General features: G+C 43.4%; 51 protein-coding genes and 1 tRNA gene (1 of these 52 running past the window's edge). 28 read left to right on the top strand and 24 right to left on the bottom strand.

Features of this window, described 5'->3' with window-relative positions; all coding sequences use genetic code 11:
• Position 1: a 1-nt sliver of a hypothetical protein gene (locus LZF95_RS10205; protein ID WP_233754888.1), read on the bottom strand. Its footprint begins 575 nt before the window's first position; just 1 of its 576 coding nucleotides falls inside the window; its start codon straddles the left edge of the window (only 1 of its three bases is visible, at position 1); its stop codon lies off the left edge, out of view.
• Between the two features lie 116 nt (positions 2-117).
• On the opposite strand from LZF95_RS10205, the gene LZF95_RS10200 reads away from it, so the two are divergent.
• The 4 genes from LZF95_RS10200 (at position 118) to LZF95_RS10185 (ending at position 2271) form a co-directional block, all read left to right on the top strand.
• Positions 118-570 carry a DUF1569 domain-containing protein gene (locus LZF95_RS10200; RefSeq protein WP_233754887.1) on the top strand — a complete coding sequence of 151 codons (453 nt, stop codon included), beginning with the start codon at positions 118-120 and terminating at the stop codon, positions 568-570.
• Positions 567-935, top strand: a complete 369-nt coding sequence (locus LZF95_RS10195; RefSeq protein WP_233754886.1) for a glyoxalase — start codon at positions 567-569, stop codon at positions 933-935. The genes LZF95_RS10200 and LZF95_RS10195 overlap by 4 nt, the downstream gene beginning before the upstream one ends.
• 99 nt (positions 936-1034) lie before the next feature.
• Positions 1035-1646 (top strand): energy transducer TonB, encoded by a 612-nt coding sequence (locus tag LZF95_RS10190; RefSeq protein WP_233754885.1) that lies wholly within the window; start codon positions 1035-1037, stop codon positions 1644-1646.
• 166 nt (positions 1647-1812) lie between these two features.
• A complete protein-coding gene (locus tag LZF95_RS10185) occupies positions 1813-2271 on the top strand; it encodes a copper resistance protein NlpE (RefSeq protein ID WP_233754884.1) in 459 nt (152 codons plus the stop codon).
• Between the two features lie 3 nt (positions 2272-2274).
• On the opposite strand, the gene LZF95_RS10180 is transcribed toward LZF95_RS10185, so the two are convergent.
• The gene (locus LZF95_RS10180) at positions 2275-3207 is read right to left on the bottom strand and encodes a hydrogen peroxide-inducible genes activator (protein ID WP_233754883.1); all 933 of its coding nucleotides are present in this window, start codon (positions 3205-3207) and stop codon (positions 2275-2277) included.
• A 267-nt stretch (positions 3208-3474) separates the two neighbouring features.
• Here LZF95_RS10180 and LZF95_RS10175 point away from each other — a divergent pair, with 267 nt between their 5' ends.
• From LZF95_RS10175 to LZF95_RS10155, 5 genes are all read left to right on the top strand, one after another.
• On the top strand, positions 3475-4692 hold the full coding sequence (locus LZF95_RS10175) for a redoxin domain-containing protein (protein ID WP_233754882.1): 1218 nt from the start codon (positions 3475-3477) through the stop codon (positions 4690-4692).
• 59 nt (positions 4693-4751) lie between these two features.
• Positions 4752-5189: a MarR family transcriptional regulator gene (locus LZF95_RS10170; RefSeq protein WP_233754881.1), complete on the top strand. Its 438-nt coding sequence runs from the start codon at positions 4752-4754 to the stop codon at positions 5187-5189.
• Positions 5186-5608, top strand: a complete 423-nt coding sequence (locus tag LZF95_RS10165; RefSeq protein WP_233754880.1) for an organic hydroperoxide resistance protein — start codon at positions 5186-5188, stop codon at positions 5606-5608. Before LZF95_RS10170 ends, LZF95_RS10165 begins: the two co-directional genes overlap by 4 nt.
• A 231-nt stretch (positions 5609-5839) precedes the next feature.
• Positions 5840-7228, top strand: coding sequence for a dipeptidase (locus tag LZF95_RS10160; RefSeq protein ID WP_233754879.1), 1389 nt, complete (start codon positions 5840-5842; stop codon positions 7226-7228).
• Positions 7229-7273: 45 nt separating this feature from the next.
• Positions 7274-9418: a protein-disulfide reductase DsbD gene (locus tag LZF95_RS10155; protein WP_233754878.1), complete on the top strand. Its 2145-nt coding sequence runs from the start codon at positions 7274-7276 to the stop codon at positions 9416-9418.
• A gap of 158 nt (positions 9419-9576) precedes the next feature.
• Here LZF95_RS10155 and LZF95_RS10150 read toward each other — a convergent pair whose 3' ends face one another.
• The 10 genes from LZF95_RS10150 to LZF95_RS10105 form a co-directional block, all read right to left on the bottom strand.
• Positions 9577-10854 (bottom strand): alginate export family protein, encoded by a 1278-nt coding sequence (locus LZF95_RS10150; protein ID WP_233754877.1) that lies wholly within the window; start codon positions 10852-10854, stop codon positions 9577-9579.
• 245 nt (positions 10855-11099) lie between these two features.
• Positions 11100-12542, bottom strand: a complete 1443-nt coding sequence (locus tag LZF95_RS10145; protein WP_233754876.1) for a rubredoxin — start codon at positions 12540-12542, stop codon at positions 11100-11102.
• A 224-nt stretch (positions 12543-12766) separates the two neighbouring features.
• The gene (locus LZF95_RS10140) at positions 12767-16291 is read right to left on the bottom strand and encodes a nitrate reductase (RefSeq protein ID WP_233754875.1); all 3525 of its coding nucleotides are present in this window, start codon (positions 16289-16291) and stop codon (positions 12767-12769) included.
• 102 nt (positions 16292-16393) lie between these two features.
• The gene (locus LZF95_RS10135) at positions 16394-17818 is read right to left on the bottom strand and encodes an MFS transporter (RefSeq protein ID WP_233754874.1); all 1425 of its coding nucleotides are present in this window, start codon (positions 17816-17818) and stop codon (positions 16394-16396) included.
• Positions 17819-17961: 143 nt separating this feature from the next.
• A complete protein-coding gene (locus tag LZF95_RS10130) occupies positions 17962-18624 on the bottom strand; it encodes a response regulator transcription factor (RefSeq protein ID WP_233754873.1) in 663 nt (220 codons plus the stop codon).
• 61 nt (positions 18625-18685) lie between these two features.
• A complete protein-coding gene (locus LZF95_RS10125) occupies positions 18686-20497 on the bottom strand; it encodes an ATP-binding protein (RefSeq protein ID WP_233754872.1) in 1812 nt (603 codons plus the stop codon).
• Positions 20498-20501: 4 nt separating this feature from the next.
• On the bottom strand, positions 20502-21080 hold the full coding sequence (locus tag LZF95_RS10120) for a DUF4202 domain-containing protein (RefSeq protein ID WP_233754871.1): 579 nt from the start codon (positions 21078-21080) through the stop codon (positions 20502-20504).
• Positions 21081-21093: 13 nt separating this feature from the next.
• Positions 21094-21471, bottom strand: coding sequence for a nitrite reductase small subunit NirD (nirD, locus tag LZF95_RS10115; protein WP_233754870.1), 378 nt, complete (start codon positions 21469-21471; stop codon positions 21094-21096).
• A gap of 19 nt (positions 21472-21490) precedes the next feature.
• Positions 21491-24001 carry a nitrite reductase large subunit NirB gene (gene nirB / locus LZF95_RS10110; RefSeq protein WP_233754869.1) on the bottom strand — a complete coding sequence of 837 codons (2511 nt, stop codon included), beginning with the start codon at positions 23999-24001 and terminating at the stop codon, positions 21491-21493.
• A 921-nt stretch (positions 24002-24922) separates the two neighbouring features.
• Entirely contained in the window at positions 24923-25345 is a 423-nt protein-coding gene (locus LZF95_RS10105; RefSeq protein WP_233754868.1) for a nucleoside-diphosphate kinase, read from the bottom strand.
• 284 nt (positions 25346-25629) lie between these two features.
• On the opposite strand from LZF95_RS10105, the gene LZF95_RS10100 reads away from it, so the two are divergent.
• From LZF95_RS10100 to LZF95_RS10080, 5 genes are all read left to right on the top strand, one after another.
• Entirely contained in the window at positions 25630-26835 is a 1206-nt protein-coding gene (locus tag LZF95_RS10100; protein WP_233754867.1) for a hypothetical protein, read from the top strand.
• Between the two features lie 244 nt (positions 26836-27079).
• Entirely contained in the window at positions 27080-28114 is a 1035-nt protein-coding gene (locus LZF95_RS10095; RefSeq protein ID WP_233755027.1) for a bifunctional oligoribonuclease/PAP phosphatase NrnA, read from the top strand.
• Positions 28115-28158: 44 nt separating this feature from the next.
• The gene (locus tag LZF95_RS10090) at positions 28159-29088 is read left to right on the top strand and encodes an FKBP-type peptidyl-prolyl cis-trans isomerase (RefSeq protein ID WP_233754866.1); all 930 of its coding nucleotides are present in this window, start codon (positions 28159-28161) and stop codon (positions 29086-29088) included.
• A gap of 48 nt (positions 29089-29136) precedes the next feature.
• On the top strand, positions 29137-29694 hold the full coding sequence (locus LZF95_RS10085; protein WP_233754865.1) for an FKBP-type peptidyl-prolyl cis-trans isomerase: 558 nt from the start codon (positions 29137-29139) through the stop codon (positions 29692-29694).
• Position 29695: 1 nt separating this feature from the next.
• Positions 29696-30256, top strand: a complete 561-nt coding sequence (locus LZF95_RS10080; protein WP_233754864.1) for an FKBP-type peptidyl-prolyl cis-trans isomerase — start codon at positions 29696-29698, stop codon at positions 30254-30256.
• Between the two features lie 383 nt (positions 30257-30639).
• On the opposite strand, the gene LZF95_RS10075 is transcribed toward LZF95_RS10080, so the two are convergent.
• The 5 genes from LZF95_RS10075 to LZF95_RS10055 form a co-directional block, all read right to left on the bottom strand.
• Entirely contained in the window at positions 30640-30942 is a 303-nt protein-coding gene (locus LZF95_RS10075; RefSeq protein WP_233754863.1) for a hypothetical protein, read from the bottom strand.
• 557 nt (positions 30943-31499) lie between these two features.
• A complete protein-coding gene (gene rplS, locus LZF95_RS10070) occupies positions 31500-31865 on the bottom strand; it encodes a 50S ribosomal protein L19 (RefSeq protein WP_233754862.1) in 366 nt (121 codons plus the stop codon).
• A 50-nt stretch (positions 31866-31915) separates the two neighbouring features.
• Positions 31916-32632, bottom strand: coding sequence for a tRNA (guanosine(37)-N1)-methyltransferase TrmD (gene trmD, locus LZF95_RS10065; RefSeq protein ID WP_233754861.1), 717 nt, complete (start codon positions 32630-32632; stop codon positions 31916-31918).
• 3 nt (positions 32633-32635) lie between these two features.
• Entirely contained in the window at positions 32636-33166 is a 531-nt protein-coding gene (gene rimM, locus LZF95_RS10060; protein WP_233754860.1) for a ribosome maturation factor RimM, read from the bottom strand.
• A gap of 11 nt (positions 33167-33177) precedes the next feature.
• Complete coding sequence (locus LZF95_RS10055; RefSeq protein WP_233754859.1) at positions 33178-33765, bottom strand: 30S ribosomal protein S16; 588 nt, start codon at positions 33763-33765, stop codon at positions 33178-33180.
• Between the two features lie 173 nt (positions 33766-33938).
• Between LZF95_RS10055 and LZF95_RS10050 the strand changes: the two genes are divergently transcribed.
• Positions 33939-34010: transfer RNA gene (locus LZF95_RS10050), tRNA-Arg, on the top strand.
• A 573-nt stretch (positions 34011-34583) separates the two neighbouring features.
• On the opposite strand, the gene LZF95_RS10045 is transcribed toward LZF95_RS10050, so the two are convergent.
• The 3 genes from LZF95_RS10045 to LZF95_RS10030 form a co-directional block, all read right to left on the bottom strand.
• Positions 34584-35072 carry an ATP-binding cassette domain-containing protein gene (locus LZF95_RS10045; RefSeq protein ID WP_233755026.1) on the bottom strand — a complete coding sequence of 163 codons (489 nt, stop codon included), beginning with the start codon at positions 35070-35072 and terminating at the stop codon, positions 34584-34586.
• 150 nt (positions 35073-35222) lie between these two features.
• Positions 35223-35648 (bottom strand): hypothetical protein, encoded by a 426-nt coding sequence (locus tag LZF95_RS10040; RefSeq protein ID WP_233754858.1) that lies wholly within the window; start codon positions 35646-35648, stop codon positions 35223-35225.
• A 181-nt stretch (positions 35649-35829) separates the two neighbouring features.
• Entirely contained in the window at positions 35830-36852 is a 1023-nt protein-coding gene (locus LZF95_RS10030) for a LacI family DNA-binding transcriptional regulator (protein WP_233754857.1), read from the bottom strand.
• A 227-nt stretch (positions 36853-37079) separates the two neighbouring features.
• Here LZF95_RS10030 and LZF95_RS10025 point away from each other — a divergent pair, with 227 nt between their 5' ends.
• From LZF95_RS10025 to LZF95_RS09990, 8 genes are all read left to right on the top strand, one after another.
• The gene (locus LZF95_RS10025) at positions 37080-40163 is read left to right on the top strand and encodes a TonB-dependent receptor (protein WP_233754856.1); all 3084 of its coding nucleotides are present in this window, start codon (positions 37080-37082) and stop codon (positions 40161-40163) included.
• An 11-nt stretch (positions 40164-40174) separates the two neighbouring features.
• Positions 40175-41542 carry a RagB/SusD family nutrient uptake outer membrane protein gene (locus tag LZF95_RS10020; protein WP_233754855.1) on the top strand — a complete coding sequence of 456 codons (1368 nt, stop codon included), beginning with the start codon at positions 40175-40177 and terminating at the stop codon, positions 41540-41542.
• A gap of 40 nt (positions 41543-41582) precedes the next feature.
• Positions 41583-43022, top strand: coding sequence for a DNRLRE domain-containing protein (locus LZF95_RS10015; protein WP_233754854.1), 1440 nt, complete (start codon positions 41583-41585; stop codon positions 43020-43022).
• A gap of 123 nt (positions 43023-43145) precedes the next feature.
• Complete coding sequence (locus LZF95_RS10010; protein WP_233754853.1) at positions 43146-43925, top strand: 6-phosphogluconolactonase; 780 nt, start codon at positions 43146-43148, stop codon at positions 43923-43925.
• Positions 43926-44017: 92 nt separating this feature from the next.
• A complete protein-coding gene (locus tag LZF95_RS10005) occupies positions 44018-45550 on the top strand; it encodes a family 20 glycosylhydrolase (RefSeq protein WP_233754852.1) in 1533 nt (510 codons plus the stop codon).
• A gap of 1 nt (position 45551) precedes the next feature.
• Positions 45552-47024, top strand: a complete 1473-nt coding sequence (locus LZF95_RS10000; RefSeq protein WP_233754851.1) for a sodium:solute symporter family protein — start codon at positions 45552-45554, stop codon at positions 47022-47024.
• Position 47025: 1 nt separating this feature from the next.
• Positions 47026-48183 (top strand): N-acetylglucosamine-6-phosphate deacetylase, encoded by a 1158-nt coding sequence (locus LZF95_RS09995; protein ID WP_233754850.1) that lies wholly within the window; start codon positions 47026-47028, stop codon positions 48181-48183.
• A 32-nt stretch (positions 48184-48215) separates the two neighbouring features.
• Positions 48216-49814, top strand: a complete 1599-nt coding sequence (locus tag LZF95_RS09990; protein WP_233754849.1) for a beta-N-acetylhexosaminidase — start codon at positions 48216-48218, stop codon at positions 49812-49814.
• Positions 49815-49962: 148 nt separating this feature from the next.
• Here LZF95_RS09990 and LZF95_RS09985 read toward each other — a convergent pair whose 3' ends face one another.
• A complete protein-coding gene (locus tag LZF95_RS09985; protein ID WP_233754848.1) occupies positions 49963-50145 on the bottom strand; it encodes a hypothetical protein in 183 nt (60 codons plus the stop codon).
• 81 nt (positions 50146-50226) lie between these two features.
• Between LZF95_RS09985 and LZF95_RS09980 the strand changes: the two genes are divergently transcribed.
• Positions 50227-50538 (top strand): type II toxin-antitoxin system HigB family toxin, encoded by a 312-nt coding sequence (locus LZF95_RS09980; RefSeq protein WP_233754847.1) that lies wholly within the window; start codon positions 50227-50229, stop codon positions 50536-50538.
• Positions 50539-50622: 84 nt separating this feature from the next.
• On the opposite strand, the gene LZF95_RS09975 is transcribed toward LZF95_RS09980, so the two are convergent.
• The gene (locus LZF95_RS09975; RefSeq protein WP_233754846.1) at positions 50623-50952 is read right to left on the bottom strand and encodes a hypothetical protein; all 330 of its coding nucleotides are present in this window, start codon (positions 50950-50952) and stop codon (positions 50623-50625) included.
• A gap of 276 nt (positions 50953-51228) precedes the next feature.
• Between LZF95_RS09975 and dcm the strand changes: the two genes are divergently transcribed.
• Positions 51229-52509, top strand: coding sequence for a DNA (cytosine-5-)-methyltransferase (dcm, locus tag LZF95_RS09970; RefSeq protein WP_233754845.1), 1281 nt, complete (start codon positions 51229-51231; stop codon positions 52507-52509).
• On the opposite strand, the gene LZF95_RS09965 is transcribed toward dcm, so the two are convergent.
• Positions 52506-52649, bottom strand: a complete 144-nt coding sequence (locus LZF95_RS09965; RefSeq protein WP_233754844.1) for a hypothetical protein — start codon at positions 52647-52649, stop codon at positions 52506-52508. The genes dcm and LZF95_RS09965 overlap by 4 nt on opposite strands.
• On the opposite strand from LZF95_RS09965, the gene LZF95_RS09960 reads away from it, so the two are divergent.
• Both LZF95_RS09960 and LZF95_RS09955 read left to right on the top strand, forming a co-directional pair.
• Complete coding sequence (locus LZF95_RS09960; RefSeq protein ID WP_233754843.1) at positions 52650-54008, top strand: DNA cytosine methyltransferase; 1359 nt, start codon at positions 52650-52652, stop codon at positions 54006-54008. It abuts the gene before it with no gap.
• Positions 54009-54013: 5 nt separating this feature from the next.
• Entirely contained in the window at positions 54014-55105 is a 1092-nt protein-coding gene (locus LZF95_RS09955; protein ID WP_233754842.1) for a hypothetical protein, read from the top strand.
• Positions 55106-55624: 519 nt separating this feature from the next.
• Here LZF95_RS09955 and LZF95_RS09950 read toward each other — a convergent pair.
• Positions 55625-55774 (bottom strand): hypothetical protein, encoded by a 150-nt coding sequence (locus LZF95_RS09950; RefSeq protein WP_233754841.1) that lies wholly within the window; start codon positions 55772-55774, stop codon positions 55625-55627.
• Positions 55775-56531: 757 nt separating this feature from the next.
• Between LZF95_RS09950 and LZF95_RS09945 the strand changes: the two genes are divergently transcribed.
• Positions 56532-57452, top strand: coding sequence for a YhcG family protein (locus LZF95_RS09945; RefSeq protein WP_233754840.1), 921 nt, complete (start codon positions 56532-56534; stop codon positions 57450-57452).
• The last annotated feature ends 219 nt before the right edge of the window (positions 57453-57671 follow it).

Genomic DNA, 57671 nt, shown 5'->3' with positions numbered 1-57671 from the left:
TATCCATATTTTTATACAATTATAAAATGGTTTATTTTATAAACCAAATGAATCTTTAATAGTTATGGGATTCTCATGACATTGCTTAATTTAGGTTATGTTAATCCGTCACAGAAAATGAAGAATATTTTTGACACTAAAGTCCACGAGGAGACGATTCAAAGGATCAACAAGCTCTCCCCCGATTCCATCCCCGACTGGGGTAAAATGAGTGTGGATCAAATGCTCGCCCACTGTAGTGTGGCTTACGAAATGGCCTATACTGATAAGCACCCAAAGCCAAACGGTTTTATGAGATTCCTGTTGAGGACCTTTGTGAAAAATGGAGTGGTCAGTGAAAAGCCTTATCCGAAAAACTCCAGGACGGCACCGGTCTTTATCATCAGTGAGAGGAAAGACTTCGAAGTGGAGAAAAAGCGATTGATTTCCTTTGTGCAAAAAACATTTGATTATGGGCCTAACTATTTTGATGGGAAGGAATCCCTGTCCTTTGGGCCAATGACTACCCAGGAATGGAATAACCAATTCTATAAACATCTAGATCACCACTTAACCCAATTTGGCGTATGATCCATCCAGCAAAGTCAATACGGACATTCATCGGAGCGAAAGATTACGCGGAAAGCAGGCACTTTTATGAAGTGTTGGGATTCCAAGTTCAGCCTGTATCAGAAAATATGTCTGTGGTGCATATCAAAGAAAACGTTTCCTTCTATCTTCAGGATTATTATTTAAAACCCTGGTGTGAGAACTCTATGATCTTTTTGGAGATTGAGGGCGATCTGGAATCCTATTGGAAAGCAATTAAAGTCTTGGGTTTACCTGATAAATTCCCGGGCACCAAGCTGAGTTCCATCCAACACAATGACTGGGGCAATGAGTTTTTCCTCCATGATCCCGCTGGCAATCTTTGGCACTTTGGTTTTTTTATATGACTTAGTAGCTAAGGTTTATCTAATTGCCTCGAACATTAGGCTGGTTACTTCGTTGGTAATTAGTAAATTGTGTTTTCAATCCTTTAACCCAAGTGACCTATGAAAAAGTTGTGTTCGTTATTCTTTATAGTTTTTCTCATTAGCACCTGTGGCGTTTTTGCTCAAGAATCGGGTTCTATTGATGCTATGAATAGATTGCTATCTAATAATTTAAAATATCCTGCAGAATTGCGTCAGTCAGAAACTGAGGGTCTTGTGGTAGTTTCTGTCGCAGTGGATCCGCGAGGCGTCATGACTGGTGAGTATGAGGTTTTATACGGTGAATTGGCATTTGAGCAGGAGGTCGCCAGGATGCTCAACTTACTGAAAGAAAATTGGGATCCATCTTATTTGGAAGGGAAAACTTATGGTGCGGAGTACTTAATGAGCTTTGATTTTAAATTATCCAAAGGCGTTGGCTTTCCGTCAAACCCGAATTTAACATCATCTCAGCAAAATGCTGAGGTTTCGCCATTGAAAGCAGTGAGTCAAGCTTTGACAGAAAATCCCTTTTCTCCAAAATTGTATAAGAATAGAGCGGAAATACTAATTAATGAAGGTCAGGAACTTCGCGCTGAGATGGATTTGAATCAAGCTGAATTTCTAGAGAATAAAATGTTAACTGAAATTGTGATTGTAGGATACCTCTCCGAAGGATCGAAATCACTTTGAATTAGTTAGAATATGAGCATAAAAAAAGAGGGCTTTTGTCCTCTTTTTATGTTTAAAAAAGACTAGACTTCGTTTTTGTTTTTGTAAAAAGCCTCTAAAGTTTCTTTAAAATGTCACTTTCGGTTTAATTCTTGATATTTTTAGGGTAACCAAAAATTCAATATTCATGAATAAAGTCCTGACCTTAGTCGGTCTTTTGGCATCGCTGGTATTCACTACTTCCTGTACCAATTCAGAGAAAAATGAGGAAGTAGAACATGAAGTAGCTACTGAGAATTCTCCAATATATACAGAAGACAATTCCGCTACTTCACTCGATTGGAATGGAACCTACAAAGGTACTGTTCCCTGTGCAAGTTGCGAAGGCATAGAGGTCACGCTTACTTTGAATAAAGACAAAACCTATAAACTTGTCACCAATTACCTAGGAAGAAACGACGCACTGGAGCAAGAAAACACAGGCTCCTTCACCTGGGACGAAACGGGCTCCATCATCACGCTGGGAAAAGTGGCCCAGGGTCCTGATCAATATAAAGTAGGTGAAAATCGTATTTGGCAGCTCGATATGGAAGGGAAGCTTATCACAGGGGATCTGGCAGAGCATTACGTCCTGACCAAAAGATAGATCCTACTTGAACCTCACGATTTTCCCATGGGCTTTTGAGGTCATCTCCTGAGGAATAGCATCGGTGATTTCCTTGTATAGCAACTCCACCAGTTTCTGTTTCAGAAAACTTCTATTCAGAATAATGCTTACCTCCCTAGTAGGCGAAGTTCCCTCAAAAGGTCTCAGCCTGGTTTTTTCTTCCTCGGAGAGCTCAAGTGTTGCGAGCTCAGGTAGCAGCGTCACCCCTTTGTAGCGGTTTACCATATTTTTCAAGCCTTCCAAAGAGCCACTTTCATAGTGAAAGTTCTTTGGCCCACTCAGACTTTGGTCACACAGGTTGATCACCTGGTCACGGAAACAATGTCCCTGCTGGAGCACCCAGAGATCCTCTTTTAGCACCTTTTCCGGATGAAAAACTTTATCTCCCAATAGGGGATGATCCTTCGACAAATAGGCATAGAACTTCTCATAAAACATAGGTTTTTCCACGATGCCTGGCTCTTGGAGCGGGGTGACAATAATGCCTAGATCCAGCTCGTCATTTTTCAGCTTTTTCACTACATCCTCAGTCACCATTTCCTGCACTTCCAATTTTACATTGGGGTACTTTTCCAAGAATTTACGGATAAACAGATGAAGTAGATAAGGTGCAAGTGTGGGAATGATTCCCAGTTTAATGGCACCGGAGATGTCCCCTTTCATATCTGAGACCAGCTCAAATATCCCTTTGCTCTCGGAAACCACTTTTTTGGCTTGCTTGATGATATGTACCCCCATTTCGGTAGGGATCACCGGCATTTTGCTACGGTCAAAAAGTATGACGCCAAGATCACGCTCCAGCTTGCTCAGCTGTGCACTTAACGTAGGCTGTGTCACAAAGCAGCTTTCCGCAGCATGCCCAAAATGCCTGTATTTGTCAACAGCAATCAGATATTCCAGTTGTTGTATGGTCATAGTAAAGCGTATTCTGTAGGCCAAAAGTAAAGATTTCCCTAAAGAGTTTCTCTCTGAAAGAACCGTCAGCTTTAAGCGTGAACAGATTTTCTCAGGATTGTTTTTCTATCGTGCAGAAAATGAGTAGTTTATTTTCCGTTTGCGTGTGGGATTTACCGCGTCATATTTCCAGAATATTCAAAAAATAAAACTTTAGGCTTCATGGCCGCACTTCTCCGAGCTATGGAACTGCATATCGATCTTACCAACTCATAACCCAATCAACCTATGAACTATAAATTGAAACTTGTGATTTTATTTGAGGCGTTGCTGGGCGCAACGCTCTTGTTGAGTAAGTGTACCGATACATCCACTGAAACCGCGGAAAGTCCTTCAGAATTATCCCAATCTTCAGCGTTTGTAGCTAACCCAACAGTGGTAGAAGAACAGCCAGTGGGTAAATTGACAATTGGTGACGAGGCACCACCCTTCGAGTTACCGGGAATTGATGGTGGGTTTCATAGCTTGGATGACTATGCCGACGCTGATGTCCTGGTGATTAACTTTACCTGCAATCATTGTCCGACAGCTCAGGCTTATGAGGATAGGTTTATCCAGGTGGTGGAAGACTATAAGGATGAAAAAGTCGCTTTTGTGGCCATTTCTTCCAATAGCCCAATCGCTATTCTGCCGGAGGAACTGGGCTATACTGACCTGAGTGATACATTCGAAGAAATGAAAATCAGAGCTAAGGACAAGTCTTACAATTTTCCCTACCTCTACGACGGTGACACCCATGCGTTCTCTCTGGCGTATGGGCCTACCGCTACACCGCACGTATTCGTTTTTGATAAAGATAGAAAGCTCAGTTATTCGGGGCGCATAGATTCCTCCGAAAAACCTGGCACTGCCAATGCTGAAGACTTAAGGAACGCTATTGATCTGACTTTGACAGGACAAGACCTCCCCGAAGGGACTGCTCAAACTCCGTCATTTGGATGCTCTATGAAGTGGGCTTGGAAAAACGACTATACCATCAAGACCAACAAAGCATGGGATGAGAAAGAGGTGAATATAGAGAAATTGTCCCCTTCAGGATTGGCAGAGCTATTGAAGAATGATTCTGGGCAATTGCTGCTGGTGAATTTTTGGGCTACCTGGTGTGGGCCATGCATAATAGAATACCCGGAGTTTGTGACCATTCAGCGGATGTATGGACAGCGTGATTTTCAATTTGCCTCTGTGAGCATGGATAGTCCTGCGCAAGTCGATAAAGCACTCAAATTCCTCAAAGGAAAGTCATCCGCCCTGCCAAATTACATTATGGATACTGAAGATAAATATGAGGTAATCGATGTGGTGGGAAATGAATGGGATGGAAGCCTACCCATAACCTTGCTGATAGAGCCAGGCGGAAATGTTGCTTACAGAGTTTCGGGAACAATAGATGCGCATGAGTTGAAAAAAGAGATTGTGGACAACCCGTTGATCGGAAGATACTACTAAGAGTAATGGCATTAGTAAAATTATACAGTTAAATTGTATAAAATCAAAATGTATCTGCTATGTCCCAAATTCATCAGCTCTCGCTCTCACTCTATTCCAGTTCAAGATTACTTATTCAATTGATGCAAAGTGAGCTAGGTGGACTGGGATTGACCTATCCTCAGTACCTGGTTATGGCAGTTTTATGGGAGAAAGATTCATTAAAGGTAAATGAAATTGGATCGAGGCTGTATTTGGATTCAGGTACACTTACTCCCTTGCTGAAAAAACTGGAAAGAATGAATTACGTGAGAAGAAGCAGGAATGAGGCAGATGAACGCACGGTCATCATCGAATTAACCTATCCAGGTAAATCTCTCGAAAGCAAGGTGGAAGCCTTAATCCAAAGCCTGGATAGAAAAATCGCTGATTTTACCGGTTTAAATGTGGATAAGCTAAACCAATCCCTTCAACATTTGTTAGTAGAGATTGAATCACTAAAGAACACTGACAAATGAAAAAACTGAACATTGATTACACGGCTGTAGCAGTAAACACTGGTGGTAGAAAAGGACATGTGAGAACCGAAGACGGTATGTTGGATTTTGACGTGGCGATGCCTAAGGAAATCGGAGGAGATGGAGGTAAAACCAACCCAGAGCAGCTGTTTGCCGCTGGATATGCAGCCTGTTTTGGAGGGGCATTAGGGGCGGTAGCTGGAAAAACGAGTCTGAGGGACTCTGAAATCAAAGTCAAGGTACATTTGGGGAATTATGGTCCTGGGGATTTTGGCCTTGCAGTGGATATTTTGGTGAAAATCCCGCATGCTGCTTCATTGGAAGAAGCCCAAAAATTGGTAGATGCCGCACATGCAGGATGTCCTTACTCCAAGGCAACCCGTGGGAATATTGAGGTGACTGCCACAGCTGTAAAATAGGGGGCTGGAAAAGTTATCGGCTGTATTCAAAGGTTGGGATACAGCCGGTTTTTATTTAATCCTGAAGTTTTTAGTTGCAGGTATTTTATTTTCCACTACGTTTGAAATGGAGGTGGATTTCAAACTTTACACACATTTACTTCGGATTTGAGGGGTAATAACTCAGCTCAAAGTAGGCATTTCATGCTGAATTGGATATTTTTGGAGCCTTACTAAATACTCCCCAAATATATGGCTGTTAATGATTTTATCCGTGACCACAAGGATCGCTTTCTCAATGAACTACTCGATTTGCTCAGAATTCCATCTGTAAGTGCAGATCCTAAGTTCAAGGACGATGTATTTGCAGCTGCGGATTTTGTGAAAGAAAGTCTGGTAAGTGCAGGAGCAGATGTAGCGGAAATCTGTCAAACAGCAGGTTATCCCATCGTATATGGGGAGAAAATAATAGACACAAATTTACCAACTGTCTTGGTATATGGGCACTATGATGTTCAGCCTGCAGATCCCTATGAGTTATGGGACTCTCCACCTTTTGAGCCTGTGATCAAGAAGACAGATATCCATCCCGAAGGCGCGATTTTCGCACGTGGATCTGCTGATGACAAAGGGCAGTTTTATATGTATGTGAAGGCTTTTGAAGCCATGATGGCCACAGGAGATTTGCCTTGCAATATCAAATTTATGATAGAAGGGGAGGAAGAAGTCGGTTCTGATAACCTGGACAAATTCGTCATTGCAAATAAAGAGAAACTGAAGGCGGACGTCATCCTGATTTCTGATACGCACATGATTTCTATGCAGGACCCATCCATCACGGTGGGTCTCCGCGGTATGGCGTATATGGAAGTGGAGGTCACCGGATCTAACCGCGACCTACATTCCGGCACCTATGGTGGAGCTGTGGCCAACCCTATCAATGTGCTTTGTGACATGATCGCTTCCATGAAGGATGAGAATGATCATATCACGATTCCCGGTTTTTATGACAAGGTACAGGAGCTTTCTGCCGAGCAAAGAGAGCGGCTTAATGAAGCACCGTTTGATTTGAAGGAATATCAGGCCAAGCTGGATATTGATGATGTGCATGGGGAGAAAGGCTATACAACTATCGAGCGTGTGGGTATTCGCCCTACGCTGGATGTGAATGGTATCTGGGGAGGCTATATCGGGGAGGGAGCCAAAACAGTCCTGCCATCCAAAGCAAGCGCAAAAATCTCCATGCGACTGGTCCCTGATCAGGACTGGAGGGAAATAGCTGAGCTTTTTGAAAACCACTTCAGGTCTATCGCCCCTAAATCGGTGCGGGTTAAAGTGAAGGCACATCACGGAGGAGCCCCGGCCGTAGTGTCAGATTCATCTGTGGGATATCAGGCCGCTGAGGCAGCTATGGAAGAGACTTTTGGAAAAAGGCCTATTCCTACACGTGAAGGAGGATCTATTCCTATTGTGGCATTGTTCCAGAAGGAATTGGGTTCTGACCCGATTCTCTTTGGTTTCGGATTGGATACAGATGCATTGCATTCTCCCAATGAGCATTATGGGGTAAAAAATTACTTTATTGGCATCGAAACTATTGCAGCCTTCTTCCGTCAGTTTAGAGAACTCAGCCAAAAATAACCCATTTGTAGCCTTTAATCCTCAATTCATTTCGCTTCCACCTTCATGACTAAAGACCAAGGAAAATCAGGGAAACTACTGCTACTGGCATTGTTTTTCTTCAGTTTCTACGCCCAAGCACAGATCATAGCTCCACCCAAATGGAAAATTTCCATCGAACCAAAAGACCTGGTGCAAGGAGAAGAGGCTAAGATGATATTCGAGGCACAAATCCCCATTGGATGGTATATTTATGCCAATGATTTTGATCCGGATCTCGGCCCTATTTTGGCGACTTTGAAATTGGATGGCCCAGAGGGTTATGAGTTGAAAGGTGCCTTTACCGCGATTGATTCCAAAAAGAAATATGAGGAAATATGGGAAGGCGAGGTGAAATACTTTGTTGGTAAAGGGAGGTTTGAGCAATCCTTTGTCCCTAAGACCACTTCAGGGAAAATCTCAGGAACTTTAGAGTATCAGATGTGCTCAGATGTGACGGGGCAATGTGTCAATTATGATGAGGAATTGGAGCTTACGTTTACTGCAAGTGAAAATACCACAACAGAACCTTTTGCGGAGTTTGAATCACCAGGTAAAGCGGGATTTGGAGGCGACTCGTCATCGGTAGGAGGAACGACGACGAAGCAATCTATAAGTGACAATGAGACTGCCGCGCCTCGTACCTCGGCTACCGACGACGATAATCCGTCCAAGAAAGAAGGGTTATCCGCCACAACTTCTTCAACAGAAATCCTGCCGGCCCAGGAAGAGGGGTCTCTCTGGGGTTTTATGGTGCTGGCATTTTTGGCTGGATTGGCTGCATTGCTTACACCTTGCGTTTTCCCGATGATCCCGATGACCGTAAGCTTTTTTACAGGGAGAGCTGGGAATAGAGCTACTGGGATTAGAAACGCTTTCGTTTATGGGTTTTCCATCATTGCGATATACACCGTAGCCGGCACGGCGGTAGCGGCTATCCAAGGCCCCGAATTCGCCAACTGGCTGGCGACACACTGGGTTCCCAACCTTTTCTTCTTTGGTGTTTTCATCTTCTTTGCCTTGGCTTTTCTGGGAATGTTTGAGCTGACTCTTCCCTCTGGTCTGGTCAACAAAGTGGACGAAAAGGCTGAAAAGGGAGGATTTACGGGGATTTTCTTTATGGCATTTACGTTGGTTTTGGTTTCTTTTTCTTGCACAGGACCGATCGTAGGCTCTATTTTGATCTCTTCGGCAGGTGGTGAGTTAGTGAAACCCATTCTGGGCATGTTTGCCTTTTCGTTGGCATTCGCTATTCCATTTACCTTATTTGCCATTTTCCCGGAATGGATGAACAGACTTCCCAAATCCGGTGGTTGGCTGAATTCCGTAAAAGTAGTCCTAGGATTTCTGGAACTTGCCTTGGCATTCAAGTTCCTTTCCATAGCTGATTTGGTCTATCACTGGGGGATTCTCGACCGTGATATATTCCTGATCATCTGGATCGTGATATTCGCTGGGTTAGGACTATATCTTTTGGGTAAAATCCGACTACCTCACGACTCCCCTATGGAAACAATCGGAGTACCGAGATTGCTTTTGGCATTGCTCACCTTCATGTTTGTATTGTATATGATTCCGGGGCTTTTTGGAGCTCCGTTGAAATACCTTAGCGGATTTCTCCCACCTATGTCCACCCAACAGTTCAAGTTGACTGCTGGGCTGAATACAGCTGATGTGGGCGAGAATATTCTTGGCGAGCCTGTGAAATACGCTGATATTCCACTGGAAATCCCTCATGGTATCCAAGGGTATTTTGATTATGGACAAGCCATGCGGGCTGCCAAAAAGGCGAACAAACCTTTGCTTATAGACTTCACGGGACACGGTTGTGTAAATTGCCGGAAGATGGAAGAAAATGTCTGGGTAGATCCCCAGGTGCTAAAACGTCTTAAGGAAGATTTTGTGATGGTGGCGCTGTATATCGACGAACGACTGGATCTTCCTGAAAGTGACTGGTACACTTCTGAATATGATGGAAAAGTAAAAAAGACACTTGGCAAGCAAAATGCTGATTTCCAGATTACCCGATTCCAAAACAACGCACAGCCTTATTATGTCATCTTGGACCATGATGGAAATCTCCTCGCCCAGCCCAAAGGTTATGATACCGATATTCAGGCATTCATTGAGTTTTTGGACGGAGCGAAGGGAGAATTTGAAGCGAGAAATTAAAACTGCTAAAGAGAAATCCTAGCGGGCTGCTGGCCCATTCCTCAACATTGGGGTTAAATGTCCCCTAGCCCTTCTCGGATTATTCTCATCAATGTGGATAATCTGATATCGCTGGCGTCGTTCCCAATCCATACTTAATTGGCTAAGTTTCTGGTGTTTTAATCCTCTTTGAATTTATAAGTGATCAATCGCGGGTTTATTATCAGCTGTACCCATCCCCAGTTATTGGTGTTTTTGGAAGTAGTCCCACCTTTTACGGCACTCATACTTTCTGTGGCAATCATCTGCGAATAACCTGCGGCCAGCTTTATATATTTCCCGATGGATTTGCCATAGACCAAGTCAAGCTCTGTTCCTAGATTCTTGGATAGATCATCTGCAAGTTCAGCATTTGCAAAAAAGAAGTGGGCATTTAATCCTATGGTTGATTTTTCACCAGTTGGAAAAGCAATCTTGCCATAGACATCATTCAGTCCTACATTGTTGGCAAAGTTGCCGACATAGAAGTAATCCATGTAGCCGTTGAATTTGTGGTTGGTGCCATAGAGCGGGAAGAAGGATTTATCTTTCTCCTCACTTACTTGATCTGTGCCGCTGAGGGATTCAAATCCCGCAGTCAGTGTGGCTTTTCCAGCTTTATATTTTGCTTCCAGCATGTATTGGTATGCATTGAGGTCCGTGGTGGCATTTGCCATACCTGTCTGTAGATAGGCTGATCCTGTAAAGGTCAAGTTGGACAGTGGAAAAGTGAAGTATGTGCCCGTGGTTTGCCGATAGTATAGGCCGTTGGGGAGTGGGGCAGGATCATTGGTGAACTTCTGAAAGCCATTGTTCAAGAAGAGAAAGCTGAAAGATGCCCTGTTCCAGTTTTTGGTCAAATGGGCCATTTGCATGGTTTTGTAAGAAAATGCGCCTGTGAGTGTATATGCCGAATTAACTAGGTTTTGATTTTCTTGGTTATAAGCAAAGGCCAGATCCAGTTTAAATTTGTTTTTGGAATACTGGATCATGGCGGCGTCATGAAACCTTCCCTGCATGGCCCAATCCACTTCTCCCAGTATCCTTTGATCATCGTAAGAAATCGTCTTCCGACCTAGTTTTAATGCCCAATTCTCTGTAAATGAATAGCGGATCCATGCCTGGAATAGAGAAAAGGAACTGTTGTTGTCCGTGGCGCTGAGCTGCTGGGTATCTCCCCAGGTGCTTACATCCTGGACGCTGAAATAAAGACTGAGTTTTTCATCCTTGAAAGCAAAATTCAGCCTGGATCGCTGGGTGACAAATGCCGCGGCTTTACTTTCATCCGGAAAAAGGTTTCCGAATCCATGCCTATACTCAAATCGCGGACGGATGTCTGCATCGAGCGTAAATTCCTGTGCTTTCAGCTGAGTACAAAGACCTAAGGAAAGCATAACGAGTGTAAAAATTCTTTTCATAGTTCGAGTGTTTAAGTATAACCCGAACGAATATAAGTATAAATACTTAATTTACTATCTACAATACGTAAAAATATAAGTATTTATCTGGGGGTTTCAGATGACATTTTTGATTAAGCCGAAGCTTCATTGCACCGACAGGATCCCGAGGATAATGCAGGATTGAAAGTGCTTTTTTTTTGGAAAACCGGGGCGAGTTTCAGTCTATAGGTTTTCTGACGAAATGAAGGCGGTCATGGAATTGCTTATTCAAGCTGTTTCACAAAAATCTTCTTTAAAAATTTCGACTTTGGAGCCCCGCAAAGCGAACATTCATAAGTTTCGGGAAGATTTTCAAAGGGAGTCAGTGGAGCTATAGCCTGGCTGAGGTCACCATAGTTTGGATCATATATGGTCAGGCAATCCGCACACTGATAAGCTTCCGTTTTGACGGTTTCTTTTGGCTTTGTCAATTTGTTGGACTGTTCCTGTTTTTTGCCCAACTGCTCGAAATACATTTTACTTAGTTCTATAAGTAAACTGGGCAACTCTACCTTATCGACTTCCTGCACATACACGATGTACTGCTGTGTATTGGGATCAAAGTTTTCCGCATATAGCAGGTTGTAGGTGTTTCGGATCTTAACCCCTTTCAACCCCATTGGAGGTTGGTTTTTTTCTATGATTATGGAGGTGAAGTAGTATGCTTTTCGGGTATAGCCCGTAATTCCGAAAGTCAGCCCGTAGGTACTGATATCCCGCTTGTCAAAGTTATCTACCAGATATTCTTTTAGTTTGAGAGCGGATTTATTGTTTACCGGGAGATGCCAGTTTAATTCCAGCATGGAGTGGCGGACATTGATTCCGTAGCGTCCCAACAATCTTTCCCACTCTATTTTTGAGGTTTCGGGAATACCCTTGATAATAATGGATTTCCAGGGAGTGATTGAGATTTTTCCTATCCTGCTATCTGCACATAGATCACAGAGCACCTTTAGAAAGGCGATATAATATTTATTGTTTCTCCAATAAAGTCCCAGCCAATAGCGGTCATTGCCCACCCGGTTGATGCCTTCATAGTAAGGAAATGGATAAAATGGTACTTCCAGCGGACTGTCCACCGTGCGGTTGTTGGAGTCCACGGCATCATTTACCAATTCAAAGAGCATCTCCACAGTCTCTGGTTCTTCTTGGAGAATCTCCTCAATGGTGGAGGTCACTTTAGCCATGTCCCAGCTGTAAATCAGGGCTGGATACATCTGTGTTTTCTCCCATTCCGGTAAACGCACATATAGATACCAGTAATCCTCATGTGCCGAGGCAATGAAATTCAAATGCCCTGTGAAAAGTGGCACCAGTCGCTGCTTGGGGTCTGTAATGTTGACCTTTAGATTAGGTTGCTGCCTGAATTGCTCCAGGATATATAGATAGCGGTCTCCGGTAAGCCAAGGAGTGTTGGGGAATATATCGGCCGAGACATAGGAAGATACAATGTTTTCTGAACCTGTTTCTTCAGGGGAGACGAGCTGGAATTTATCCTGGGCATCGATTGGCTGAGTTTCATTGTCCTGGATGAAAAGTATATCCTGACGGGATCCCAGGGAAATGGTGCCCAATCCTGCGCTTTCAGCAAGTTCTAAAATCTGCTTCAATTCAGCAGGAGACAGCACCCCTCCTTTTACTATTACTCTTGAAAAAGTCTGTTTCATGTGTTTATAATTGTTTTTCAATGGTCACATGGAATCTCGCCCGGGGAATAATCATCCCTTTGTGTGTCGCCTTCGACATGCTCGATTTCATCTGTTCATGATTGTTTTTGTTTTCCAGCAATTGGAGTCACCTGCTTGTATCAAATGCTGTCTCACAGGCTTTTTTATCCTTCTGTATGTATTTTGTGCAAGGTCAGATCTGGCTTTCTCAAGTAGGCTTGAGGTTAGGCCAATACTTTAGACTGATGGAGAATCTCCCGTACCTCTGTCTTACAACTACCGCAGCCTAAGCCCGCTCCCGTTTGCTGACACAGTGCTGTGAAATCAGAACAGCCTTCAGCAATCGCCTCTTTGATATTTCCCTCACCTACACGGCTGCAGCTGCAGACTAACTTGCCTATCACCGGGCGTGTGTCGGAAGATCCCATCAAAAGCGATTTTCTTTTTTCAGAAAGCTCGATTTTGTTTTCAATCAGCGATTTAAACTCCGCAAACTCATTTTTGTCGCCCATAAGTACCGCTCCCACAAGCAAGTCGTCCTTGACTATGCATTTTTTATAATACCGTCGGCTGATATCCGTGAAAATAATCTCCTCGTAAGAGTCATCGTTTTCAGGGATAACTATATCCCCTATACTGCAGAGCTCGAGATCTTTGAATTTCAGAATGTTCATTAAGATTGATCCGGAATAGATACTGCTCACATCTCCTGCAATGTAGTTTGCCAGCACCATAGCCTGCTCTTCCGCCGCCGAGGTGATCCCGAATAGTTGGTTTTCAAATTCAGCTATTTCCCCAATGGCAAATATGGATGGGTAGTTGGTCTGCAAGTGTTGGTTTACCTTAATACCACGGCCGCATAAGATCCCATTGTCTCTTGCGATTTTGATATTTGGCTGGGTGCCTATCGCGTAAACCACCGCGTTTGCATAAATCATTTTTCCGCTTTTCAGTGTAATTGAAAGTGATTTGTGCTCCTCGTCATCAAACACAGTGCTCACTTCATTGTCAAAATACACGTGGATTCCCCGCTCTTGTACGTCAAGGGAGAGCAGTTTACTTGATACCTCGTCCAGCTGCCGCTCCATCAGTCGGGAAGCCCGCTGCACGATGGTCACCTTCACACGGTTATGCTGTAAGGCTGCCGCCAGTTCCAGGCCAAGCAACCCACCTCCGATGATGACCACATGTTGGTTCTCCGCTGGTAATCTAGTCGAATCCAGGTATTCTTTGAACCGGTCCGCATCCACTTTATTACGCATGGTGAAGCGCCCTGGAAGGTCCAGCTGTGCATCTTTCGGGATAAAGGCCCTGCTTCCTGTGGCCAGGATGAGCTTGTCATACGTGTGTTCCTGTCCTTTGTCATCCGTCACAATCTGTCTTTCAGGATCAATTTTTTCTATGGAAAGCCCGGTGTGGAGACTGATATTGAGTTTTTTCAGTTCTTGTTCCTTGATTTTCTGTAGTTGCTCCCAGGTCAGTTCTTCGGTGACGTATTCTGGTAGAAGTACCCGGTTATAGAATGGGTGGGGTTCTTTGGAGAAAACATGGATTTTGTCGCTCTCATTGTGCTCCCTATAGTTTTGGATAAAGCGGAAAGCCGCGGCCCCTGCTCCGATCACTATGATTTTTTCTGTGTTTTTCTTGTATTTGGCCACCGACACCGCTGTGTATTTGAAATCCGGCTCCTTGGATTGAGGGTCAACTACCGTTTTTGTGAGATTGTTGGCACGGTTGAGGTCACTTTGCAATTGCTTGCCCCAGTGCATAGGAAGAAAAACAACCCCCTCTCGTATGCTTTTGGACAGTTTGGCTTTTACCCTGACTACCCCGTTTTTACTCTTTACTTCTACGATATCACCGTCCTTTACTTTGTCCAGATAGGCATCTATGGGATTGATCTCCAGTATAGGGCTTGGGTAATGCGTGCGAAGACGTGAGACTTTGCCCGTCTTGGTCATGGTGTGCCATTGATCGCGTATGCGCCCGGTGGTGAGGATCAGCGGGTATTCTTTGCTGGTTTTTTCGGAAGTATTGCCAATCTGCGCCGGGATATTGAAAATAGCTTTTTGGCTTGGGGTGTAGAATTTATTATCGGCAAAAAGACGGGTAGTCCCAGTGTGCCTGTACTCAGGCACTGGCCACTGGAAGGTGCCTTCATTTTTGAGCCGATCATAACTCAGGAAGGAAATATCAATGTTGGTGCCCTTTGTCATGGAGCAATATTCTTCATAGATCTCTTCCGGATTATTGAAGTTGAATCCACGGAACCCCATTCTCCCGGCAAAATCACAAAGGATCTCCACGTCGGGTCTGGCTTCTCCTGGAGGGTTGATGCCCTTGTTCAAATATGAAATTCGGCGCTCGGAGTTGGTCATGGTCCCCTCTTTCTCCAGCCATCCCGCCGCAGGAAGTACCAGGTCAGCAAATTCCAAGGTGTCGGCTTTATGGGAAATATCCTGTACTACGACGAATTTGGCATTTTCCAATGCCTTTTCGATTTTCCTGGAATTTGGGAGACTCACCATGGGATTGGTACAGATGATCCATACTGCTTTCATTTCCCCGCTTTCCAACGCATCAAACATTTCAGTGGCAGTATATCCTGGAGAGGCGGAGATTTCATTGACTCCCCAGAAATTTGCCACTTCCTGGCGATGTACTGGGTTATTCAGATCCTTATGTACTGCCAGTAAGTTTGCCATGCCGCCTACTTCCCGACCGCCCATGGCATTGGGCTGGCCTGTAAGTGAGAAAGGCCCATTACCTGGTTTGCCTATTCTTCCGGTGACCAGAGAGAGATTGAGCAGGGAGAAATTCTTGTCCGTACCTATGGCACTTTGGTTTAATCCCATCGCCCACATGCTGATAAAGCCTTTGGATTCCCCAATAATCTCTGCTACCCGCTTGATATCTTCGACCGAAATCCCACAGAGTTTAGAAGCTTCCCGAAGTGATGTGGCCATCACCTGTTTGCGATATTCCAGGTAGTTTTCAGTATGGTTTTTTATAAAATCCTTATCCGCGAGACCAAGATCTATGAGTCGTTTGCCAATGGCATTGTACAGGATAATGTCAGTTCCGGGAATGATCTGCAGGTGGATGTCCGCAAAATTCGCGGAGTCTGTTTTTCTGGGATCGACCACTATGATTTTCACATGAGGGTTTTTCTCCTTGTGTTTTTCCAGCCTACGGAAAAGTATGGGGTGGCACCAGGCTGGATTTGCGCCAGCTATGAGAAATGCATCAGCCAGTTCTATGTCCTCGTAGGAAATGGGCACAGAATCTTCTCCAAAGGTTTTTTTGTAAGCCACCACCGCGGAACTCATGCACAAGCGGCTATTGGTATCGATGTTGTTGGTGCCGAGAAATCCCTTGGTGAGTTTGTTGGCGATGTAATACTCTTCGGTAAGGCACTGGCCTGAGATATAAAACCCTACGCTGTTAGGGCCATATCTTCGGATCAGCGACTTAAAAACCCCAGCGGCTCTATCCAATGCGTCGTCCCAGGTTACCCTTTCCCTGGGATGGGATCTGCTCCATCGCATCTCGGGATACAGGATTCTGTCCGAAGTGTCATTTACTACGTAGTGGAGGTTCATGCCCTTGGAGCAGAGCATGCCTTGGTTTACCGGGTGATCTTTGTCTCCCTCGACCTGTACTTTTTGATGGGCATCCACACTTGCCACTATTCCGCAGCCGACACCGCAGTAGGAACAGGTGGTTTTGACTTTATTATCAGGGATCACAAATCGATTGGTTCAATTATCAATTGGTTTAGGAACAAAATAGCTCACCCGCAGGACAGCCTGTCCTTGGCAGAGGAGCTATTTTGGGGATTAGGATACAAGTTAATTATCTGAGCGTATTAATTCAGGCTGTAGCTTGCTTAATTCTACTTCCGCCACTTTTTCGTCCTCGGTACTGAATCTGATGGCTAATGCAACTACGCCGGAAATAACGATCATGGCACCGATTACCAGATATCCTGCGGAGACAGCACTGGCCGCTGCCGCTGACTGGGCCGCCGCTGCGGCTTCCGAACTAAGTGAATCACTTGCGAGTAAGGCAGCTTTTTCTGCCACTGCCGACTTGGAACTGAGAAATAGAGCCGCCAAAAAGGCTCCGAAGTTTCCGCCTGCGCCCACAATTCCCGATATGGAGCCGATGGCCTTCCTATTGACAAAAGGAACTACAGAGAAGGTAGCCCCTTCTGCCATCTGCACTGTAAGACTGAATGCCACTAAAAGAGCAAATCCAATAACTAAGCTGGTAGCCACAGAAAACAGGCTCAGCATCAAGCCTTCCAGGATCAATATGCCCGCAAGGAACCAAACTCTCCCTTTCAATCCTTTGGTCTTTCCGAATTTGTCACCAAAGAAACCTCCCAGTGTCCTGGCAAAAATATTCATGAGTGCAAAGGAAAGTACGATATTGCCCGCAGTGATGCGCTCTAATTTGAAAGTATTTTGTAAATAGTCATCCATCGTACCATAGACTGTAAGCTCTATGCCGAAGCAGGCTGCATACACCAAAAACAGCAGCCATACACGATAGTCTTTAACAGCCTCCATAAAGCCTACTTTATCTTTTTTGGTGGAAGGCACTTGGATACCCTTGGCTTCCAATTCCCTGTAGTTACCCTCTGGGGTGTCCTTGGTGAAGTAGTAATAAACCAGCCCCATGATGAAGCAGATAATTCCGGCGATTACCATGGCGTATCTCCAAGCATCGGCCTCTGCCACTCCCAAACCTATCACTACTGCGGCAATGATTGGCATTCCCAGCCTGTTTGCTCCTCCACCGAGATTTCCCCAGCCAGCAGAGGTTGCGTTGGCTGTCCCTACCACATTGGAAGCGAACATCAAAGAGGTGTGGACCTGGGTAATTACAAATGATGCACCGATAAACCCTGTCAACAATCTGCAGATGTAGAATTGGATGGGAGTCTGGACCAACCCACTTGCAATCACAGGAATAGCCCCCAATGTAAGCAGCCAGGTGTAACATAGTCTCGGCCCATACTTGTCACAAAGTTTCCCGATCAGCAGCCTGGAAAATATCGTCCCTGCCACTGCCAGTACGGTGGCGTTCCACTTTTGGGCAGGAGTGAGCCCCAGGTCTTTCACCACGTCAGGCATAAACGGCACAATGCCAAACCAGGCAAAGAAACAGATGAAAAATGCGATAGAAGTGATCCAGAAAGTCCGGGTAGGGATACTTCTAAGATCCATGAGGTTTAGCTTGGTAGCTTTCTGTGTAAGTAGTGATTCCATAATACTTAATTTTATCTATGCTAAAAGTAAGTAATAATACTTAATTCATAAACGGATTACGTAATAAATTTAGCTAAAAAATAAAAAAATCCATCTGAATTGCCTCTAGATGGATTTTCACTACTTATAAAACTTAGTAATTTTTAGATCAGCTTTAATTCCCTGGATTTCGTTGTCAGTTCCACCAGATTCTTCACGTTCAGTTTTTTCATCAGGTTGAAGCGGTGCACTTCAGCGGTTCGTTTACTGATCTTCAGTTCATCTGCGATTTCATTGTTTCCCTTTCCTTCCAGGATCAGTTCCAGGATTTGCTTTTCCCTATTGGTCAGATTTGTCAATTCCTCCGAAATAGTATCTGGCCGGGAGGATGCTTTTGGCTTTCCATTGACAAAATTGTTGATGATATAGGCAGAAACATCTCCGGCGAAATATTTCCCGCCGGCTGATATGGTGTGCAGGGCTTTCAAAAATTCGCTTTTAGAGGATCCTTTCAACAGATATCCATCTGCCCCTGCTTCTATGGCTTCTACCACGTATTCTTCCGAGTCATGCATGGACAGCACCAGCTTTTTGATGCGGGGAAATCTTTTGCTCATCTCTTTCACAACTTCCAGCCCGTTCATTTTAGGCATACGGATATCCACTATCAGTAAGTCCGGGCTTTGCAGAGCGATCACTTCCAATGCCTCCACACCGTCGGACGCTTCATCGATAACCAGAAAATCTTTTTCGCTTTCCAGTAAGGACTTGATCCCATCCCTCACTAATTCGTGGTCATCGGCTAAAATTATCTTGATCGGGTTCATATGCGTTTTTATGTAAATACGTAGTAAAGTAACATATTTTACGTATAAAAGTCTAGAAAATCTAAGTTAATGGGATGTTCAGTGTGACTTTGGTTCCTTCATTTGGCGAGGAATTGATGAACAGCCGTCCGTTGATGTATTTTACGCGCTCCTTCATAAAAGTTAGTCCCATCCCCCCTTCTTCATCTGGTTTCGATTTCAGTTTTGACATCTCAAATCCTTTGCCGTTGTCATCCACAATGATGCTCAGGATGTTCTGACTATGCGCTACGGTGACTATGATGTGGGAGGATTCCGCATACTTGATCGCATTGTTGATCGCTTCCTGCGTGATACGGTAAAGGTTGATTTCTACCAAGGAATCCAGGCGTTGGGAGAATTCGGTTTTATTGAAAAGCACGATGTCCTTTCCGGTAAGCTTGGAAAGTTCCTGGGTGAGTTCTGTCAGTGCAGGCACGATTCCATAATCCTTTAGCTCAGGGGGAGTGAGGTTGAAAGTGGCTGTTCTTACTCCTTTGATGATATTGGAGGTGAGTTCCTTGAGTTTGTTGACTTTCACTTCTGCCTTGGCGGGATCAGTTGTGTCCACGCTTTCCAATAAATATTTTAAGCCTGTAAGCATCTGCCCTATGCCGTCGTGAATGTCCTTGGCAATTCTGTTCTGTTCATTCTCCTGATTTTCGATTATCTGACGGGAGATTACTTTTTGCTGGTGCATTCTCTCTTCAAAACTCTCCTTGGTCAGCTGCTCTACCTGTTGCATAAATTCCTTTCGCTTAGTGATGTCCATGCAGATTAATATCAACTCCGATTTGTCTTCAGCAGAGTTGAATGGAATCATGGATACATCCAGCCAGACTTCCTCTCCAGATTGGGTGGTTGTTTTGAGTTCTCCTTCCCAGCCGGACTTTTTATTTTCAGCGATGATACGATCTATGGTCAGCTGCTCATTTTCCAACGGAGAAAGCATATCGGAGATCTTGGCATTGACGTTGAATTTCTGTGTTTTATAAAGCCGGCTAAATCGCTCTCCTATATGTGTGATGTAGCCCTCGGGTGTGATCCGCGCAAACAAAAGAACCTGATCCATTGCTTTGCTCAGTGCTTGTAGTTCCCGCACGGACTTTTCTTTGGATTGGCTTAAGATGTCCGCATTCTTGGCCATTTGGATGGCTTTTTTCTCCGCGGCCACCAATTCTTGGATACTGGCTTTCATGGCTTTGGCAGAAGGCCAGAAGATAATCAAAAACTCGGCAACCAACACCAAGAGCGTGAAGATGGTGATGAGCAGTTCCAGTTGCTTTAGGCTTGACACTTTCTCTTTGGCCTCGAAATCGTAGCGGTTGACAATCTCGTCCATTTGCTTCAGAAAAGCATTGGCGTTTACTTCTATGATCTGCAATTGCTCGGCACTTGCCAGTGAATCTTGAGCAGTACTGGATTTTAAAAAGAGGAAATTATGGGTGGCGTCTGTAACTTTTCTGAAGTAGGGGTTGATCTCTTCAAACATCCCGGTGATCACGGGGCTGTTGTCCACTTGGAAGCCAAGTGACTCATCACCTAATTGTAAAATCTGATGTGCCTTTTCCCATCGGTTCAGGGTGCTCTGAATAGAATCCACCAATACTTTCGAGTTTTCGGGATCCTGGCTATGGGCAAGTAAGAGCACCTCCTTGTTCAGTTTTTGGCTGAGCATACGCTGCCTGCCTGCCACGTTCACGACGAAACTGTCGTTTTCCTGATCATTCAGGTATTTTCTGATGAGAATCTGGCTTGAGACCAGGGAGATGGCAATCGCTCCCAGGGCAATAAGATATAGGCGGCGGAGGCGGTTAAACGTGTCTTGATCCAGCGATCGGGGAGTACCGGTCATTTTGCTAAGTAATGGCTTCTTTGACTAATTTTAGGCTGGACGGAGAAAGGGGCAATTGAAGGGCTGCTCTCTGTCCTTTTTCTGACATTTTGGCCCAGGTTTTCTGAAGTATGTCTATGACTTTTTCAGATTCATGCTTGGCGGCGAATTCTTCGAAGTAGTATTCCAGAAAGACCAGGCAAATGACATCTTCCATAGTCTGCGTGTCAGGGTCGGTTTTGAGCTGTTTTTTTCGGATCAGAAATTTTGCACGCTCAATAGTCTCCTGGTCATATCCGGATTTCTCCAGGATTTCAGCGGCCAAGTCTGCGTGCATTTTCTTCAGTTCCTCTCTCCATCTCAAGTATCCTACACGATCCATCGGGTATTCCGAGCGTGGTATTCTCCATCTGGCGATGTGCTGCGCCCGTACGGCCAGCTTCATGGCCTCCGAGGAATCTGGTTCAAAATCAGCGAGTTTGTCTGTCATCCGTATGGAATACAGCAGCTCTTTCGGTATTTCTTTGCCTTCTAGGAGTTCTTTTGTTGGATCTTCTGCATTGATCTCATCGATTAATGAGATTGCTTTCTGAAATCGGTTCATGTGTCAAATTGGATTAATCAGCGAATCCAATATATACATTTCCCTCCTGAATCCTTACCGGGTAGGTGGCAATGCTGTAATCTTCCCCGTTAAGATTGCTGCCATCCTCCAAAGAAAAGGTCTTTTTGTGCAGGGGGCAGGCGACCTTGGGGATCCCCTGAGAATCCCCTGTCATGCCTCGGGAGAGCACCATTTCCATCTTGTGGGGACAGAGATTCTGGCAGGCATACCAAGCGTTTGTCCTGGAAAAGTGGAATACGGCAATCTGCCGGGAATTATGTTTGATGCATGCGCCTGCGTTGGCCGGAAAATCCGCTGTCTGACCCACTCTGACCCAGTTTATCGCATGCTGCTCAGCCACTGTTTGATAGTTTTTTAATAGTTCTTCCATGATTTCTTGAGGTGAAAGTTTACCAAGGTCTAGGCATTTTTTGTTCTCTCATTGGTACAAATACCAGGTTTTCGTCAGTCTCATCAGAATTGACAAAGGGCTTGAAACGTTTCATCATTTGCGGGTCTTCTATAGCTTCCTTCCATTCGCAGGCATAGCGTGCCACCAATTCTTCCATTTCGGCTTGAAGTTCTTCGCCAATATTCAACCGGTCTTCCACGACCACTTTTTTCAGATATTCTATTCCTCCCTCCAGCTTCTCAAGCCATGGGGCTGTTCTTTGCAGAGGAGCTGCGGTTCGGATGTAATACATCAGAAATCTGTCAAGATATTTGATGCAGGTATCATCATCTAATTTCTCTGCCAAGAGCAGGGCGTGCTTAGGGGTGGCACCGCCATTTCCGCATACATATAGATTCCATCCCCCTTCTACTGCGATCACGCCAAAGTCCTTTCCCCTGGCTTCCGCGCATTCCCGGATGCATCCTGATACTCCTCCCTTGAGTTTGTGGGGAGAGCGTAGTCCCTTGTATCGCTCTTCGATTCGGATCGCAAAGCTTACGCTGTCATGCAGTCCGTATCTGCACCAGGTGGAGCCCACACAGCTTTTTACTGTGCGGAGTGATTTGCCGTAGGCATGCCCGCTCTCAAAACCAGCGTCGATCAGTTCCTTCCAGATCATTGGAAGCTCATGAAGTTGGGCTCCAAATAGATCGATACGCTGCCCTCCCGTAATCTTGGTGTAGAGATCATATTTTTTCGCTACTTGCCCTAGCACCATCAGTTTCTCGGGAGTGATCTCACCACCAGGTACTCTGGGTACTACGGAGTAGGTGCCGTTTCTCTGGATGTTTGCGAGAAATCTGTCATTGGAGTCTTGTATAGGAGCTTGGCGATTGGCTGTTTCCATGTATATACTGGCGAAGACAGATGCGAGCACAGGCTTGCAGGTTTCGCAGCCGTGACCTATGCCAAATCTGTCAAGTGCCTCGTCAAAGTCCGTGATATGGTGAAGCTTGACCAAGTCGTACATTTCTTGGCGGCTGTAGTCGAAGTGTTCGCAGATGGTCTCTTTGACTTCTTGGCCCATTGACTTCAAAGTAGCGGTGACTAAGTCGGTCACCATTGGCTTGCACCCCCCGCAGGAGCTGGAAGCTTTGGTATGCTTCACTACCTCGGAAAAAGAACAGCAGGTGCCACTGGTGATCGATTCGCATATGGTGCCTTTGCTTACTGCTTCGCATGAACAGATCTGGGCAGTTTCCGGAAGATCGAGTACGGATCCCAATGCGCTTTTTCCTTCTCCGCCCCGCGATCCCAGAATCAAATCCTCTGGGTTTTCCGGGAGTTTCATGGCGTTGATGTAGAGTTGAAAAAGGGTATTATAGTCTGAGGAATCGCCTACCATAATCCCGCCCAGAAGCTTTGACCCATCCTTGGCAATGTTGATTCTTTTATATACCCCACGCTGCTTGTTCTCATAGACTATGGCAGTGACTTCCTCGTTTTCAATAAAGGGATCGCCAAATGACGCCACTTCAGTGCCCACCAATTTCAATTGGGTGGACATGTCTATAGACGGGCTCATGAGTTTTTCCCCACCGGTAATCTGCTCAACGGCCACTCCGGCCATCTCATAGCCTGGGGCCACCAGTCCGTAGATGCCATTGTTATATAACGCAACTTCTCCGATAGCGTAAATGGACGGGTCAGAGGTCTCCATTTTATTGTTCACATAGACTCCCCCTCTTTCCCCGGTTTTGAGTCCGCTTTTTACGGCGAGTTCATCCCTGGGGCGGATGCCTGCGGAGATGATCAACATGTCAGTTTGAAGAGCTGTTTCGTCTGTAAACTCGATGTTCTCAATGCCCACGTCCCCTTGGATTTCCTTGGAGTTTTTGCCTAAATGGACTTTTATTCCCAAGCTCTCTATTTTGTTTTGGAGCATGTCACTTGCCGACTTGTCCAGTTGACGTGGCATGAGCCGTGGGGCGAATTCAATGACGTCAGTCTGCATGCCCAGTTCCTTGGCGGCATTCGCGGCTTCCAGCCCAAGTAGTCCTCCTCCCAGAACAGATGCTTTGAATTTTCCTTCTTGTTTAAGTTTCTGCGCATATTCCTTGATGGCATCCAGGTCCTCGATGGTTCTGTAAATAAACACACCTGGCTTATCCACCCCTTTGATGTTTGGAACAAAGCAGGAGGAACCTGTCGCCAAAATCAGGTAGTCATACTCAAGATAGTCATGCTTATGGGTGAAAACCCGTTTTGCCGCCGGCTCTATTGCTGTGATCATTTCTCCTGTACGGAGCGTGATGTTGTTTTCCTCGTACCAGTCCCTTGGGGCCAACAGTAGTTTGTCCGCGGAATCCAGCGAGAAATACTCACTCAGATGAACCCGGTCGTAAGCAGGTCGGGATTCCTCTCCCAAAACGGTAATCTCAAATTGATCGCGAAGAGGATGGGCTGCTAGCTTTTCGCAAAACTTATACCCGACCATTCCATTTCCTATGACAATAACTTTTTTCATCTGTATATAATTTATTGTTTATGGTCAGATGGAATCTCGCATGATAGGAAATCATGCCGTATTGTGGTGCTTTTGATCATGCTCGATTTCATGGCTACGTAATTTAGAAGTCAAATATAAGTATAAATACGTAATTACAAATATTATTCTAAATAAATACTTACTCTAAATAAGTATGGTCAGTGAGTTGGAAATTAAAAAAGCCTGTCAATGGATTTAAAAGTGGCTTAGGACTGGATTAAGTATCTAGATGCTAGTTTTAGGGGCTGGGTGAATTTTGTTTCTACGTAAGTGGTCTATTTAGACGAAAATTTTATTTGGTTCAAGTCACCTGACCTGCCCTATCAAAACATTGATTAAGTTGAGCTTTCCCCAATGAAGTGGGAGAGTATGGTAAATCCAGCTTCTGGAGAAGCAGGATAACACAGATTGCCTGCCCAATATGTCGGGACAGGCTATGCCTACCCGGGACGCAGTAAATTCATCATTAAACTGTGCCCTCCGTGTAAACCTCCGCACTCCTGCGGTTCAAAACAGAATCACCCTCCAAACTTCCCTTTGAGCGCGGCCAATTTATCGGCCATTGAGCCTTCAGATTCTTGACGTTGTGGTTTAGAGGCAGGTCTTCCGCCCATGTGAGTGTCTTCACTCACATGTCAAAGGCCAGTTAGTCAGACACTAACTCAAGCGAAGAAAAAATGTCGTGAGTGAGGACACTCGCGACGGCAAAAGAATAGAAGATCCAGCTTCTGGAGAAGCGGGATAACAGAGATTGCTTCGTGCCTACCGATGACGCAGTAAATTCATCATTAAACTGTGTCCCCCGCATAAACCCCCGCACTCTCCGTGGTTTAAAAAAAAATTCAAACAAAAAAAGCATCCCAAAGGGAATGCTTTCAAGATTTATTTTCAATTGGTGAATTAACCTACTCTTTCAAACTCTGAAAAGTAGAAAGCTCCTTCAATGGCAGCGTTTTCGTCTGAGTCCGAACCATGAACAGCATTAGCTTCTATAGATTTGGCAAAAATCTTACGGATAGTTCCTTCAGCAGCATCAGCCGGGTTGGTAGCGCCGATCAGTTTTCTGAAGTCTTCCACCGCATTGTCTTTTTCCAGAATTGCGGCGATGATAGGCCCAGAAGACATATAAGCGCAAAGATCCGCATAGAAAGGTCTTTCTGCGTGAACTGCATAGAATTTACCTGCCAGTTCAGAAGTCAACTGGGTAGCTTTCATGGCCACGATTTTGAAGCCTGCTTCTTCGATCATTTTTAGGATTGCTCCAGAGTTGCCTGCTTCGAAGGCGTCAGGCTTGATCATGGTGAATGTTCTGTTAGTTGCCATGTTGTTTGTTTTTCATTGGTTTAATCGGGCGCAAAAATAGGGGTTTCCCAGTGGGAATCCGAAATAAAGTCAAAAATTAGACGCTATTTCATTCAGGTTCAGCTAAATCTAGCTTTCTTTTTCAATCAAGAATGTTATTTACTTAAAGATCTAATTTTTTGGATATCAAATTCATTATATCTGAATTAACTATTAGAACATCAGTAAGTTAAGGCTAGTTAAACGCTTTGTCTCCATTTATTTTTTCTGGAAATTAATAAAGTGAAATCAAATTGGAACTTTTTATGAAAAATGTAGCAGATCAATTCTTACTTTTTGTTGTATCGAAAATATCCTTGTTTGGACTTTTGCTGGCTCTACTGGCATGCTCTTCCAGAGGAGGTGATGATTTAGAGTATTTAGCTGCTAAACCGGGACTTTCAGTAGAAATAATAGATACGATCCGGATTGATTATCTGGGAAATTTTACGGTTCATGATATTGACCCTGTGGGCGAGCATGTATTATTTATGGAGCATAGGGGGCACGGAGAAACTATTTATGTGGCTGACTTCTCTGGACAAGTATTATATTCTTATTCTAAGTATCTGGATACAAAAGATACCTATGGAAAATTGAAGAGTACTATAAAATTGTTAGGTGAAAATAGCTTTTTTGTGTATGGAAGCCAGGGGTTAATAACTTATAAGCTCGATGGAACTTTGGTGTCCAAAATAAGACCAGATGATTATTCACTTCCTTATGGAGCTAGAATTGGTATGGGGAGCAGTTTGATTCCATATCAAAACAAGCTGCTTTACCCAGGCCAGAATAATATGCCCAGAGATTACTTTGAGCCGGAATTCTATGAAGAAGTTCAATTCCTTACCTGGCTGGATCCTGCTACTGGTGAAATAGAGAAATTCAATAATTTACCTGATACCAGCCTATTGAGGTCAGGTAAGTTTTATCATAGTGACGCCACACGTCCGAATGCGGAGCTCGTGGGCAATTCAATTTATGTGGCTTACGGGATAGAACCTGCTATTTATGAGTTCTCAGCTGATCCTCCTTATGAGTTAAGATCGAGCTTTACTATAGATCTTCCTGAATACCATTATTTCGAAGGTGCTTCTAAATATATTAATGATGTCCATTTGTTTGGCAATGGGATAACTTCGGGGAGAATCACCAATATTTTAAAAGTAGGTGAATACTGGTTGGTGACATATTTCCCGGGATATAATGCAACGGACCGTAACGGTTCATTTGAAAATAAAAAGCCTGAAGTAAGAGATGAATTTTGGCAAGAAATGAGAGAAAAATATAAGAGTAAAACTATAGCCTTGAATAAAGAAGGAAAGCAGGTTCCACTAGAATTCGATGAAATCTTACAGAGGAGAAGTATGGTCAATAGAAATGGAAGGTATTTTATGGTAGCGCCGGGAGATCCAGAAATTGAGCAGGATTATTTTGAGATTTATGAATTAGCAATTCGCTCACCGGAATGAATGCGTAAAGCGTATTGGTTTTACCTGTTAATGTCTCGACAGGAACATTTTATTTCCTTTTCTTTAGCCATGAATAGCTCTGGTGCTTATCCCGAAAAAGTGTGCTCAGCTGCATTATTCCTAGGGAATCACAAGGCGAATATGTTATTGTGTTCATTGTCAGAGCCCTAGAAGAATTGGGAATTGTCAAAAATTTCCTGACCTTTGCGAACTACAAGAGCCAAAAAGCAGCTAAATGTATAAAATGGAAGCTTTAGCCTCGTTTAAGAGAGAGATAGCCTCACCCAGAAAAATATTCATCACCACTCATGTCAAACCCGATGCCGATGCATTGGGTTCTTCATTGGGAATGGCAAACTACCTAGTGAAAAAGGGACATGAGGTGACAGTGGTGACTCCTACTGATTATCCTTCTTTCCTGAATTGGATGAAAGGCAATGATGAGGTGCTGGATTTCAGCAATCCACAACACACCGCACTAGCCACCAAGAAACTGGAAGAAGCTGATGTGATATTCTGTATGGACTTCTCTGTATTAAAACGGGTCAATGAACTAGGAGAAATGATCCGCTCCTCGGACGCGTTCGTAGTCAATATTGATCATCACCAGGATCCTGAGGATTTCGCTGATTTCAGGTATTGGAGCACATCAGCTGCGGCTACCTGTGAATTGGTCTATGAACTGATCGTGGAGCTGGGCGATGAAAAACTCCTGGACAAGGACATCGCCGAATGCCTTTATGCAGGTATAATGACCGATACAGGCGGTTTCAGACATCCGAATACCACAAAGAATGTACATCTTGTGGTGGCTGAACTGGTAGATTTAGGAGCTGATATCTCCCAGATCGCCAATTGGATCTATGATTCCAACTCTGTAAACAGACTGAAATTTATAGGTTTTGCGATCAGCCGCCGATTGGTGGTGCGAGAAGATCTGCAAATGGCCTACTTTGCCATCAGTAAAAAAGATCTTAAAAAATACCAAAGCCGCACAGGCGATACAGAAGGTTTGGTCAATTATGCATTATCTTTGGACGGGATAAAGTTGGCTGCCCTGTTTTCGGAACGTGAAGATGGAGTCAAAATTTCTTTCAGATCATCCAGCGAAGTAGCTGTCAATAAATTTGCGGCAGAGTATTTCGATGGGGGAGGACATAAAAATGCCTCAGGAGGCAAGTCCACCCTGAGTCTTAAAGAAACCGTAGAACGCTTCGAAACATTGGTGGAAAAACACCAGGAAGAATTATTCCGTGTTGTCCCTGCCACAGCAGACTGATTAGCTTACCCCTCCTTACCACTTTGAAAAATCACTTATCCTTTATGAAAAATTCAAAAAGCCTCTTGGCAATCCTTGCTCTCCTGCTGGGAGTGAGTACTCTGACTGCATGTAAAAAAACCAAAGTCACTGAAAAAGACGGTATAGAATATACCTATATCAAAGAAGGGAATGAAAAAGCCCCGAACGGAGAGTTTTTGCTTTACCATATAGCGGTCACCAGTGCCTCAGATTCTGTGATTTATTCCTCCGCCGATCAGCCTTTTCCGGGTTATATCCAGGCAAATGATTCTATGCCTATAAATAATGGCATGGATGAGATTTTCATCGGCTTGCGCAAAGGAGACAGTATAGCCTTTGAGTCTGAGGTGAAAAAGATCTTTGGAAATAATTTCCCGCCTGTCCTGAAGGAGGACGACCTGGTCAAAGTACGTATAGGTGCTTTTGAGATCATGAACGAGGAAGCTATCCAGGTTTACTTCGAAAAGGTGATGGCCGCTGAGCAGGTGAAGAAAGAGGAACGTGCGAAAGAAAGAATAATCGAAGAGGAAAAGCTCATCCAGGATTACATCAAAGAAAAGGGCCTTAATGCCCAAAAAACTGAAAGCGGCCTATATTATGTCATCGAAGAGGAAGGCACTGGGGATCCGGTGACTCCGGGAACTACGATGATGGTGGATTATGCGGGTTATTTGCTTGACGGTACCCTGTTTGATACATCGATAGAATCTGTTGCCAAAGAAGGTGATATGTTTAACGAAAACCGTCCAGGTGGCTATGAGCCGCTTCCGGTGACTGTAGGCATGGGGCAGGTGATTCCGGGATGGGACGAAGGATTGCTATTGCTTAAGAAGGGTTCTAAGGGTAAATTTCTTATCCCTTCTCCCTTGGCTTATGGGGAAAACGGTGCAGGGGCGATGATTCCTGCAAATTCTGTCCTTGTTTTCGATGTGGATGTAGCGGATGTGCAGTAAGCTACGTATTGTAGGCATATCTTTAAAACAATACTAATATCAAGCACAATGAAAATTAAAGTATTTGCCATTTTGAGTCTTATAGCAGGCAGTCTTGCTTTAGCATCATGCATAGATGATGAGGCTACCAATGAAGTGATCTTCAATGAAGACATAGCGGAGATTCAGGCCTACCTTGACACCACTACCATTGTTAATGTCAAAGAAGCGTATGATGAGGGGAGAGGAATCACGGTAATTTGGCAGGAACTATCTGGGAGCAAGGACACAGTGAGTTTAGGAGATACGTTGAGGGTTAATTATGTGGGAAGATTGCTAAGCAATAAGGCTTTTGACACTTCCATCGAAGAGATAGCCAAAGAGGAAGGGATATTTAATTCTCAAAGGAAATATGACCCGCTTAGATTCCGGGTAGGTCTTGGGCAACTTATAGCGGGTTTTGAACTTGCCTCCCTGCAAATGGAAGTCGGAGATAAGGCTACTGTGTTTATCCCCTCTTACTATGCCTATGGCAGACAAGGCAGTTCGGATGGAAGGATTCCACCCAATACCCCTATCATGTTTGAATTGGAGTTACTTGAAGTTACTCCCGGACCACAAGATTGATATGAATTTATTTAGAGCGAGTGCTTTCTTTTTCCTGATTTTACTTGTCGCTTTCAGTAGCTGCGAGCCAAACAATCCTTTCGGTTCCGGGCCTCCTTATGATGAGGCGGGTAATTTGAAAAAGGACAGTTTGTTGATCGTGGATTACTTGGAGACCGCGGAGATCGATAGCCTGTATAGGATCCATGACCCTAGCGGAGTGGTGATCATCGTGCAGGAAGAAGGAGCAGGTTCAAGGCCTAATGCGGGCAATGTGGTCTATACTAATTATGTAGGCTCATTAATGAGTGATGGTTCGGTATTTGATACCAATATTGAACAGGTAGCGAAAGATAATGATTTACACGTAGAAGGTAGTAGCACATATAGAATTTTGAATTTCTCATTGGGCACAGGTCAAGTTATTCAAGGATGGGATATAGCATTCAGAAGATTAAGACCAGGATCTAAAGCCAGGTTGGTAATTCCCTCTACTTGGGGATATAGGAATTCAGAAAATAACGAAAGAATCCCTCCTAACTCTGTATTAATCTTTGACGTTGAGTTTTTAGGAATGGACTAAAATATAAAAGGGCTTCGGCCCTTTTTTTATCCGCAGGGAAGCCGAAGAATTATACAATGTTACGAGGTTGAGGCTATCCTGCTTCTCCAGAAGCTGGATTTGGCAGCCTATTTTAGATTTTTTATCCGGTATATGCAAAGATTACAGCAGATGAACTGATATACTTTACATGAAGCAATTGGAGGATTGAAAGGCAGAGATATATCCGCACAGTCAGAGGGCTGGGCAAAACAACAGACAAATCCATACAAAGCTCTGAAAGAGGGGAATCCCGGATTACGGAGCTTGTGAGTCAGGTAATCGGAGAGGCTATCGAATTCCGTTTGTGTGACACGAAAGGCGGCTCAGGTTTGATTTAAAGGTTTACTTTTTGGAGCCTCTTATTACTGGGTTTTGTTCTCCAGTTGAATCTTTTTCCCCAGCCAACCCAAAACAAAAAAGCTTGCTATAAAACCAGTTATAGGGATGGATAGGGCTGTCACTTGCCAGATGAACGGCGAGGTCACAAGCTGAAATTCGTTAGAAATTGATTGGATTTCCATTTCCCACTCCTGAAATATTCCCAGCGAAGCCAGATAGATCAGGTAAATAAACAAAACCACCATCAGTGCGGAAAAGATCATTCCCAGTCGCACAAATACTTTGGCAATCTGAAAACTGGGATCTAAAGAATAGGTATTTGACATTGCCGATAAATTTTAATGAATTTGCTACTCAAATTAGTGTAAACCAACTATTTAACGTTAAATTCTTTAAAAATTATTTTGGAGTGAAGTTTTTTCTTTACTGTGCCTTTGGCACAAACATTCAAATCAACTGAGATCTCTGACCAAATGATTTCCCTTGCCAAAGGCAAGGCCTGTAAACGCCCGGAATGCAATTCTGGGTTAGCAATATAGCCGATATGTTTTCAGAGTGCCAACGGCACGACCAGTAATATAAGGGTATTGGCGATCAGACTAACAAAACATATTGGCATAAGGTCTGTCGTACGTGTGTACAAGGAGTATAAGCCCATCGCCTACAAACCAGATTTTTCTCCGGGTAAGTAGTAAACGATATTAGGGGAATCAAAGGCTGGTCCGTTCAATTTTCCAAAGAACGTTGCCGAGGTGCATGCACAGATTTTGGGGTTGATACCGAACTCTAATGTACAATCCAATGTAAAAACTCAGGGTAAAAAAACAACACAAAAAAAGGAACCCATCGCTGGATTCCTTTCTTGCGGAAAGAGCAATTGCTCTTAGTGCTTCACTCTGATCTTTTCCTTGATACGTGCAGCTTTACCCTGACGTCCTCTTAGGTAGAATAGACGGGCTCTTCTTACCTTGCCTTGTCTCAATAGATCGATCTGCTCGATGGCAGGGGAGATGATAGGGAAGATTCTTTCTACACCTATTCCATTGGATATTTTTCTTACAGTGAAAGTCTCACCGTTAGAGTTAGGGTTTCTACGCTGGATCACAGTTCCTTGGAACTGCTGGATACGCTCCTTGCCACCTTCTTTGATACGTACGTGTACGTTGATGGTATCGCCAGCTTTGAATGAAGGGAATTTAGCTCTTACTTCGCTGTATTCCGCTTCTACTACTTTCATTAGATCGCTCATAGCTTTATGTTTTTATGCTTTCGCTGTTTGCCAACGCGTGGCTTATTTAATTACTTCTTATACGATTCTGCATCGCTTTTCCCAGTTTCCTTATTGCGGAGCAGGTCAGGTCTTCTTTCTTGGGTCCGGCGAACCGATGCTTCAAATCTCCATTCATTTATCTTGGCCTCATGTCCCGAAAGCAACACCTCAGGTACTTTCATGCCCTCGTAATCTGCGGGGCGCGTATACACCGGTGGAGCCAATAGTCCATCCTGGAAGGAATCTGTCAATGCGGAGGTCTCATCATTCAGTACTCCCGGAATCAGGCGGATCACCGCATCGGCCACTACAGCCGCTGCCAATTCCCCACCGGAAAGCACAAAGTCACCAATACTGATTTCCTTGGTGATGAACCGTTCCCTTACCCGCTCGTCCACACCCTTGTAGTGACCGCAGAGGATCAAGAGGTTTTGGTGGAGCGAAAGTGCATTTGCCATGGGTTGGTCAAACCTGTCTCCGTCGGGCGTCATGTAGATGATCTCATCGTACGTACGTTCCTTCTGAAGAGCTTCTATACATCGGGCAATAGGCTCGATGGACATGACCATCCCGGCTCCCCCTCCAAAAGCGTAGTCATCGACCTGCTTTTGTTTGCTGCTTGAATAGTCACGTAGATTGATCACCCGGATACTGGCAAGCCCTTTGTCCTCCGCCCTTTTCAGAATAGAATGTGCAAATGGTCCTTCCAGCAATCCCGGTACTACAGTGACAATATCAATGTGCATGGGTCAGTCTTCCAGATAAATTTCAAGTAATCCTTCGGGTAATTGGCAGTAAACTTTTTTAGCTGCCTTGTCCACTTTCTGGATAATTCCGTCCTGAATCGGTATCAGCACTTCCTTTTCCCTGTGTGTCACCCCTAGGAGATTCTGTGTCTCCAGATCATAGACGATCTGAATAGGTCCGATCAGGCCCTTAGTCTCATCATAGACTTCGAATCCGATCAACTCATGGAAGAAGTATTGGTCTTCTTTCAGCTCAGGCAGTGCGGTCAAGGGAAGAAATACTCCCAGTCCCACCAAATCTTCCACCTGATCCAAGGAGTTTAGATCCTCAAATTTGGCCAATGCCTTATTTCCGGGCTGGAGTACAAAGTGCTCCAGGAAAAACGGCACCAGCCGGGATTTTTGCTCTATAAAGACATGCTCAAGCGTCTCATAATCCTCAGGATAATCGACATCCAGCATGATCACTACTTCTCCACGAAGTCCATGAACTTTAGACACGTAGCCTAACTGAAAGCTTTGGTCCTTATTCATGGGGATTTATATTATGCTTTTGCCTCGTCTTCGCCTTCAGTCGCCTCCGGAGCATCAGCAGCAGGAGCTTCCTCAGTGGCAGCTTCTTCAGCAGGTGCAGGATTGTTAGCGGCTTCAGCGGCAGCTAGAAGAGCTTTCTGCTCATCTTCTCTTGCTTTGATCGCATCAAGTCTTGCTTGGTTCTTGGCAGTTTCTGCATCAAGAGCTTTCTTACGGGCCTCGGCTTTAGCCGCGGAGATACCTTCGGTCTTGCCTGCAATTTTTGTTTCTTTCTCGTTCAACCATGCTTCGAATTTAGCATCTGCTTGTTCTTGCGTGATCGCACCTTTCAGTACACCGATCTGAAGGTGTTTCTTCAGCATTACACCTCTGTAAGAAAGCATGGCTTTCACGGTGTCTGTTGGCTGAGCTCCGTTCAACAACCATTTAAGAGCGCGCTCATTGTTGATGTTGATAGAAGCAGGGTTCGTGTTTGGATTGTAAGATCCGATTTTCTCGATGAAGCGTCCATCACGTGGAGCTCTTGCATCAGCTACAACCACGTCGTAGATAGCCATTTTTCTTCTACCTCTTCGTGCTAATCTGATTTTTACTGACATAAATTATAATGTATTTAGTGAGTGGATGGAACCCGTCCATCCTAATTTTGGAGTGCAAAGATAGGGTAAATACTTGTAAAGCCATAAGTTGGCTGAAGAATATTTGCCTAAAAGGATTGTTTTGGTTTATCTTGCGTTCCGAATCAATGATTCAATGCCTAGCTAGTCATTCCGGCCTCATAGTTCAACGGATAGAACAAGCGTTTCCTAAACGCTAGATCCAAGTTCGATTCTTGGTGGGGCTACTATCCTTAATAAGATGAAGGAAGTTTACTATGCCTATGTGATCAGGAGTATGGCCCATGATTATTTGTATAAGGGGCATTGTAAAGATTTGGGAAAAAGGCAGAAGCAACATAATTCGGGGATGACCTAATCTATTCGGCCTTTATTCCATTTGAGATTGTTTATTTTGAGGAATTTGAAAATCTGTCCGAAGCAATCAAAAGGGAGAAATATTTTAAAACTTCTAGAGGGAGGGATTTTTTAAAAAAAGGTGTTGGCCCCGTAGTTCAACACCCGCCCGACTGACATCGGTAGGACGGGGATAGAACAAGCGTTTCCTAAACGATAGATCTAGGTTCGATTTCTAAGAGGATATTAATAAACTAGTTGATTGTTTTACTGTCAACTTTTTGTGTTTTATAGGGTTTATGATAAAGGTTGTCAATTCAAATCACTTCCAATTGGTTCTGATTGACTTAAGTTTGTCCTCTTTTTCTTCCCTCCTGTAAAATGTCATGAACTTAATAAGTTCCAAAATTTCCTGAACAGTTATAGCTTAGCGAAGTGTTTGCATTTTTTTAATGAAACAAAGATCAGTTCAAAGCTATCGTCTGTCCAATTTTTATCTGCTCCAAATAGGTTTCGTCATGGGACACAACAAGTAGGGTGCCCTGATATTCATTGAGGGCTGTGGCGAGTATTTCAAGATTCTGGATATCCAGGTTATTGGTAGGTTCGTCCAGAATTATAAGATATGGAGAGGCGCTGAATACCGTGAGGCAACAAAGCAGAATGCGCATTCTTTCTCCTCCACTCAGTTCGCAACAGGGCTTGTCCCAGCTATCTTTGGGAAACAAAAAGCGGTTAAGTCTAATTTTAATCTCATGTTCCTGCAGTGCCAATTGGTTGAAAGATTGGGCCAGGCCACAAGTGGTGTTACTGTCAATAAGAGAATAGTCTTTATCGATGAAAATGGGCTGCATTTCGGCACGGTATATTTTACCTACTGTTGGTTGATTAGTTCCCAAAACCAGTTGAATCAAGCAGGTTTTTCCAGAACCGTTTTTACCTTTGAGGGCTATTCGGTCACCACTGATGATTAGAAAATTCAGGTTGTTTTTCCAAAGAAAATGGGTTGTATAGGTGAAATTGAGCTACTCTGCCGAAATTAGGGTTTTGTCTTGGTGCAAGCGGGAAGTGTCGAACCCAAATTTCATTTGGTCTATACCGGGCTACGCTTCCCGTAAGGAATTTAGATCCTGGTAAATCCCTTCGATTTTCTCAGTATGCACACTTTTTAATTTTGAAGTGTTGTTTTCCGCTCGATTGCGCAAGGTATTCATCATGATGCGGGATACTCCGGGCTTTTCCTGCTTTCCTTTTCCTCGACTATCCAATTTTTGTTGCCTCATTGCAGCTTCTCTTTCTTTTTCCCTGGCTTTTCGTCGTGCTTTTTCTTTATGCAGAATGTCTAAATGAAGAGCATTTCTTTCAATTTGTTTTTGCTCCTGATAAAATTCATAATTGCCACCATAGACCTTAATTCCTGCCTTGGTCAACTCAGCCACTTTATCCAATAAATTGAGCAGTTTCCTATTGTGGTTGACGATGAGCAAGGGTTGGTAGTCGAAGAAATAAATTTGTAAAGCATTTCTCATCCAGACAGATCTAGGTGGTTACCGGGTTCATCCATTAAGATCAGCTTAGGTTGGTGGATTTGGATACCTGCCAAGTATATTTTTGTTTTTTGTCCTCCGCTTAAGGGTGGAGAGGTTTACATTTGATTGAAATTTAATTAGTTGGAAAATCGGTGTGATAAACACTGGGTTTGAATTCATATTATTTAAGGCTGGATTCCCTGATGATCAATTCTGTTTTTAAGGTTACGATTTCGGATTCGATCAGATCCTCTTCGTCTTCAATTTGCCTGATTAGTAATTTTGCTGCTGCCTGTCCCATTTCGAATGCCCGGTCGTTTACTGAGGTTAGGTTTGGTTCAATGATTTTGGAAATGGGATAATTACTAAAACCTACTACGGCGACATGTTCAGGGACTTTTACTCCATTTTTTTGAAACACCTGAATGGCACTGACAGCAGTATAGTCATTGGAACAAAAAATCCCATCCGGTTTCACATCCTGAGCTAGCAATGCTTTTGCGGCAGATACGCCTTCTTCGTAAGTTAATCCCTTGGTAAAATGTACATAGTCCGACGAAGTTCCTAGCTGATGGTCTTCCAGCGCTTTTTTGAATCCTTCATACCTGGACTTAAAAATGCCTGTTGTTTGAGGTCCTCCGATATGGGCTATATTCCTGCATCCTTTTTCAATCAAATGCTCAGTGGCATGATAGGAGGACTCGAAATCATTGATGATTACCTTATTTGCTTCAAAGCCTGTGGGGACACGGTCATAAAATACCATGGGCATTTTCGTCTTCTTCAATTTTCTGAAGTGATCTGTTCCTTTAGTTTCGGTTCCTTGGCAAATAATGACCCCGGCAAACATATTGTTCTGTAGAGTCTCAGTTATTTTCTTTTCCCGCTTGAATGAGTTTCTGCTTTGGAAGATGGTGACGTTATAGCCTGCCTTGTAAGCGTATTCCTCGATGCCACTGATAACCAGTGAATGAAAATGAATGTCAATTTGGGGTGCAATTACGCCTATGGTCAGTGTCTTGCTTTTTCTAAAGCTCGCTGCAATAGAGTTACGCGTAAAACCCATTTCCTCAGCTTTTAACCTGACTCTTTCCTTTGTTTCTGGACTGATTCCAGGGTGGTCATCTAGGGCTCTTGATATGGTTGAAGCGGCCAGATCCAGTTCTTTGGCCAAATCCTTTAACGTTGTTCTTCTTCTTGACATGGAAAATTTTCAGCAAACGTTTGCAATATAAGCATTGTTTTTCATAACCCATTTGAAGAAGCTTTACACGAAAATAGGCTAAGTGTGAAGATTTTTTACGAAAAAGGCCGATAAAAACCTGTATTTATGAAAAATATATGCAAACGTTTGCAATTGTTTTGCATAGCCTTTACATTTGGATCATATGATTATGAAAATTCTTTTGAGAACGTTTTAATCCAAATTCTATGGGTGAATTCAACAGGTTGATACAGGCCAAATCAAGGTTTTCCATATTTATTGTTCTAATAAATATGGTTTGGTCGTTTAGTTTATTTGCACAGGGGACTGACATAAGAGGGGTAGTGAAGGATGGGGAGACTGGAGAGCCTTTGATCGGTGTTTCCGTGTTGGTAAAAGGTACATCTAAAGGAGTGATTACTGATATGGATGGGGTTTACTCCATCCAGGATATAGCTCCAGATGATGTATTGTTTTTCTCTTATTTAGGATATACCACACAAGAGATTTCTGTAGGGAACCGATCGGAGCTGGATGTAACCCTTGTGTCCAGTGCAAGTGATTTGGATGAAGTGGTTATCGTGGGATACGGGGTACAGGAAAAGCGGAATTTAACAGGTTCTATCGTATCGGTAGGAAGTGAAGAGGTGAGAAAGACAAATGTTCAGGATCCAGTTTCGCTTCTACAAGGTAGGGCAGCTGGGGTACAGGTGACTTCCAATTCCGGGGCTCCAGGAGGAGGGATGAGCATCAATATAAGGGGAAGTTCCTCTCTCAATGCGGGTAATAATCCCTTGTATGTGGTCGATGGCGTACCGATCGAAACCAACGTAACCTCATCCTTGAATGGGTCCGAGAATTTTGGGCTCAATCCGTTGGCCGCTATAAATCCTGCAGATATTGAGTCGATTGAGGTGCTGAAAGATGCTTCTTCCACTGCTATTTATGGATCAAGGGCTGCAAATGGCGTGGTACTGATTACCACTAAAAGAGGAAAAGTAGGAAGGGCACAGATTAGCTTGAATGTACATACCGGGGTGAGTGAGATTACCAGAAAATTAGATGTGCTCAATGCAAGTCAATACAGAAGTGCGGTGCTTGATTCCTATGCCAATTCAGATGATGGTAGGGAGCCGATTTCTGCCATTGTGGATTCCTTAAGTTCCACCAATAACGGAGACGTGGATTGGCAAAGTGAACTGTTGAGAAAAGCCATTCAAACCAATGTGGATCTTTCTATTCAGGGTGGTTCAGAAAACGTCAAATATGCTTGGAGTACCTCGTTTTTTGACCAAGATGGAATTATTCTCAATTCGAACTATAGAAGAATTACTTCTCGCCTGAATGTGGATTTTAATGTGACGGACCGAATTACTGTGGGACAAAGTGTGTCTTACTCCAATGGGGTCAACAATAGGATCAATGCCGCAGGTACAGGAAATCTTAGTATCGTTCGGGAATTGTTGATTCGGCCTCCAACGTATTCCATGTACTTACCTGATGGTTCTATCAATGGGTATCAATTTGGCAAGCGGAATCCTGTCGGGCTGGCAGAACTTTCTACTAACCAGAACAAATCCAATAGAATAATAGCGGGTCAGTATCTGGAGTACAAATTAACGGATGCGCTGAAGTTCAGAACCTCGGTCAATGTGGATTTCCTATCTATGAAGGAGGATACATTTATACCTTCTACCCTGGATTATAGGGAAGGTTATAATACGGGGTCAGTTCGGTCTACCAATAACATTACCTGGTCTAATGAAAATATTTTAACCTACCAAAAACAAATCGATGGTAAGCATAATGTTGGTGGTTTGGCTGGATTCAGCTATCAGGATTGGAATTATGAGCGCACTGGTTTGGATGGGATGTTTTTCCCAAGTGATGATATCCGGACTTTGAATGGTGCAGGGACCATTTCCAATCAAGGCGTCAATATCGCGACCTCACATTCCTTGCTCTCCTATTTTGGTAGAGTTTCCTACGATTATGATAGAAAGTATCTATTTGAGGCAAATGTAAGAGCTGATGGATCATCGCGTTTCGGTAGAGATAATCGTTTTGGATTCTTTCCATCGGCTTCAGTAGGTTGGAGATTTTCTGATGAAAGATTTTTGAGTGGAGCAGAAGTGTTAGATGATGGAAAATTGCGATTCAGTGCAGGTCAGACAGGAAATGAAGCTATAGGAGATTATACTTCACAAGGAGAATTCATGGTTGGAACAAACTACCTGGATTATTCTGGTGCTGCTCCAACGGTAATGCCAAATTCGGGCTTGTCCTGGGAAACTACTACGCAGTACAATGCGGGGATTGACCTGGCTTTTTGGCAAGGCAGGCTGGGTTTGACGGTAGATGCATATATCAAGGATACCAAAGATCTACTTTACAATGTGCCGATTCCTAGAGAGACTGGGTTTGGCTACATCACCCAGAATATAGGGAAGATCCAGAACAAAGGGATAGAAGTGCTGATTAATACACACACTATCACCACCCAAAACTTCAACTGGAGTACAAGTCTGAATATCAGTACAAATACAAATCAGGTCAAAGAATTACCAGAAGAATTGTTGACCAATGGTTTCATTCAAAATGGCAACTATCATATCCTTCAGGAAGGATATCCTATCGGTACTTTTTACGGATGGAGATTTGATGGGGTATATTCCAGAGATGAAGATAATGTCAATGGAGTGACCAATGGATCCCAAGGCCCTGTATTTGAAGGAGGTGATCCCATTTGGCATGATCTCAATGGAGACAATGTCATTGATCAAAATGACAGACAAGTTATCGGAAATGCGACTCCTGATTTTTTTGGAGGAATTACGAATGATCTATCGTACAAAAATTTCAGCTTGAGCTTCTTGTTTCAGTTTTCCTACGGAGGTGAAATCTATAGTGAAATCAATCACCAGCGTAATTCCATCGTGCGGTATAACAACCTGTCCACAGATGCCCTCAATAGATGGAGAGAGCAGGGGGATGTCACTGATTTTCCAAAACCAGTGCAAGATGATCCCTTGCAAAGTGATAGTAGAATCCAAAGCAGATGGGTGGAAGATGGATCCTATATCAAATTGAAAAATGTCAATCTGCGCTATTCCTTACCACTGGAATTAGTGAATAGAATTGGGTTGACCCGTCTGGATGCTTATGTCACCGGAACCAATCTGATCACTTGGACAGACTATACAGGATTTGATCCTGATGTCAGCTCCTACAGCGGATTGAGAATAGGTGTTGATGAAGGATCCTATCCTCAAAGTAGAACTGTGATCGTAGGCTTATCAATTGGACTGTAAACTTATTACTTATGAAAATTAGCAGGAATATCTTTCTATCAATGCTGACACTCATCTTCTTTTCATGTTCAGAAGATCTGTTGGACAAAGATCCGGTCAGTAGTTTTTCCGCCCAGGGATTTTATAAGACTTCCAATGATGCACAGTCCGGAGTCTATGGAGTTTATGATGCTGCGCAATCTACATTTTCTCTCAATTTCTCCATGTGGGGAGAAGGAAGAGCTGATGCAGTGAACACCAACCAATCAGGAGATCCCTTTTTACTGCAGGAAAATAATCTGAATCCAACCTTAAATTCTGCCCGTTGGGACAATCTATATGAGACTATAAGTAGAGCCAATTATGCCATAAAGTACATTCCTCCGGTATTTGAAGAAGGAGAAGAGTTTGGTTTGCAATTATTGGGGCAAGCCAGAGCATTAAGGGCATTATCTTATTTTTATGCCGTCAGGGTATGGGGTGATGTTCCTTTGATTTTGGAACCATATGAAAGTGTAGAGCAGGATTTGTTTAATACACGGACTGATGTCGAGATAGTCCTGGATCAAATCGAGCAAGATCTTTTGTTTGCAGCCGAAAACTGTCGGGCAAGTTTTGGGGGTGAACGAGACAGAAATTTGATTACTCAAGGCGGAGCCAATGCATTGTTGGTGCAGCTTTACATGTGGAGAGGAGATTATACCAGTGCGATTGCAGCGGCAGAAAAAGTACTGGATAATTCGCTTTATTCTTTGGTGTCCATAAGTGAATGGTCAAATATTTTCACGCAGGGGTACTCCAGAGAAAGCATATTTGAAATCGGCTATAATGAAGTGCAGACCAATTCCATGCGGGTATTATATGCATTGGGATCGGATAGTAATTTTTTTCCAAGTGAATCCTTCCGGAACTCTTTCGAAGATAATGACCAAAGGCAAGCACTCATTTATGATGTAACCTCTGCCCAGCCAAGGAAAATCTGGAAATTCTTCGGTGAGGGATTCAATGATGAAAGTCCGGCTCCCTCTTCTAATAATATAGTCATGCTGCGGTTGGCTGACATTATTTTGCTAAAAGCAGAAGCTCATAATCAGCTAGGGGAAGTTGAAGAGGCATTGACTTTATTGAATAGGATAAGAACTAGAGCGGGGCTGGAAAATCTGAATATCTCCTCCGCAGAAGCCCTGTATGGGGATTTGGAGTCAGCGATTCTACATGAGCGCTTCATAGAACTTTCCTACGAAGGGCATCGCTGGTTTGACTTGGTGAGGACCGGAAAGGCAATGGAGGTCATGGGGCCAATCAATGGATTAAGTGAAGAAGCAAACCTGGTATGGCCTGTTCATCAAGATGCCATTAACAGAAATCCAAATTTGGTTCAAAATGAATTTTACAATTAATGTTTCCTGCTTTAAAGTTTCATAGAAAAAATCGAAAGGAATGAAAAGTCTACCTATAAAAATAAATGCAGCTTTATTCATCATCCTTTTTGGTGTTGTTTTTTACAGCTGTACCATCCAGGAGAATTTTGAATATCAACCTTCGGGTGTAACTGGTAAGCTGGAGGTATCTGCTTTGGACTATTTTCAGTCTCAAGAATCATTTTCCATGCTTCATAGCGCTATTGATTTGACTGGTCTTTCTGAACAATACAGTTCTGATCAAACCAGGACTTTTATTGCTCCAACAGACAGGGCATTTGAAGAGTATCTGGAAGCAAATTCCTATGGTAGTTTGGAGGAGGTGCCCATACCTATTTTAAAGAATTTACTAAGGTATCATATAGTTGAGGACAAGGTTTTGTTTACCGATCCTGAACTATTTGAAAGTAACCTGCCGATTGGTTATTCTACAGAAAGTGGTCAGGTGATGTATCTTTCCCATAACACCAATTTTGTTGGCTTGATCAATCAGGGGACGAGTAAGCAATGGGAAATAGCTACTTCCAACTTAGAACCTACCAATGGAGTGATCCACATAGTGAATTCTATAGTGTATTTTTCAGCAGCGTCTTCTAATCTGGATGAACTGGATCCTTCTGTGAAAACAGATACAATATTCCCCTTGGCAGATACCTATATCAATGGAGGTGCTGCCGCAACTACCAATTTTGGTTCTACCAATCTCTTAAAAGTGAAGAGTGTCACAGGGGATGGGGATTACGACCGAAAAGCGTATTTGATGTTTGATTTGAATGAATTGCCCACTGAAGGAGTCATCACGGACCTGAGATTCGAAATAGGCGTTTCCTTTACCCATGCAAAAAATCTGGATATGAACCTGTATCAGATTCCTGATACTACATGGACTGAGATGGGCTTGAACTGGAATAACGCCACCAGCCCAATTGATCCGCCCATATCAACTATCACCACCACAAAAGTAAGTTCCTTTAATTTTGATTTGACAGATTTCTACTCCAGCCTGGATAATAGAGGAAAGCTTTCTTTGATGATTGACGGGCAAGATAAAGGGGATGAAACCAATGATTTTGCCTCTAAGGAACATGAAACTTTACCGGCTCCCATGATCATTGCCATCATTGCCACTGGAAACAGTGTCCTTGACTTGGAAACCAATACCGGGATAACTGTGGAATCTGGTGGAAGTGTGGCCTTGGATTCTGAAATGCTGGAAGTAACCGGAGCCTCAGCAAATGACATCATTTATACGGTGGAGGAAGTTGCCCAACATGGTTGGTTGATCAGTGGTGCTACTATTCTCAAACCAGGAGATCGGTTTACCCAAAATGACATCAATGTTATGAATCTTGTGTATATAAGCAATGGTGAGGGTTCCGAAGATCAACTTGTCCTTTCTGCACGAGATAGGGCTGGGGCCAAACTGGATCCATTCGAGGTAAATGTGGATATTCAGTGAGCTTGAATTTCTCCTAAAAGAATGAAGCTATTGAAAATACCAGACTTCAGATTAACTTAAATAAGGCAAAGGACTATTTGTTCTAGTTTCTTGGAATAGATTTCCCGCCTGTCAATTATAAAAATGATAGACCTTCAAAAAGACATTCATGTCTTTTCCAATCGAAAGCTTGCGGGTATAGCTGCAGGGAAAGAAGTAGAGAAGTACATTGTGAACTTGCAGGAAGAGCAAGATGAAGTAAGAGTGATTTTTGCAGCTGCCCCTTCACAGACAGAAATGCTAACCTATTTGGCTTCATCAGATCAAATACGATGGGATAAATTGGTGGCATTCCATATGGATGAATACATCGGTCTGGATGAAAAAGCCCCCGAACTGTTTGCATCATACCTTGAAGAAACGCTGTTTTCAAAAGTGCCTTTTAAAGAGGTTCATTTGATCAAAACCCATGGTGATATAGCTGCTGAACTTTCCAGATATGAAGCATTGCTCAGCAAAGGATCAATTGATTTGGTTTGTTTGGGTATAGGGGAAAATGGCCATATCGCATTTAATGATCCTCCAGTGGCGGACTTCTATGACCCCTTAGTTGTCAAAGTAGTGGATTTGGAAGAAGCCTGTAGGGTGCAACAGGTAAATGATAAGTGCTTTGACAAATTGGGAAATGTTCCAACTAAAGCCGTTACGTTGACCGTTCCTACTTTAATGGCAGCAAAGGCTATGGTATGTGTAGTATTGGGAGAAAAGAAAAGTCAGGCGGTACATGATACATTGACTCAAGAAGTCAGCACAGCTTGTCCTGCATCTATCCTGACTACCCATCTGAATTGTAAATTTTATTTTAACCAGTCTGCTGTAAGCAAGCTTGATCATCACACTTTTACCATCGTCAAGAAAGCATAAATACTTAACCAATTATTACCTTGGAAATTACTCAATACTTCCGTCTCAGGAAATTTACCAATAGCATTTCATTCTTCCGGTACCTTTTATGTATGCTGTATTTTCTGCTATCCTTTCATAGTTTTTCACAATTGAAGGGAAAGGAGGGAAAGGAGGTGAATGAGGATTTTGAGGTGAAAGGCTTCCATTTGGATCTACGTGTTCAAGTGATGACCCCAGAAGCATTGAAAGATTTTGCCAAACAAATGGCAGATTTTGGGTTGAATACGCTGGTGATGGAATGGGAAGCGACTTATCCTTTTCAGGAACATTTGACCATCGCTAACCAATTTTCATACAGTCGGGCGGAGATTGATGACTTTATATCTTACTGTGACCGTTTAGGTATACAGGTAGTACCCTTGCAGCAAAGCTTGGGGCACGTGGAGTATATCCTAAGAAACCCTAGGTACAGTATTCTTAAAGAAGATAGACAGGATATTTCCCAGCTTTGTCCCATGAAAATAGCTGAGAGTAAGGTGCTTTTTCAATCGCTTTTTAAAGATTTGGCGGAAACGCATAATTCGGATTACATCCATATCGGTGGGGATGAAACGTATTTACTGGGGCATTGTGAGCTCTGTAGTGCCCGGGTAGAGGAAGTAGGGAAGTCCCAACTTTTCGTGGATCATATGAAAATGATCGCCGATCTGGTTATCGAAAATGGCAAAATTCCTTTGATGTGGGCAGATATAATTTTGAAATATCCTGAGGCTGCAGCTGAGCTTCCTAAGGAGACGGTTTTTGTGGATTGGAATTACGGCTGGAAAACCAATCACTTTGGGGATATTTCCAAACTGCAGGATTTGGGTTTTACTTTTTGGGGAGCACCGTCTATCCGAAGCCATCCTGATAACTGGTACATGACCAATTGGTCTACCCATTTTAATAACCAACGTGATTTTATCCCTTATGCCCGGGCTAGTCAATATGAAGGAATGATAATGACTTCCTGGTCTACTTCCGGTCTTTATGGGTTTACTTGGGATGTTGGCTACGACGTAGCGGATATGGTCCAGATCAGAAATACTTATCCCATGTCTGGGTTTAGGATATTGATAGCCAGCTATGCAGATGCTTTGGCTAACCCAGAGGAATATGACCCGGAGGAATTTATAATGGATTATGCTACTGAAAGATTTGGATTGAATGAAAAGGAATCTATGGAGCTATTTCAATTCCTAATGTTCAAGAGAGAATTGATCTCAAACGCTAAGCCTGAAAAAAGCAAGAATGTGTCGGAGGTGAAGGAGAACTTCAGACAAGTAAGCGATGCATTGTTGAAATTGAAACCGAGTCAGCATGCAGATGAGTTTGATCATTTCAAACTGATGGCAAAATTAAGAATGCTTTATCTGGATTATAAAGAGGTAGATGAGCTATATAATTCATCGGCATTCAAGCAAGAACTTGTATCCTCTCTTACCAAGCAATTGACCTCAATTTTAGATCAATCAACGGTATTGAGTAAGGAGTTTGCCGCTTTGAATTCCGGCTTTTTGTATGATTCAGAAATTAAGGAACTTAATGGGCAGAGAGAGCTGCCGATTAAAGTGCTATACAACCGACTGGCCAAGTTGAAGTAAGATGGAGCTGCTGGACTGGATCGTACTGAGTCTGTATTTTATCATGCTACTGGCCATTGGCTTGTGGGGATATTTCAGAGTAAAAAATTCCGAGGATTTTTATACAGCAGGAGGAAAACTTCCATGGTGGCTTTCCGGGATTTCACATCATGTGTCTGGCTATAGCGGGGCGGTATTTGTTGCGTATGCAGGGATAGCCTATACCCATGGATTTACGATCTACGTGTGGTGGGCCTTTACGGTGGGACTAGCTGTTTTAGTGGCGGCATTTTCCATTGCACCGAGATGGGCCAGGCTACGCATAAACTTTGGTGTACAGTCGCCGACAGAATATCTGTTGGTCCGGTATAATCTTCCCACTCAGCAACTGATAGCCTGGTTAGGGACTATTATTAAAGTATTCGATACAGGAGGGAAGTTGGCGGCCATTGCAGTTTTATTGAATGTGTTCAGTGGGGCTTCCATTACTTTTGGAGTGCTTCTGGTTGGTTTTGTTTCATTGATCTATATAACTATTGGAGGGCTCTGGGCAGACGTTTGGAATGACTTTGGTCAATTTGTTATTCAATTACTGGCTGGCCTTACCATGTTTGTGATGATCTTGTACAAATTAGGAGATGGGGCTTCAGGTATTTTTACCCTTTGGGAGCGGCTCCCAAAGGAGAATTCAGCGTTCTTTCATGCTCCTTATACTGCTGGTTTCGCTGCCGTATTATTGGTTATCAATTTCTTCAGTTACAGTGGCGGTACCTGGAATCTAGCCACACGGTTTATTTCCACAACATCTGGAAAAGTCGCAAAGAAGGCCGCCCTGCTTTCTTCTTTTCTTTATTTTACCTGGCCTTTGATCCTATTTTATCCCATGTTTGCTGCTCCAGTATTTTTTGAAAACTTAGCGGACCCTACTCTGTCCTATGGGAAAATGGTCATGGAGTTTTTACCGAAAGGATTGATTGGGCTTATTTTGGCTTCACTTTTTGCCAATACATTATCCATGACTGCTTCAGATTCAAACACGGTCTCTGCGGTAATCAGTAGGGATATTTTGCCGGTCTTGTTTCCTCAAATCAGAAAGTTTTCCAGAAGTCAGGGATTGACTTTAGCACGTATTACTACCTTGTGCTTTACCGTTCTCACGATTGCCACGGCACTGAATTCAACTCATTTTGGTGGGGTTTTCGGCTTGATGATTTCCTGGTTTGCTGCTTTATTGGGTCCGATAGCAATTCCTATGATACTGGGCTTGCTTCCCGCATTCAAAAAGAGTGATGCACGCTCAGCTATGGGATCCATTCTTGCCGGGCTCATCACCTTTGTTTTGCTTAAGGTTTTTCCCACAGATTCTCTGGCTCTGGAAATTGGAGCACCTACGTTGGTTTCCTTCTTGGTCTTTGTCTTGTCAGGGGTTTTCAAACAGGGAAAAGTTAATCAAGGAGTTGTGGAGTTAATGAATGGCTTACAGAATCAAGACTAGTATGGAAGAGCAAAAAACCATAGAGGGATTACATTATCGTACCCAACGACCGATTCGGATTAATTTGGATCAGGGTGTGATCAGGTCTATAGAAGAATTGAAAGAATGTTTTACTCCCTATATCCTAGCTCCGGGACTGGTGGACTTGCAGGTAAATGGCTTTCAGGGTGTAGATTTCAATGAACCTGAGTTGGAGGTAAGTGATGTGGTGTTTTCTGTCCAGAAATTATGGGAGAACGGTATGACTACTTTTATGCCAACCCTTATCACTGCCAGTGAATCAGCTGTATCGGAGTCAATCAAGATAATTATTGAGGCCTGTAAAGATACACTCATCAATGCCACTGTTACCGGGATTCATTTGGAAGGGCCTTTTATCAGCAGAGAAACGGGTCCACGTGGTGCGCATCCTTTGGAGTTTGTTTGTGAGCCTGACTGGGACATGGTCGTTCGGTTACAAGAAGTGGCAAAAGGTAAAATAAAGCTGATCACGCTTTCTCCAGAATATGAAGGTGCGCCTGAGTTGATTGAAAAATGTGTCGGGCAAGGCATTCAAGTAGCCATCGGACATACTGCGGCCCATTCAGCTCAAATCAAACATGCTGTGGAAGTAGGGGCGAGTCTATCTACGCATTTGGGAAATGCAGCCCATTTATTATTGCCTCGACATCCAAATTACATCTGGGATCAACTGGCAATGGATTCACTTTGGACAAGCATTGTGTCTGACGGGTTTCATTTACCGGATCCAGTAATGAAGGTTTTTATGAAAACAAAGCCGGAAAACACCTTCTTGGTAAGTGATTCCACCAAATTCGCTGGTTTACCAGCAGGAACCTATCAAAGCCCAATCGGGGGAACGGTGTTGTTGACTAAAGAAGGAAGGCTTTGCATGCAGGAAAATCCCGAATTGCTAGCGGGCTCTGCAGCTTCCCTCAAATCCTGTCTGGAATATCTTGTTAAAGCAAACCTGGCAACCTGGTCTCAAGCGATAGATATGGCATCCGTTAAGCCACTTTCTTATTTGACTCAGAAATCGAGTTCTATTGGACTCCAGGCAGGAAATAATGCGGATTTAATTCTCTTTGAACACAAAGATAGCAAAATGGAAATCAAAAAGACCCTCAAAGCTGGCAAATTGGTCTATTCATCGCTCTAATACCATATTTAAGTTATCCTTTTAATTATACCATGAAATACAGCAGCTTACTTGGAATTCTTTTGATTTGGATGGTCGGGTTAATCCCTTATTCGGATTTGAATGCACAAATTATTCCCTATCCTTTAAGTAAAACCGATTTACAAGGTGAGTTTGGGCTAAAGGCTGGAATTCCTATAGTAGCAGCCGAATCCTTGAGTACAGAAGCGGAGTTTTTATCAGATTATTTAAAAGTTAGCTTCGGAACACCTTCCCCAATCGTTGAGAATGGTAATGGGATTAAGCTCAGGTTGGACGAGGGCTTGGCGGATTCTTTAGGAAGGGAAGGGTATTTACTTTCGATTGATCAGTCTATAGAAATCATAGCGCCTACTTCGACCGGTATATTTTATGGAGTGCAAACATTGAAGCAGCTATTGTCAACCACTTTTGCCGAAGTTGGAACTGATCAAGTCCTAATCCCTAAGACGAAAATTGCCGATAAGCCTCGATTCTCATGGAGGGCATTCATGTTGGACGATTGTAGAAACTTCATGGGTGAAGAGCTGACCAAGAAGATGCTTGATCAGATGGCTATGTTGAAAATGAATGTATTTCACTGGCATTTGACAGACGATCAAGCATGGCGTATAGAAATCAAAAAATATCCAAAACTAGCACAGGTAGGAGGGACAAGAAAAGATACTCAATTGGCACGTGGAAGCACAGAAAGAGTAGGGGAACCACAGTCCGGCTTTTATACTCAGGAGCAGATCAGAGAAATAATCCAATATGCAAAAGATCGTCATATTGAAATTGTGCCGGAAATAGAGATGCCCGGACATGCTATGGCTGCGATAGCTGCATATCCATGGATTGGATCTTTAGGTACCACAACTGAAGTTCCGGTTACTTTTGGCAAGATGGAAGATTCTTTCAACGTCTCGGACCCAAGAGTGGTTGATTTTCTCAGGGATGTATTGGACGAAGTAGTTTCATTATTTCCGGGAGAAGCAATCCATATTGGCGGAGATGAGGTTAATTATAATCCTTGGAAGGCTAATGATTCTATTCGGGAATTTATGGATGACAATGAGATATCTACTCCTATGGATTTACAAATCTTTTTTACCAATCAAATTTCTACCTATTTGGCATCAAAAGGGAAAAGAATGATGGGATGGAACGATATACTGGGACATGATATCCATAACGAACGCGATCCCTCAGCTGCTAAAGCAAAGCAGAAATTGGAAAAATCATCAATTGTTCATTTTTGGAAAGGAGACCTGGGACTGGTGGAAGGTGCTGCCAAGGATGGCTACGATGTAGTCAATTCCAACCATTGGGATACTTACCTAGATTATACCTACCAAAGGCTTCCCTTATCCAAGTCTTACGCATTTGATCCCATACCAGAAGGGCTGCCTAAAGAATTTCATTCTAAGATACTAGGTTTAGGCACGCAAATTTGGACAGAATATACCAAGTCTGAATCTGCAATGTTAAAGCAGGTTTTTCCCCGTCTATTGGCTTATGCAGAGGTTGGTTGGACCGAGCCGGAGAATAAAAATTACAATAGATTTCTAATTGCAGTAGAATCGATGAAGAATCAACTAAGGTTAATAGGGATTGAATTTGGAGAGTATTAAGAAGTCAATTTTGAGATATCAAGGCATAATGTGATTCTTAATTATTTAAGAATTCATTGAAAGAAGATTTGTATACCAGATACGGTTCATACCTCTCCCAGCGTACGAATTGTATTAGGTGGAAAATTCCTCACAGTGTGTTCACAAATCAATTGCTGATTCCTTTTGATGCAAGTGACAGCAAAATGGCTAATATGTATATCCGCTTTTCTGCCAGTAAAACAATAAAAGCATCATAGGATTCGGAAAACACCAGCGTCAAGGCCACTTCGGTCACCCGTCTTCGGTCTTCCGTCCAGTAAAGCAAAGAGAATAGGGTTACTGGCATCATTGCGGATAATCACAATGGCTAAAATAAGTTTTCAAAATGAAAACATCCCGATATGTTTAAGAGTTTATACATCAGTGAGCTTTGAAAAACATTATTGCAATCAAAAACCTGACAGAGTTTTACAAAAAGCATCCAGATTCAAAATCAAGTATTGAAATCTGGGCTGCGCTCACAAAAAACTCCATCTGGGAGAAACCTTTGGATGTTGTCAGGGACTTTCCAGGTGCAGATCAAGTGAAAAACAATCGGGTAGTGTTTAACATTGCAAGAAATAAGTATCGGCTAATCGTCCAGATCAGCTATTTGAGGCAATGGGTCTTTATCAAATCTATCGGCACACATTCCGAGTATGATTATGATAAGGTGGGTGCGAATACTGTTGAGCAGTTTTAAAAACGTAAATCAATTGAAATCATGAAATTGGCAAGAAAATCAAGGTTCTCAATGAGCTATTGATGATTGGAAATTGAAAGGGGCTTATTCGACCCCATTCTCAAATTTGACAGCTGTTCCAGAAATAGAAGCGCCGACGTGAAGCCTATTGTATTGCACATTTATCAAACCATTTGCACCTTCACTTTTTGCTCTTTTTACCAAAATATCCATCATTCCTTTAGGCCCTGATGGCCAACCTCCCTGGACATGGATAAATTTGATTTCCTCGAAATCTTTTTCGGGTGATTTGACTGTATAAATTTCCATGCCCTCGTAGCTTCCATCTGCGGTTGAAAAAGTACGGGTCGTAGTGCAGCTGCCTAGAAGACCAAGGAAAAAAATTGCGATAGCTAACGGGACGAGATTTTTCATGGGTTCAGAGTTATTGGATACTCTGGATAACGGTGTTTTATTCAGGCAGGTTGTGGGATTGAACAGTACAAAAAACCAAAAGGCTTACAATCCAAAGCATAATTTCTCCAAAAGCCCAAAGAAATTATTGACACCCGTTGACAGAAAATGTTGACACCTGCTCTTTTTCTGTAAATACATAGCTTTACATTTGTAACCATGTGTAAGGTTTGATAACTTGGTTATAGGCTCATCGTATGTGATCTGCTTGGCGCTCTGACCATAAATAAAATGATCATGAAAGATTACTATTCTTTATCGGAAGTGGCAGACTTGCTCGGAAAAAGCAAGGAAACCCTCAGACGCTGGGACAACAATGGCAAACTCACCGCTTTCCGTGAGCCTATGAGCAATTATAGGATATATAGGAAAGAACAACTTAAAATTTTTGACGAACTGGAATTTATGTTTACCCCAAAAGATCTGGGCAACCAAGTAACACCTGACCATAATTACCCTGTGCTCGAGCTCTTCGCCGGAGCAGGCGGATTGGCCATCGGCATGGAGAAGGCCGGACTGAAATGTGTCGCACTGAATGAGATAGACCACTGGGCGGCAGAGACGCTTCGGATCAACCGCCCGCAGTGGAAGGTCATTGAAGATGATATCCGCAAAGTATCCTTTGCCTCCTATAAAAATAAAATCGACGTAGTCACCGGTGGGTTCCCTTGCCAGGCATTCAGTTATGCAGGTAAGAAACTGGGACTGGAAGATGCCCGTGGAACACTCTTTTATGAATTTGCCAGGGTAGTGGACGAGGTGAGACCCTTGGTCTGTGTTGGGGAGAATGTCAGGGGATTGCTGAACCATGACGAGGGTAGAACCCTTGCTGGTATGAAATCCATTCTTGACGAGATCGGCTACAAGCCTTTGGATGAAAGAATACTGAAAGCTATTTTTTATAACGTACCCCAAAAACGGGAGCGGCTGATCCTGGTAGGGATCAGGAAGGATATCGACATTGATTTCTCATACCCTAAGCCCTACAAAAAGATCTATACCTTAAAGGATGCGCTCAAAGCCGGAGAGCTGTACCCTACAGATGTGCCGGAATCAGAAGGAAGCCTATATCCAAAGAGCAAGCGGGATATCCTGGACAAGGTTCCTCCGGGAGGGTATTGGAGGGATCTGCCACTTGATCTACAGATGAAATACATGCAGAAGAGCTTCTACCTGGGCGGTGGCAAGACAGGCATGGCCCGAAGGATAAGCTGGGATGAGCCCAGCCTTACGCTTACCTGCAGTCCCGCACAGAAGCAGACCGAGCGCTGTCATCCCGATGAGACCAGACCCTTTACGGTGAGGGAGTATGCCCGTATCCAGACTTTTCCGGATGAGTGGAAGTTTGCGGGCTCAGTTTCCAACCAGTACAAGCAGATCGGCAATGCCGTGCCGTGCAACCTGGGCAAAGAGGTGGGCTATTCATTGGTGAGATTCCTGAATGAGGCCTACAAGGCCTATGGTCTGGAAGAAAAATCCTTCGATCTGGATCAGGTGGCGATGGAGTTTTCTGTTTAACTGTCAAATCCGTATTCTTTTCGAATATCAATTTCAAGCAGTGTAATAGTTTCTTCAAGTTTGCTAGTCCCATCTACTTCAAGTGCAACTTCTCCAACTAAAAAAAAAGCAGTTTTAAAATTTTCAGTAATTTGAACCAAATGTTAGATAGTACCAAAGATAATATCCTAGATACCGTAGAAGAACCGCAGCGAGATTTGCTTTATCAACCTGTGGTGCTGGATAAAGCATCTCGGTCATTAAATACAGATACGATCCGGGTGCTTTCACTCTTCTCGGGATGCGGTGGCATGGATCTTGGCTTTGAAGGAGGTTTTGAGGTGCTGAAAGACTCTGTTAACGAACTGCTTCATCCTGACTTTATTTCGCATGAAGTGGACACCGACTATGCCCAATTGCGCAAGACCAAATTTAAAACTGTCTTCGCCAACGATATACTTACTGATGCCAGAAGCGCATGGGTAAACTATTTTTCAAAACGTGGCCATCAGCCAGAATTCTTTTTCAAAGAAAGTATTGTAGATCTAGTCAAACTTCATCGTGCTGGAACTCCGGTATTTCCAAGTAATATAGATGTGGTCACCGGAGGGTTTCCTTGCCAGGATTTTAGTTTGTCAGGAAAAAGAAATGGGTTCAACTCCCACAAAAATCACTTAGGCAAACTCATTGAAGAGGATGAAGCCTCCGTCGAAACCCGAGGTCAGCTCTATATGTGGATGAAGGAAGTTATTGAAATTACTCAGCCTAAAATCTTTGTTGCCGAAAATGTGAAGGGACTTGCCAACTTGTCCAATGTCAAAGAAGTTATCCAGAAGGATTTTTCAAACGCAGGGGGAAACGGGTACATTGTACTTGATCCCATGGTGTTGCATTCAGCTGATTATGGCGTGCCTCAGTCCCGTGAGCGAGTGATATTCATTGGTATCCGTAAATCGGCACTTAAGGACACCGCTTTCAAGGCGCTAAGTTCAAAACAAATTCCGGATACTTATAATCCATATCCATTTCCAACCCATGCCTTTAAGGCAAAGGGGGAACATCTAAAGCCTTTTGTGAAGCTTTCACGGGTTTTTGAATCTGTGGAAGAACCAGAACAGGCGAAAGACCTTTCCCAAAAGTATTATTCTAAAGCCAAATACATGGGAGCCCATTGCCAGGGACAGTCTGAAATTAAGCTAAACTCCATCGGACCTACTATAAGGGCTGAGCATCATGGTAATATAGAATTTAGACGTCTTTCCAAAGTTCATGGAGGTAAAATTGACCATGAATTGGAGACGGGATTGCCTGAGCGAAGACTGACAGTGCGGGAATGTGCCCTTATTCAGACTTTTCCTAAAGATTATGAGTTTGTCATTCCCAAGAAAGAGGGGAGAAAAGGCTCATTTCTTGTCAGTCCATCTCAGGCCTATAAGATCATCGGCAATGCCGTTCCACCGCTCCTTGCCTTTAACCTTGCGGCAAGGCTGGAATCACTTTGGGATATTTATTTTGATTGATAATAGTGATAGTCTCTGTAAATCCTGAACCGGAAAGATCACAGTTTGACAGTTTACTCAGCCTCACTATGGATGAACTTGGTAAACTTGCGGCCAGCTCTCCAAAATCCATGCTGAAACTGGATGGACGCAATTTTGAGCCATTGGTCAAGGAGGTATTGGAAGCAGCTGCGAAGGGGACGCCATTTGAAGATTCTATAAAGTTGGTGGGAGGTCAGAAGTTTCCTGACATTATTGCCAAAAAGTTTTATGGCATAGAAGTCAAGACCACCAAACAAAACCATTGGAGAACCACAGGCAATTCAGTTTTTGAAGGAACAAGGATAGATGGGGTAGAGCGGATCTTCATGCTTTTCGCCAAACTGTTCGATCCGATCGAACTGAAATGTAGGCCTTACGAAGAAGTATTGTCTGAGGTGGTGGTGACTCATTCTCCCAGATACCTGATCGACATGAACCTCACTGCTGGCCATACCGTGTTTGACAAGATCCAAGTACCTTACGATACACTCCGCAAGATGGACAACCCCATCCGTCCGATTGTTGATTATTATCGCACGAAGCTTAGTCCTGGAGAAGATCTCTGGTGGATGGATCAGTCGGCAGACGACCCGGCAAGCAACTTAATCATACGTATATGGGCTAATCTTTCCCGTTTAGAACGTGAAGAACTGCGCGACAAAGCCATGGCCTATTTTCCTGTCCAATTAAGTAAGCAACCCACCAAATACTCCCGAATGGCGATCTGGTTGGTCACTAGAGAGGGGATAGTCTGTCCAAATATCCGGGATATGTTCTCGGCGGGCGGAAAGGGATCCATTTATGTTGGTGATGCTGCCATCACCCAGGTTCCAAGAATCATTGTTCATTTACTTAATAGGTTGCCAGCTATCAGAGAGCAGATTGAAAAGACTCCTGCGCCTCAGCTTTCGGAATTTTGGGAAATACCTACTTCCGAAGCCACCAAGTGGCAGGACTGGATGAAGCTGACCGGAACATATTTTCAGGAAGACTTAGGTGGAAAATCTCTGCATGAAATTTTGATGGAGAAGGATGAGGGTTTTTCTACTTTAACCTCTCCTCCCTTCCATCCGTAACCACCTCATCCGTCTCCTCAAACTCCTCAAAATCATGCCACCCAGCCGTGGTTTGTGAAGACACAAACCACTGTGCAAATGTAACCTGTCAGCCCCCACTTATCAGGGACAAAGAACTCCTCCTCAATAAAAGTATCCGTCTTGGCATTGCACCAGTAGCACGAGAATACAGCCATCTCTAACATAGCTTGTCAACTGGCACATTCGCTTGTGTTTAGGGCGGGGAGAGCCTGTCCCGATAGCGAAGTGTATCGGGAGAGGACGCAGCCCTGTCCGCCGAAGGAGGAAGCGAGGCAGGCGGCTGCCTTGTGGGGAGAAGCTTTGCTGGCGTCTTGGCCTTTTGCCTGCCCGCCGTGGCGGGTTCTTTTGGGCTAAAGCCTGCCCCGATTATTTCGGGAGCAAAAGAACGGAAAAAAGACCTCACTTCACCGCCTTAATCTTCACCCCCATATCCCGTAACATATGCAGGATCACCGTGGCATCCTTTTCCTGTTCCAACTCAATAAACTGCCTCAGCGCCTAGGATAGCGTTTCGATTTGTCTAGCCTTATCAATCCTTGCATGGGGGAATGGATTAGCGTTCTCAGATATAATCGCATCTATTTTCGCATCCACCCGCTTTTCCAGGTCCTTTAGCTCACTACAGATTTCTGCCCAGTTGTACATCATGTGAATGGGATTGACTTGGTGACAAAGATCTGCTGTTTCCGGCCTAAAAGGAAAAGACCAAGTAGGATGTGTGATAAGCTGTGTCGGATTTTAATTTCATTTCCATGCCCAAAAACCTCAAATTCTCCTCATTTTTCTCTCGTTTTCCCGAAAAATACCCTGTATAGGAGGGCCGAGCGTAAAGAAAATGTCCTGTGGACATTTTTAGCGAAGTAGCCAGCCTGCGGGCTGGGAAAGTATCATTTTTTTCCTTTCTTGTCCCTGTTATTTATCGCCTGCGGCACTCGAGGTTTCGAGACCGACAGGATCCGGAGACTACGCCAACTTTTATCATCCTTCTGGGCTTAAATCCGGAAACCATCAAAAAGCGTTTGATTCTGATAGCTGGATGATAGTACAAAATGATCGCCCTCTTTTTAAGAGCCTGTCCCGCTAGCTCGCGGGAAGAGGGGGCAATCCTTCAAAAACCAATTCAGTGAATTGGTTTAGGGTTGAGCCAGCCTGTAGGGGGAGATTGTGGAGGGTGGGGTAGTCCCAGATGCTCAAGGAAATCTGCATCAGGAAGTAGTTATTGATGGCAGCATGCGGGGGCTAAACTGTTACCATTTATTTAAAACAGAAAATTATGAAAAAGCAAAATAGATGGCTATGATTGCTGTTGCTAAACGAAACCAAACAGATCAAAATCTCGCACACCTGTGCGAGATTTTGTAATTTAGACTTCTATCACAAGCGTGCGAGAATTAAAAAGGTATAGATGAGTGAGTTAAAACCATACAACAGTTTCTTCAATGACGTAATCCAGACCATTAATTCAGCGAGGTATGAAGCCTATAAATCGCTAAACAAGCACCATATTGGGCTGAACTTTGAGATCGGCAAACTGATAGTCAAAAACCAGGAAGTCAATAATTGGGGCAAGTCAATTGTCGATACGCTTTCGACAGATATCAACAAACAAATTGATGGAATAAAGGGATATTCTCCTCAAAATTTGTGGCGCATGCGTCAATTTTACCTTGAATACAAGGACGAACCGGAACTTTTAGAATTGACAACAAAAATACCATGGGGACAGAATCTGTTGATCATGCACCAAGTCAAAGACAGGGAAGAACGCAAATACTACCTGAACGCAACTGATAAATTGGCATGGAGCAGGTCTGTACTGCTAAACCAAATAAAAGCGGATTCTTATCAAAATCATCTGGCAAATCCAAAGCAAAGCAATTTTGAAGATACCCTTCCCATTCACTTATCGGAACAGGCAAATGAAGCATTGAAAAGTGAATACAACCTTGATTTTCTTGGGATAAACAAGCCTGTCTTGGAAAGAGAATTAGAAAACAGACTTATTGAAAACATTAGAGATCTGCTATTGGAACTCGGTTACGGATTTAGTTTTATTGGCAATCAATACCGGTTAAAACTCAGCCAAAAGGAATATTTTATTGACTTGCTTTTCTATCACAGATTTTTGAAATGTCTGGTTGCAATAGAACTTAAAACAGTAGAATTTGAACCTGAATTTGCAGGAAAAATGAATTTCTACCTCGAACTTTTGGATGAACAAGAAAAACAGCCGGACGACAATCCTTCAATAGGAATAATACTTTGCCCTACCAAAGACAATATTGAAGTTGAGTATTCTTTGAGAACTAACACAAAACCAATCTGAGTTTCGGAATACAGACTGACACACGAACTCCCGAAACAATTAAAAGGGAAAGTACCAACCTCGAAAGAATTAAAACAAATGCTAACAATGGCTTCCATGAATAATCAAAAGTTCATTTTCTAGCATTTTTTCTTTGTTTTGGCTTTTTTGAGTTGATTGCCTGTTTTTTGGACTGATTGGAAGAAGTCAAGAATGGACAAAGCGCTGCCTTGCGGGTGG

Source organism: Algoriphagus sp. AGSA1 (assembly GCF_021390545.1).
Taxonomy (GTDB): Bacteria; Bacteroidota; Bacteroidia; order Cytophagales; family Cyclobacteriaceae; genus Algoriphagus.
The sequence above is the reverse complement of the archived record's forward strand: the minus strand, read 5'-3'. Positions and strand labels throughout refer to the sequence as shown.

Coding starts and splice junctions, on each gene's coding strand:
- LZF95_RS10200 (WP_233754887.1), top strand. CDS start 118: ATGAAGAATATTTTTGACACTAAAGTCCACGAGGAGACGATTCAAAGG.
- LZF95_RS10195 (WP_233754886.1), top strand. CDS start 567: ATGATCCATCCAGCAAAGTCAATACGGACATTCATCGGAGCGAAAGAT.
- LZF95_RS10190 (WP_233754885.1), top strand. CDS start 1,035: ATGAAAAAGTTGTGTTCGTTATTCTTTATAGTTTTTCTCATTAGCACC.
- LZF95_RS10185 (WP_233754884.1), top strand. CDS start 1,813: ATGAATAAAGTCCTGACCTTAGTCGGTCTTTTGGCATCGCTGGTATTC.
- LZF95_RS10180 (WP_233754883.1), bottom strand. CDS start 3,207: ATGACCATACAACAACTGGAATATCTGATTGCTGTTGACAAATACAGG.
- LZF95_RS10175 (WP_233754882.1), top strand. CDS start 3,475: ATGAACTATAAATTGAAACTTGTGATTTTATTTGAGGCGTTGCTGGGC.
- LZF95_RS10170 (WP_233754881.1), top strand. CDS start 4,752: ATGTCCCAAATTCATCAGCTCTCGCTCTCACTCTATTCCAGTTCAAGA.
- LZF95_RS10165 (WP_233754880.1), top strand. CDS start 5,186: ATGAAAAAACTGAACATTGATTACACGGCTGTAGCAGTAAACACTGGT.
- LZF95_RS10160 (WP_233754879.1), top strand. CDS start 5,840: ATGGCTGTTAATGATTTTATCCGTGACCACAAGGATCGCTTTCTCAAT.
- LZF95_RS10155 (WP_233754878.1), top strand. CDS start 7,274: ATGACTAAAGACCAAGGAAAATCAGGGAAACTACTGCTACTGGCATTG.
- LZF95_RS10150 (WP_233754877.1), bottom strand. CDS start 10,854: ATGAAAAGAATTTTTACACTCGTTATGCTTTCCTTAGGTCTTTGTACT.
- LZF95_RS10145 (WP_233754876.1), bottom strand. CDS start 12,542: ATGAAACAGACTTTTTCAAGAGTAATAGTAAAAGGAGGGGTGCTGTCT.
- LZF95_RS10135 (WP_233754874.1), bottom strand. CDS start 17,818: ATGGAATCACTACTTACACAGAAAGCTACCAAGCTAAACCTCATGGAT.
- LZF95_RS10130 (WP_233754873.1), bottom strand. CDS start 18,624: ATGAACCCGATCAAGATAATTTTAGCCGATGACCACGAATTAGTGAGG.
- LZF95_RS10125 (WP_233754872.1), bottom strand. CDS start 20,497: ATGACCGGTACTCCCCGATCGCTGGATCAAGACACGTTTAACCGCCTC.
- LZF95_RS10120 (WP_233754871.1), bottom strand. CDS start 21,080: ATGAACCGATTTCAGAAAGCAATCTCATTAATCGATGAGATCAATGCA.
- nirD (WP_233754870.1), bottom strand. CDS start 21,471: ATGGAAGAACTATTAAAAAACTATCAAACAGTGGCTGAGCAGCATGCG.
- nirB (WP_233754869.1), bottom strand. CDS start 24,001: ATGAAAAAAGTTATTGTCATAGGAAATGGAATGGTCGGGTATAAGTTT.
- LZF95_RS10105 (WP_233754868.1), bottom strand. CDS start 25,345: ATGGCAACTAACAGAACATTCACCATGATCAAGCCTGACGCCTTCGAA.
- LZF95_RS10100 (WP_233754867.1), top strand. CDS start 25,630: ATGAAAAATGTAGCAGATCAATTCTTACTTTTTGTTGTATCGAAAATA.
- LZF95_RS10095 (WP_233755027.1), top strand. CDS start 27,080: ATGGAAGCTTTAGCCTCGTTTAAGAGAGAGATAGCCTCACCCAGAAAA.
- LZF95_RS10090 (WP_233754866.1), top strand. CDS start 28,159: ATGAAAAATTCAAAAAGCCTCTTGGCAATCCTTGCTCTCCTGCTGGGA.
- LZF95_RS10085 (WP_233754865.1), top strand. CDS start 29,137: ATGAAAATTAAAGTATTTGCCATTTTGAGTCTTATAGCAGGCAGTCTT.
- LZF95_RS10080 (WP_233754864.1), top strand. CDS start 29,696: ATGAATTTATTTAGAGCGAGTGCTTTCTTTTTCCTGATTTTACTTGTC.
- LZF95_RS10075 (WP_233754863.1), bottom strand. CDS start 30,942: ATGTCAAATACCTATTCTTTAGATCCCAGTTTTCAGATTGCCAAAGTA.
- rplS (WP_233754862.1), bottom strand. CDS start 31,865: ATGAGCGATCTAATGAAAGTAGTAGAAGCGGAATACAGCGAAGTAAGA.
- trmD (WP_233754861.1), bottom strand. CDS start 32,632: ATGCACATTGATATTGTCACTGTAGTACCGGGATTGCTGGAAGGACCA.
- rimM (WP_233754860.1), bottom strand. CDS start 33,166: ATGAATAAGGACCAAAGCTTTCAGTTAGGCTACGTGTCTAAAGTTCAT.
- LZF95_RS10055 (WP_233754859.1), bottom strand. CDS start 33,765: ATGTCAGTAAAAATCAGATTAGCACGAAGAGGTAGAAGAAAAATGGCT.
- LZF95_RS10040 (WP_233754858.1), bottom strand. CDS start 35,648: ATGAGAAATGCTTTACAAATTTATTTCTTCGACTACCAACCCTTGCTC.
- LZF95_RS10030 (WP_233754857.1), bottom strand. CDS start 36,852: ATGTCAAGAAGAAGAACAACGTTAAAGGATTTGGCCAAAGAACTGGAT.
- LZF95_RS10025 (WP_233754856.1), top strand. CDS start 37,080: ATGGGTGAATTCAACAGGTTGATACAGGCCAAATCAAGGTTTTCCATA.
- LZF95_RS10020 (WP_233754855.1), top strand. CDS start 40,175: ATGAAAATTAGCAGGAATATCTTTCTATCAATGCTGACACTCATCTTC.
- LZF95_RS10015 (WP_233754854.1), top strand. CDS start 41,583: ATGAAAAGTCTACCTATAAAAATAAATGCAGCTTTATTCATCATCCTT.
- LZF95_RS10010 (WP_233754853.1), top strand. CDS start 43,146: ATGATAGACCTTCAAAAAGACATTCATGTCTTTTCCAATCGAAAGCTT.
- LZF95_RS10005 (WP_233754852.1), top strand. CDS start 44,018: ATGCTGTATTTTCTGCTATCCTTTCATAGTTTTTCACAATTGAAGGGA.
- LZF95_RS10000 (WP_233754851.1), top strand. CDS start 45,552: ATGGAGCTGCTGGACTGGATCGTACTGAGTCTGTATTTTATCATGCTA.
- LZF95_RS09995 (WP_233754850.1), top strand. CDS start 47,026: ATGGAAGAGCAAAAAACCATAGAGGGATTACATTATCGTACCCAACGA.
- LZF95_RS09990 (WP_233754849.1), top strand. CDS start 48,216: ATGAAATACAGCAGCTTACTTGGAATTCTTTTGATTTGGATGGTCGGG.
- LZF95_RS09985 (WP_233754848.1), bottom strand. CDS start 50,145: ATGATGCCAGTAACCCTATTCTCTTTGCTTTACTGGACGGAAGACCGA.
- LZF95_RS09975 (WP_233754846.1), bottom strand. CDS start 50,952: ATGAAAAATCTCGTCCCGTTAGCTATCGCAATTTTTTTCCTTGGTCTT.
- dcm (WP_233754845.1), top strand. CDS start 51,229: ATGAAAGATTACTATTCTTTATCGGAAGTGGCAGACTTGCTCGGAAAA.
- LZF95_RS09960 (WP_233754843.1), top strand. CDS start 52,650: ATGTTAGATAGTACCAAAGATAATATCCTAGATACCGTAGAAGAACCG.
- LZF95_RS09950 (WP_233754841.1), bottom strand. CDS start 55,774: ATGATGTACAACTGGGCAGAAATCTGTAGTGAGCTAAAGGACCTGGAA.
- LZF95_RS09945 (WP_233754840.1), top strand. CDS start 56,532: ATGAGTGAGTTAAAACCATACAACAGTTTCTTCAATGACGTAATCCAG.